The sequence below is a fragment of the Bradyrhizobium sp. NBAIM08 genome (genome assembly GCF_020193935.1).
GTDB lineage: Bacteria > Pseudomonadota > Alphaproteobacteria > Rhizobiales > Xanthobacteraceae > Bradyrhizobium > Bradyrhizobium yuanmingense.
The window spans coordinates 57,672-115,342 of record NZ_JADYVR010000014.1 but is presented as its reverse complement, the minus strand read 5'-3'; the positions used below and the strand labels follow the sequence as shown (position 1 = coordinate 115,342).

Genomic DNA, 57,671 nt, shown 5'->3' with positions numbered 1-57,671 from the left:
CACCGCCATCACCCGTCCTCAGAATGTCTCGTCAGGCAACCGATACCGTGGTGTCAACGTGCTCGCACTTTGGATCGCTGCGCAAGCTCATGGCTACGCCGACGGCCTCTGGGGAACCTATCGGCAATGGCTGACTATCGGCGCGCAGGTACGCAAGGGCGAACGAGGAACGACGGTTGTTCTCTGGAAGCAGGCGAAGGCGGCTACCAACGACGATGCAGACGACGGTGACGATGACGTTCGTCGTCGCGTCTTTGCACGCGCCTTCACTGTGTTCAATGTCGCCCAAGTCGATGGCTACGAACCGCAGGTCATCGAGAAGATTCCAGAGAGCGATCGCCTAACTCACGTTGGCGAGTTCATCGATGCGCTGAAGATCCCGGTCATCACCGGCAATTACAATGCGCACTACCGCATCGACATCGACACGATCTTCATGCCGGACTACGCGGCATTCACGAGCCCAGCCGCCCATGCCGGCACGTTAATACATGAAGCAGCTCACGCCGCTGGCGCAAAGCACCGGCTCGACCGGAACTTCCAGGAACGGTTCAAGCGCGATTGGCTGCCGATCGAAGAAGCCACCGCGGAATTGACCGCTTCCTTCATCCTGGCGGATTTGGGCGTCGCCCATCATCCCAGGCCCGATCACGCCGCCTACGTGGCATCCTGGTTGCGCCTCCTCAAGGACGACCCTCGCGCCATCTTCACCGCCGCCAGCAAAGCCCAGCAGGCGGCTGACTGGATGCATGCCCAGCAGCCTCGGACCGAGGAAATAGCGGCATGATCACCACCATCCCCCACGGGGTAAAATTTCAAAAAGGGGCTGGACTGTCAGGATATGTCGCCGAACTCTGTGCCGCGTTTTCCTGTGCGTCGCTCGGCATCGCGCCGACCGTGCGGCATGCAGACTACATCGGCTCCTGGCTCGAGGTCTTGCGTGAGGACAATCGGGCCGTCGTGCGAGCTGCATCGCAGGCGAGCAAGGCGGCCGACTTCATCCTCGGCTTCATGCCGGATGAACACGCCAGTACGACATTCCGGTCGATGTAGTCGAAGGGAGGGCGGTATGATCCTCCTCACGCCGGGTCTGCGCGAGCGCCTGCTCGCCAACGGCCGCCGTGGCCTCGACCATGTGCCTGTGGTCAAATTCTTCAACCCGCTCGGCATCGGCACTTGGCTCGCGACCGAGCTCGAGGAGGATGACGATACGTTGTTCGGGCTCGCCGACATCGGAGATCCCGAACTCGGATCGTTCAGTCTTGCAGAGATGGAAGCCCTTGAGCTTCCGCTCGGCGTGGGAATTGAGCGCGACATCTTGTTTACAGGTGAGTACCCGCTGTCGGTCTATGCACGGGCGGCGCGAACAGCAGGACGAATCGTGATCGACGAGCGATCGCTGCTGGTCGCGGCCGCCGCCGCCTGCAACGTGAATAGCCAGTGAGAGGGCGGAGTGGGGCTGCGCGAAAGAGATCGCCCGGCACCCTCTTTATAGACGCCTCTCGAGCTGACCGGTGTTCTTCCATTTCAGCTTAAGTTCTTCAGGCGCGCCATCTGCCAGTGCGCGCCACTGTCGGTGGATGGCCGCGTCATATGAGACGTAAAGTGAGCCAACGCGGGGGACTCCTTGGCACTTCCCAAGAAGGAGTCGACTTGAAGGACGCCACCCCACTCCACCACCGTCGCTCGCCAGCGCTGCGCTTGAGGCGAGCGACCGACGGCGGCTCCGAGCGGATGACTTGGCTGGACCCACGGTCGATTTTGCTGAACTTGCCGCTCAGAATTGCGCTCTCGATGGACGGCTTTCCTAGTCGCCCGCCGTTGCCCTCCATGATCACCCCGACACTATGAATCTGAGGCCGGGAAAAGAGCGCGCAGGAGGGCGCCAATCAACTGCGCAGCCGAACTCTCGCTGTCCATGGATGGCTTTCCTGGTCCTCCGCCGGCCTTCTGAAAGGTGCGGCGCCACTTCGGCGGAGTTCTAGCCTGCACGGCGCCAACGTCGGGTTCGGGCCCATGGCGACTTTCTGCTGACTGCTTCTGCCTGGTCCGCGCCTCTGTCCGCAAGTCGGCCCGAAGCATACGCAACACGATGAGTTATCCAGGCATTCGTCGAGGGGGAGTCTCGGCGCGAACGGATGTCTGCGGTGACGACTGATTGTGCAGAAGCATGCTGCGCGCCGCATCTAGTTGGATTGATTGTGCTTTTTGGTGAGTGGCCAGTGGGGCCGGTACATCGCGGTACATCGTGAGCCAGCGTGATAACCACAGTTGTGCGCGTACGATAATGGAGCACGGAGTTCGAGCGCCAGCAATCATAAGGTAAGTGAGTATCGACAACTCGATGCTCTCCGCCCTCGCTCCAATTGAAGAAGCAGGTCACAGACTTGGTCGCTGGCCGCACGCTCAAGCTACGCGTCCCAGCCCTGATAGCAATGGCTGTCAGCGTTCGTCGATTATAGACCCTATCTCGCGTGGCGTCGTTCAGGTCGTCCGCAGACCGTGACCAGGCGAAGATCATCCTGCGCTACACGAAGGCGTTCTTCTCCAAGGTGCCCATGCTGTCGCGCAGGTGGAGCATGAGACGCAGTTCGGCCTCGAATTGAGCAACAGCGTGGCGATCGAGGTCACGACTGCATCGTTCAGATCAGTCCAACGGCCGCACGACGGTTGCTGCGCTCGCGGATGCGGTCCTCCGTGAGGTTGAACCTATCAAGGCCAGCACTTGGGTTGAAGGCCGCCGTCATCATGTTGACAAAAACTGTCACTGCCTTGTCGCGGACAACGTGGTCTCTGAGACGCCATTTGGCCTCATTGAAGGTGGCGCAGCGCTGCACAAATCGGAAACTGAAATTCGCCGGCATGCTCAAAAGAGCGACGATGGTTACCACTTTCCGCGACGATAAGACAGCGCTCCTCATGTACTACACCCAAACCCACCCCGTCCCCAGCGTTCTCTCCGCAAAGTATTTCATCATTGAGAACGCGAAAATAACCGGGATCAAGGCGCTCTTCGACAAGAGTGGATTCGGGGCTCAATAGGATATCGCGTCGATCGACGCGGAAGTAACGCCTGAGTTTGCTGGTGTGGTCCCGGCCGTCATCAGCATGATGGCCTCGGTTCGAAGTCAATCCGGGGGCGTCAAGCAGTCCGGCTTTGGCGTGGAGTTTGGCGTCCAGCGGTTAAGGGAATTCACCACGGTCAGACAGTGTTTTTCTGACCTGGTGCGCACCCTTAGCCGAGATCGAAGCGAGGTGAAGTCGTGCATGCCGTGCAACCGCCGATCTCCTTATTCAGCGCTCAATAACGAGGATTTTCCAATGCTCAGTTCGCTCCGCATCGTAGCGGTCGTCTCAACGATCGTGGTTGTGCCCGGCGTAGCCGTGGCGGAGAGCTCGCTCTCCGCTGCATCACGGCAGAGATCCAATCCCGAGCAGCTCGTCGACGCCTTAAACGGCGTTTTCGGCAAGCATCCCAGAGCGCGAGCGGTTCATGCAAAGGGTCTCGTACTGCAAGGCAGCTTCATGCCCGGCAAAATGGCGCAGTCTGTCAGCAAGGCACCACACTTCGAGCATGAAGCTGTCCCGATCACCGCTCGGTTCTCCAATTTTGCAGGTCTGCCGAACATTTCCGACAACGACGGCTTGGCCCGTCTGCACGGTTTTGCGATCAAGTTCCGGCTGCCCGATGGGAGCGAGACTGATATTGTCGCCCATTCATTCAACGGATTCCCATCGCCGACTGTGGACGACTTCCGCGAGTTGCTTATTAGGTTCGAGCGGTCCGCAGGCGTCGAAGCCGACACCCCTCGACATCTATCTGGCTAGTCATCCGGTCGCGAAGGCCTTCTTGACTGCGTCGAAGCCGGCACCCGTCAGCTATGGCACGCTGCCGTTCTATGGCGTGAACGCGTTCAAGTTCACCAATGCGCAAGGCGCCATCACTTACGGTCGCTACCAGATGCTGCCCGTCGCTGGGGTGCAGTACCGTGACGATACCGAGGCGACGAATGCCGCCCCGGATTATCTGAGCGCTGAGATGAACCAGCGCATCTCCCGAGCTCTAGTGGAGTTCAAATTGGTGCTCCAGGTAGCGGCGCAAGGCGACCAGCTCGATGATCCCTCGACCGCATGGCCCGACGATTGACGTGCGGTGGAACTCGGAACGCTCACGGTCGCGAAACCGGTTGCCGATAGCAACGCTGCGCAGCAGCAGCTGTTGTTCCTTCCCAACGCGCTGCCGGCTGGCATCGAGCCTGCAGATCCAATGCTCGATGCCCGTTCAGCCGCCTATCCCATCTCATACAGCCGTCGCCATCAGTAAGGATTCGCGGTCGGTCTTTATGAGGGAGAAGCTTAGCCTTACGGAAGCTCGAGGCGCAAACGTTAGGAGTCCTCCTTGCCGCGATAGCTGCCGGGCGGCGAGCCATAGCGGCGCTTGAATGCACGCGTGAAGCTCTCCTGACTGGCAAAGCCGGCCCGGCGAGCGATCTCACCGATCGCAATGTCTGCCGAGCGCGGGTCGCGGATCTGCATCAAGCAGCGTTGAAATCGAAGTTCGCGGATGTGCGATACGAACATCATGTTGGCGTCAGCAAGGATCGCAAACAACGTGCTGCGCGAGAGCTCGAGTTCGCGGCAGACCAATTTGGTCGAAAGGAGCGGATTCTCAAGCTCGTCTGTGATGAGATCGGAGATGCGCGTCAACGTAGCTTCGCGACGCGACGGAGTGTTCGTAGCACTCACCTGTGCGCGGGCAGCACGCACAAGCAGCGCACTGAGATCAGGCTGTGGCTCCACGTGACGGCTCCCTAAGGGCGTCAGGTTTGCGGCGTGCAAGAGGACCATGCCCGCAACGAAGAGCCTAGGGGCGTCCGAACTGCTTGGAGTAGAAATCTTCTGGGACGGGGTCTCCTTTGAGATCTCGGGTTCGAAAATATTGCCGCAACTGGTCTTCCGTAAATTGACCAGCTTCCAACTTTCGACCTTTGTCACTAATCCCGACGGAAGCGACGGTCCCAGGCAATGCCGCGCCGGCAAAGACGCCTCCAAATTGGGGAAGAATGTCGAGAAGCTGGTTGAACGTCTCTATCTGTTCGGGGTTAAATTTCGAGATTATCTTAATGTACGGGTCTTGACGGCGTATCACATCTAAATTCAGTTTGGACGAACCTTTCTTCTCGCACCCACATTTGTTCTCGCAACAATCAACGTTTTCATTGCATCCGCAAACTGAGTTGCAGCCGCAGTTGTCGGAGCAACCTTCCTTTGCGATGCGCTGATAAACGAAATTAAAGGCCTGTATCGTGCCGGGTTCAGTGTCGTAAATGGTGTCTAAGATCTTTCGCATTTCTTTTGTGAAATCTACGACCTTGGGTACGGTAATTGTGGAGGCCTGCGCTGTCGCAAAAGAATCAGGAAAAAGAGCCGCCATAGCGCCAGCCAAGGACGTAAAAACAAGAAAGTCTCGGCGATCGGGCATTCAGACTCTCCTCTCCGCAAAAGGTGGTTCACTTGGCTACTCTATTCCTTCGGCATACAACGCGCCGACCCTAGTGTTTTCGTGAGTTGCAGTTCCGGATTCACTTTGTTGAATCGCTTGGTCGCTCAAATTGTCGAGCTGGTCTTTCAATATCTCGAGGAGAAGATTATCTCTTGTGAGCTCTCTCGTAACTTCGCATCGCGAAGTGTATTTTGGAGAGAAAATGTCGCCGTGCTGGGCGTGCGTTTTAGCGTAGCAGTCACCTGCACAATTGAACTTAGCGAAGCAATTGGTGCATTTTGAAATATTGGTAACGTTGACCTTTCTTAATTTCTGTACAGCACCGAGATCGATCTCGAAATTGTTCTCTTCGGAATTCCATCTGCCGTACTGGAACGCTGTTGATCGGATATCGTCACTCCTCAAGACTTCGTTGCAACTGGTGACGATTCCTTTCGATGTTACAATGAAATTATTCGCGTTGGTGACTCCACAAAAGCCGGTCTTAAACTTCAGGTCCGCGGACGAGTAATAGAGTTCAATACCGTACTTGGCCGCTACCTGGCGGGCCTTCCGGTATTGCTGTACGAAGGCAAGGGACGGGGGTTCCTCGACCGGCTCCGCGGTCTTTGCGACTCCCGAGTTGTCGAATACCGGTTCAACATGGATCTCCTTTGTCCTCAGATTTAGACCTATCCATTCTACGAAATCAGGTAGCCCGCTCGTCGCAGTTTCCGTTGCTGTGCAACGAATGCCATAGCGCTTCTCTAAGCGATCAAATTCACGCAGGTTCTCGATGATTTTTTCGAAAGAGCCGGATCCGCTCGGCAGGACTCGATTTTTATTGTGACTCGAAGAAATGCCATCTAGCGAAAACACGATTGTGTCGACGTTATCGACCAAATAGCTAATGAGCCGATTGGAAAACACGCCGTTTGTGCTCAACGAAACGTGTCCTTGTTTTCCAATCTCGCGACACTTCTGCCGAAACGTTTCAAGAATATACGTGAACGATTTCCAGTCAGCAGTCGCTTCGCCCTCTCCCAGGAAGTTAATGCTGGGTTGTTGATCGGAAGCCGCCGCATTGCTGACAATTAGAGATAGGGCGGCATCAACAATCGGCTTTGGAATCACCGCATCGTCGAGCCGACCTCCATCCGCGTAACAGTATCGACAGCGGAGTGTGCACTTTTGTGTGTTTGAAAACGTGACGTGCGTCGGCTTCCACTGTCCACTTGATTGCTCGATCTGTGGAACGGTATCGGTCGCCGCCTCGCTCTGTGCGATAATTCGTTGAAGACCGAGAATGCCTAAGAAGCCTTCGGCGCCCATTGATCGAAGTTGATGCAACTCTTCTGAGCTTGCGAGCACTATTGCTTTTGTTATCGGGCTATAAATGAGGTACCTATCCCAGGCTGGGATGAGGAAGACGTCGTCAACTCCGAACAACCGGTCATCGAGATGGCGGCCGTCTTGCGGAATGGCGAGTGGTTGCAAGGACATGCGCGACCCCTTTGGCTAGAACCACCAATCGAGAGGCTGTCAGACAAGACTCGCAAGCACTAGAACCCAGCACGGACCCGCATAGTAGTCCTCTACAACCATGTGTCTGGGTGCAAAATATAGGCAATCTATAGGATACCAAGAACTCAATTCATGCAACGCTTTTTGGCAGCCTCAGCTGACGAACGGGCGCCATTCGTTCAGTGTGAAGTGCGGCGGATTGCCGCGTGGGCGGCAACCAAGGCGCAGCACTGATCTCAGAAAAGGCGCTTGCGGCCTAGGTTTACACCTAGCTGCCGCCTTTTTTTATACAAAGCGCAGGGCCGAACTGCGCTGCCCTGTCAGCAATAACTTCGCGGTGCTCTGGCGGGAAGGAAGAGCCGTGGTGGGAGTAAGGCAGAGAAGGCGGCCTGCTGCCAGGTTCTGACATTAGGAATTGGTAGGATGCCAATATGTCCGAGGGCCATCGACTCTTCAATCTGATCCAAACGCTGGATCGACTCCCGCCCCGTACAGGCGCTTCAGGCTTCCGGTAAGCTTAAGCATCTTGACTATCCCTCCACAGTGTCAGGTGGTGGCTATCTCGGGTGCTGTTTGGCAGCCAACAGGAGCGAAGAACGCGGTTTTCCGTTCCTGAACGAGACGAACGATCTGAACAATCTCTAGGATTCTCAACGGTAAAATACATCAGAGATCTCACCAATTACCTCATGCCGGCGGGCTTCTCCGATTTTCTAGCTTCGCTCGTGGTGATCTTGAGAGGACTCGCAACGAGCGCGGTGCTAGTTATGGGACCGCTGTTTGTCCTCGCATTACGCTCCCGTGGGCATGCGGATCGGCGCGGTTCTGCATCCAGCCGTGCTGCTCGCATTCGCGAATGGTGCCGACGTCGCTGAGCACTAAAATCGCCCAGCTACGTCACGACACGTGGTCAAGCAGCCCGAACATGGGGAAGCGCAACGCGATGCTTCTCAGCGTTTCTGCGTCTTATAGGTGCTGTCTTGATGAACCGACGCAACGCCCTTCACTTTGCGCAGCTCGTCAAGGCCGTCCACGTTGACGCTACCGTTGACAATCATGAACCGCTTATGGCTTTCGACGTCGCCGAGTCCGCTCACCTTGAGGGCGTCGACGATCTCGTCCATTCGATTTTGCTCCAACTTCTCTATTCGGATCGTGACGTCAACTTTTTCTACCCATACATATATCACCCAGATTTGCGGCTCACGAAGGTGGCGCCTGGACAACGAGGGGGGTTCGTCTAAAGTAGCTTGATATCGCCATCCTCCTCAGTAGACACCATCACACCTCTGGCGCGCTCGCGTAGCGAGTACATCACGTGTTCCATTGGCATAACGAGCGGGACCATCAGTTTGACGACGTGATATCCCTCTTCATCGTTGTTATTTCAAACGGCTTACGCTTCTTCGTACTCATCACAGCCCTTATGATCTGGGACCGCGGTACTGCCTGCCGATCGGCTTCAAGCAGTCACCCGCACTTGCCAGCCTAGTTCTGATGCGCTCGCCCGTCGTGGCAATGGTGGCGCAAGCTGAGCAGGCCGGAGCGTTCGTTTCAATCTATTCCGATGTTCTCATTTGTTCTGCAAATGACGAGGCGCTGCTCGAAGCACTGTATGACGCATTTCTCGCGGCGTTCGCGGAAGCGAACCTAACGCCCAATCCGACCAAGCTCGTCCCACCCGCGGAGACGCGCTTGTTGTGTTCAACTGCGATCTTCGGCACCGGTTTGCGCAAGTGACGCCAGATCGCATCGCCGAATACTTGGCTGAACCGCGCTCGGCTGCATCGCTGACCTCGTTCGCGGCTACTGCGTCAAGGTCTCGGAAGCGAACATCTAGAACGGCCTCGCACCGAGGCTGGTCAGTTCCCCAACTTGGCACGGGTCCCCTGCGACTTCACAAATACTCGCGATCCAGAGGGAATGTTCCGGCCTTGTATTGTGGAGGGCGCAAAGATCGGTGGCCGTTGACTCAGTCAAAGCCGTATACTCACTACCCGATTCGAATAAGGACCCGATCATGGGCACGTTTCTCCGAACAAGTTTGGTGTCCAGTGCTGAATTTTGGGCAGCATTCCACGAAGGTGGAGCGGTTTATTTTATCCGGGACGCGCAAGCCGACGCGATAAAGATTGGACACTCACTCGATCCCAATAATCGACTTTCAGATCTTCAAGTCGGCTGTAGCGGAAAGCTCGAACTGATCGGAGTGATCGCTGCCGCTAAAGAGATTGAGCGAATTGTTCATGGCCAACTTCGCGAAGGACGCATTCGGGGAGAGTGGTTCCACGACCGAGGGGTCACATCCCAGTGGCTTCACGACATGACGCAGGGAGAGCCAATGTACAGACAAGTCTGGAAGCTCGTGCCGGGACGGGAGTTCATCATGATGTGGGACCCCGTATCCAAAACTCACACCAAGCATATTTGGGAGCCAGCGTTGGAAGAATGGGTCCCTCCGTTTCCAAAAACGTCGGACGACGCATCGTCGAGGCAAGCGGGAGAATTATTGTCATGTTGATCTTTTTGGGCGAGGGATACGTCAACCTCGATCACGTAAAGAAGCTGCAATTCTCCTCGGATGGGACAACGGCGAACGTCCATTTTGCGGACGGTTCTTCCGAAACGCTCTCGTGTCATTCCGCGACGCGGCGGACCGTCTGCGATTCTACCGTGATCCAGGCGAATCACGGCTTCTCACTTCTTTCGCTGCAGGATTTCGCAGGCAGAGGCCCTCTCAAATTGTCCGAGGAGGTGATAATCGCGTTTCGAGTGCCCCGGTCAGGCTTCTATGCGGCCCCCATAACGATTCACGGCGAGGTCGAAAGAGATACGACTCCTTGGCACTGGGCCATTAGGCGGCCGAACGGGACCGTGAGCTCGCCTGAAGGAGAGGATTTCAGCGACAGCGAAGAATACTTCGCGGAAATGCAGAGAAGGTGGCGCGAAAACTCGCCAAAACGCAAAGTAGCGTAGCCTGACCAAACGTCGGGCACGTCATATGTACTGCATACGCACAGCGAGAACGGACCAAATGGGTTAGTGTACATCAGACAATTCATTAGCATCCAAAATATCCACGCTAACCAGCTCAATCATAAGGAGGCGGTAGTAGATGCTTTCCTGGTCGCAGTCGTTCCTAACGCTAGCTCATGTCCAGTCCTTTCGACGCGCGACAAACCACAAGATTCCTTCTATCCCATGACTCAAGTTCGTCCACCGGATATAAGACGGCTTTGCCGATCTTGACATATGCGGGTCCGATTCGCATCGCCCGCCAGTTCCGCAGCGTGCCCACGGTGACCTCGCCACGGTATCGTGCAGACACTTCCTCGGGAGTAAGGAATTTGGCGTCCGCCATTCGTCTTCTCCATCACTTTACCGCATGAGGCGTCACGGTAGAGATGGCTGCGATGTTGACATCCAGAATGAGGGAAGAAAACGATAATCTCGACGACCCCGTGGCTTGCCTCAAACGCGGTCGGCTTGGAGCGTCGACAGTCGCAGGATGGCGTGACGGTGCGTAGTAAAAATACTTGCGCCTCGCGGTCGTAGGTAGACGAGGTTTCGATGGCTGCGGGCCGCGTGCGCAAGGAAAACTATCAAGTGATACAAAATGGTCGCGCGCCGGTCGCTCAAAGGTGGCTGGGTTTCAGGATCTTGCTCGGAGACAAACCACCACCGACCAGCCTGTCCGTTGCAGAAGCGTTCTCGTGCTTGCGGATCAGGAACGAGTCGATCGCATTTGAGATCAGTTGCTCAAAAACAACATACCGGTTCGAGCTAATCTTCGTATTCTTGATGCTGCCGATATCGAGCGTCGTTTGGTTTCATCGCTGACGTGGTGATCTCTGAAGGGTAGTTCAGATGATGTGCGGGACATCAAGTCAGGCTGCCCTATGGTAATGTTGGAAGTACCCGCAAACCGGGACTAGTTTTCCGTTCGCCTCGTTTGCGGTGCACTAAACTTTCCGAGCAGATCCATCGGGGTACGCGACCTGTTGCTCTGATGACATTCTGAACGCCGCGGGAAGACCCTTGAGGGGAAAGCTTTCCCCTGCGCCCGAACCTGTGTTCTCGGCCGAGCCCTTCTGCGGGGAGAACCCCGCAACGCCCCCATCAGAGTGAGAGGGCGGACGGGCTTCGCCGTGACGGGTTGAAGAACGGAGGAGAGGCCTCCGGCGCCTGTCGTGGAGATGACCCATGACCCAAGTCGAAGTTGTGAGCGCAGCCGCATCGCGTGAGTGGCTACAAGGTGGACGTGACCCGCGGGACGCGCGTCGGCCGAGTATCGTCGGAATGGTTCTCGCGGCCAGCGGACGAGCGCTATCTGTCCCTCTCGAACCTCCATTCCGCCGTGCGTGGACGGACCGAGCGAAGTCGGACCCGAACCGTCGAGAGCGCTGCAATCCGAGTTGAGGCCAGCCGCGACGATGCCGAGGGCCTGGCGCTGGTGCTGCCCGGCTCTGACACGCCAATTGCACCGACTCACTGGAGTTTCGGCCAACTCGCCAGCCTGGCCGGAGCGCCAGCGGACTACCTCCGGCAGCTTCCGGCACCGCTGGCCGGCATCAATCTGCAGTACGGCCTGACCTCCCATTCCGCCGAGCAGGTGAAGACGCTCGAGATCGAAGACGGTCGCGTCGAGCTTCGCGCTGTTACGGGCCCCGAATATGGGCGCATATTTGGCCACGAACTTGTGGCGGCCATTCAGCGCATCGCCGGCAATGGCAGGGGCGATGCGCGCTGGAAGACGCCTGGCGTGCTCGACTGGTCGACTGGCGTCTACAATCCGAACCCGGGATACGACGACGCTCTACGCCTCCGATCGTGATGTCTTCCTGTTTCCTGGTCGACGACCTAACCCCGATCGAGGACGGCCGGCTTCGCGACGGCTCGCCGGACCTCTACTTCCGTGGCTTTTACCGCTGGAATTCCGAGGTGGGCGCGAAGACGCTCGGCATGGCGAGCTTCTATCTTCGCGCCGTCTGCCAGAACCGCAATCTTTGGGGCGTCGAGGATTTTGAGGAGATCACCATCCGCCACTCCAAATACGCCGCCTCACGGTTTGCCCACGAGGCGGCCCCGGCGCTGGCCAGCTTTGCCAATTCCTCACCGATGCCTTCGTCAACGGCATCAAGACGGCCAGGGAGAAGGTCGTCGCCCGCACCGATGACGATCGTAACGAATTCCTGCGCAAGCGCGGGTTCTCTAAGACCGAGACAGCGAGGATCATCGAACGGGTGTTGTCTGAGGAAGGGCGCAAGCCCGAAAACGTTTTCGATTTTGTGCAAGGTATCACAGCGGTTGCGCGGGGCAAAACCAATCAGGACGCACGACACGATCTCGAGGCACGCGCGAAGAAACTGCTCGACCGCGCAGCCTGATACCCGGAAAGCCGGAGATGCGGAACGGCGTGTCTGGCGGCTTCATGCCCTTCCGTTCGTACTGATCGTCGGTTTGCGGCGCGGCCCTTGAGAGGAAGAGGGCCGCGCTGCGCTTCGTGACGGGTTGGAGGACCAAAGAGAGTCTTTGGGCCGCCCGTCGCGGAGTATCACCCATGGCTAACGCCGTTAAGAAGATCACCCTGTCGTCCTCGCGCGACATTCCCTTCAATAAGCTGGCGCTCAGCCAGTCGAACGTCCGGCGCGTGAAGGCCGGCATCTCCATCGAAGAGCTGGCCGAGGACATCGCCCGGCGTACCCTGCTCCAAAGCCTCAATGTCCGTCCGGTCCTCGACGCGGAGGGCGCCGAGACCGGCATGTTCGAGATCCCGGCCGGCGGACGGCGCTACCGTGCGCTGGAGCTGCTCGTGAAGCAAAAGCGCCTGGCTAAGACCGCGCCGGTGCCTTGTGTCGTACGCGACCCGGCGACCGACATTCTCGCCGAGGACGACTCGCTTGCGGAGAATATTCAGCGCGCGCCGCTACATCCGCTTGACCAATTCCGGGCATTCCTGGCTTTGCGCGAGAAGGGGCAGTCCGAGGAGGATATCGCCGCTGCCTTCTTCACGTCGGCTAATGTCGTGAAGCAGCGGCTGCGCCTCGCCGTGGCCTCGCCAGCGCTGCTCGAAATTTATGCCGACGATGGCATGTTGCTCGAGCAGTTGATGGCTTTCACCGTCAGCGCAGATCATGGACGCCAGGAGCAGGTCTGGCAGGCCATCTCCGGCTCTTGGCACAAGGAGCCCTATCAGATCCGCCGCATGTTGACGGAAAAGACGGTGCGTGCCTCCGACCGGCGCGCCGTATTTGTGGGTATCGACGCCTACGAGACGGCCGGTGGCGTGGTGCTGCGCGACCTGTTCCAGTCCGACGATGGCGGCTGGCTTGAGGACGTTGCTCTGCTCGACGGCCTGGTTGCCGAGAAGCTGAAGGTAGAGGCGGAAACGATCGCCGCCGAAGGTTGGAAGTGGATCGAGGTCGCGATCGACTTCCCCTATGGCCATACGCGCGGCTTGCGCGAACTGGACGGTGTGCCCGCCGATCTCACCACCGAAGAACGGGCGACCATCGAGGCGCTCGAGGCCGAATATGCCACACTCGAAGCCGAGCATGACGGCGCGGATGAGCTTCCCGATGAAGTTGACCTGCGCCTTGGCGAAATTGAGACGGCTCTCGCCGCATTCAATGATCGACCCGCCATCTATCAGCCGGCCGACATCGCCCGCGCGGGCGTGTTTGTCGGCATCGACGCCGAGGGCAAGCTCTTGGTTGATCGCGGCTACGTCCGACCCGAGGACGAAGTGCCCGTGACCGAACCGGAGCAGGGCACGGGCGGTGAACCTGTCGCCGCGGCCATGGATGGCGACGAACCATCAGCACCGGCTGTCCAGCGCGCCGTCATCACCATCGGCGGGCAGGTCGCGGATCCCGAGGACGAGGATGACGATGCGGTGAAGCCGCTGCCGGACCGTCTTCTGACCGAGCTCACGGCGGAGCGGACACTGGCGCTGCGCGACAAGCTGGCGATCACCCCTTCGGTCGCTTTCCAGGCGGTGCTGCACAAATTCTGCCTGGACGTGTTCTCCCGCTATTCCTCCTTTGCTTCGGCGATGGGTCTCCGTGCGCAGCGCGAGTTTTCCGGTGCAGGCGCAAGAGTTGAAGGACACTCCGGCGGCCAAGGCGATCGACGCGCGCCACAAGACCTGGGAGGAGCGCTTGCCGAAAGACAAGTCCGATCTCTGGGACTGGCTCACGGCTCTCACGGGCGACGAGCAGGCGGCGCTCTTTGCGCACTGCGCCTCATTTGGCGTCAACGCGCTCTACGAGAAGGGCGACCGCTACGGCGGCGGCGCCACCCCGCACGCCGTCGAGCAGCGGATCGCGGATGCGAACCGCATCGCTCTCGCCGTCGACCTCGACATGGTGGCGTCCGGTTGGCGCCCGACCGTCGAGAACTATCTCGGCCGGGTCCCGAAGCGCCGCATCCTCGAGGCGGTGGGGGAGGGGGCCGGCGCGCGAGCTGCCCAGCTCATCGACCATCTGAAGAAAGGCGACATGGCCAAGGAGGCCGAACGGCTCCTGGCCGGGACCGGGTGGTTGCCCGAACCTCTGCGAATGGCCGACGTCGACCAGGCTGCGAGCGCCGACGCCGTGCAGTCTGAAAGCGATAACGAGGCGCTGCCGGAATTCCTCACCGGCGACGACGAGGAAGCTCCGGCCGATGAAGCGGACGAGCCGCACATGATCGCGGCCGAATAACTCGACCGCGCGTGCCGGCTTCGGCCGTCCCGCGTCTCTTCACTACCAATCCACCCCAAAGCCCGGCTCCCGCCGGGCTTTTGCATTATTATGGAGGCTCTCGTGCCCCTTTTCACCATCGAGACGACCTATCGCCTGCGGATCTATCGGCAGCGAACTTACGACGCCGAAACGCTCGACGAAGCCTGCGATCTTGCGATCGCCGACGAGGGCTGGGACGACAACAAGTCAAACGTTGAAGCGTCCGGCGATATCTATGTCACCGGTGCCTGGGAAGGCCAAGACGCCGCCCATATCGGCCGGTCCCTGTCGTTTCCCTCACGTTTTGACGAGCAGGTCCAGCGCAAGGCCGACCATTTCGAGGTGCTGCTCGGTCTGCTTAAGATCCTCGCTCACGCTCCGGAGGGAGGCTCAGCGGATGTCGAGCTTTGGCGTCGGCGGGCGGAGGCCGCCATCGCGAAGGCCGAGGCCATTCTCGCGGCCGAAAACGATCCGATCGAGGGAGCTGCGTCATGAGGCAATACATCGTCACCGTCGTCAAGCACGACGCGAGCTACCTCGCAGAAGCCGCCGCCGAGGCTGACGACGGCTAAGGTTGGCCTTCTTGGCAGTTTGGATACTGAGGAATGCTCTGTGCGCGGCGCCCTGCCATCCGGTGGGGCGCCGTATCTCATGTCGGGCACCGCCTTGATGCTGAGAGCGAGAGGGCTGCCGGAACGGGTTTGAGCCGGTCCGGTCCAGAGAGAGCGCCGATCGGCTCGCCCGTTCCCGCTCTCCTTAAGGCTTCCTCCATGAATGACCTTTCTCCGATTGCGGCCGACCAGCTCGCGCCGATCTCGCCTGCATACGCTCCCGGGGGCGCCACCAGCGTCATTATCGCTGCGGCTGAGCAGATCCTCCCACATCTCGAACGTGGTCGACGCATCGACGGCGCAATTCTACGCGCCGCCATGGAAGTGGCCTTCGGCGCATCCGATGCGACGGGCGCCTGGGATTGGAAGATGGCCTACGACGCCTCTGAAGCTGCCACCGTGCTGTTCCTGCGCAAATACGGAAAGGCGCTCTTCCGCAAAGCCGCGTCTCCGGCTTTACGACTTTCCGCCTTGGACAAGATCGCGGGGCTTCTGCCGACCCATACGCGCCGCTCTGCCGAAAGCGAGACTTTCCAGCAATTTTCGACGCCGCTCCCGCTCGGCCTGGCTGCGCTGACCGCGGCCGCCATTTCGGCGGCGGATCGCGTGCTGGAGCCGTCCGCAGGCACCGGGCTGCTTGCCATCCTCTCCGAGATCGCCGGGGGCCGGCTCGTGCTGAACGAACTGGCTGAGACCCGGGCGACGTTGCTCTCTTCCCTCTTTTCGGCCACTTCCGTCACGCGCTTCGACGCAGCCCAGATCGACGATCACCTCGACCCCGCCGTCGTCCCGAGCGTCGTGCTGATGAACCCGCCGTTCTCGGCGATGGCGAACGTTTCCGGCCGGATGGCCGACACGGCGTACCGTCACATCGCCTCGGCCCTGGCGCGTCTCGCTGATGGCGGCCGGTTGGTCACGGTCACCGGCGCAAACTTCTCACCCGAAGCCTTAGCCTGGCGCGACGCCTTCGCCCGATTGCAGGAACGCGGCCGCGTGGTGTTCACCGCCGCGATCGCCGGCACGGTCTATGCCAAGCACGGCACCACGATCGAGACCCGCCTCACCGTCATGGACAAAGCGCCGGCCGACGACCCGAACGCGTTCCCGGAGTCGCCGGGAATGGCGCCCGATGTCGCGACGCTGCTCCGCTGGATCGGCGACCACGTTCCACCTCGCCTGATCGTCGCATCAACCGCCACGCTTCCTATGTCAGCCTCGCGGGCGCTTCGCACCATGCGTGGCTATCTCGCGCGGGCCGCCGCGCAGTCGGTCAATGCGTCGGTCGCCGATCCCGAAGCCGTGGACCTCGTCTATGAGACAATTGATTGGACGCCGCGCGAGGGCGCGCGCCTCAGCGACGCCATCTACGAGGAATACCGGCTGCAATCGATCCGGATCCCCGCCGCACAAGCGCACCCGACCAAGCTGGTGCAGGCGGCAGCGATGGCCTCGGTCGCGCCGCCGAAGCCGAGCTACAGGCCGCGCCTGCCTGCCGACCTTGTCAGCGACGGCCTCCTGTCCGACGCCCAGCTTGAGACGGTCATCTATGCCGGCGAGGCGCATGGCAATTATCTCGCCGGCACCTGGACGGTAGACGAGACGTTTGACCTCGTCACGGCCGCCCGTGACGACGCACCGAACGCCGTCCGCTTCCGTCGAGGCTTTATGCTCGGCGACGGGACCGGCGCCGGCAAGGGCCGCCAGTCCGCCGGCATTATTCTCGACAACTGGCTACAAGGCCGGCGCAAGGCTGTTTGGATCTCGAAGTCCGACAAGCTGCTCGAGGACGCGCAGCGCGACTGGTCGGCGCTAGGCATGGAGCGTCTGCTGGTCACGCCGCTGTCGCGCTTCCCTCAAGGGCGCGAGATCCGGTTGGCCGAAGGCGTCCTATTTTTAACCTACGCTACGCTGCGGTCCGACGACCGCGGCGAGAAGCTTTCGCGCGTCCGGCAGATTGTTCAATGGTTGGGCTCCGAGTTCGACGGCGTCATCATCTTCGACGAGAGCCATGCCATGCAGAATGCCGGTGGCGGCAAGGGCGAGCGGGGCGATGTCGCGCCCTCGCAGCAGGGTCGTGCGGGCTTGCGCCTTCAGCACGCGCTGCCCAATGCCCGCATTGTCTATGTCTCGGCGACAGGCGCCACCACGGTCCACAATCTCGCCTATGCCCAGCGCCTTGGGTTGTGGGGCGGCGAGGATTTTCCGTTCGCCACGCGCGCTGAGTTCGTCGAGGCGATCGAGGAGGGCGGCGTTGCGGCGATGGAGGTGCTGTCCCGCGATCTTCGCTCGCTCGGCCTCTACACCGCCCGCTCGCTTTCCTATGACGGCGTCGAATACGAGCTCGTCGAACACCAGCTCACTGACGAGCAGCGGCGCATCTATGACGCCTACGCCGGTGCGTTCGCCATCATTCACAATCATCTCGACGCGGCAATGCAGGCCGCCAACATCACCGGTGAGACCGGCACGCTCAATCGCCAGGCCAAGTCGGCCGCGCGCTCGGCCTTCGAGTCCGCCAAGCAGCGCTTCTTCGGCCATCTGCTCACCAGCATGAAGACGCCGACCCTGGTCCGCTCGATTGAGCGGGACCTCGCCGAGGGCTATGCCGCCGTTATCCAAATCGTGTCGACCGGCGAGGCGCTCATGGAACGGCGGCTCGCCGATATCCCACCTGAGGAATGGAATGACGTGCGCGTAGATATCACGCCGCGCGAGTACGTGCTGGATTACCTCGCCCATTCCTTCCCTGTGCAGCTCTACGAGCCCTTCACCGACGCCGAGGGCAATCTCTCGTCGCGGCCGGTCTTTCGCGACGGCCAGCCGGTCGAAAGCCGTGAGGCGGTTGCCCGGCGCAATGAGTTGATCGAGCGGCTCGCTTCGCTCCCGCCCGTTCCCGGCGCACTCGATCAGATCGTGCAGCGTTTTGGCACGGACCTCGTGGCGGAAGTGACCGGACGTTCGCGGCGCGTTGTGCGCCGGGGTGACCACCTTGCCGTCGAGAACCGTTCGGCCTCCGCCAACCTCGCAGAGACCGCCGCCTTTATGGATGATTTGAAGCGCGTGCTTGTCTTCTCGGAGGCTGGCGGCACCGGCCGCAGCTACCATGCCGAACTCTCGGCGCGGAATCGCCGGCTTCGTGTCCACTATTTGCCCGAGCCGGGCTGGAAGGCCGATGCTGCGATCCAGGGTCTCGGCCGAACGAACCGCACCAACCAGGCGCAGCCGCCGCTCTTCCGCCCCATTGCGACCGACGTGAAGGCGGAGAAGCGCTTCCTCTCGACCATTGCCCGCCGCCTCGACATGCTGGGTGCCATCACCCGCGGCCAGCGCCAGACCGGCGGCCAGGGCCTGTTCCGGCCCGAGGACAATCTTGAGAGCCACTACGCCCGCGATGCGCTGCGCCAGCTCTATCTGCTGCTCGTGCGCGGCAAGTTGGAAGGCTGCTCGCTCCAGACCTTCGAAGGCGCCACGGGCTTGAAGCTCATGGACGCGAACGGCGTCAAGGACGAGCTGCCGCCGATCACGACGTTCCTGAACCGGCTGCTCGCGCTCACCATAGACCTGCAAGGTGTGCTGTTCACGGCGTTCGAGCAGCTCCTCAATGCCAAGGTCGAGGGCGCCATTGCCAGCGGTTTCTACGATGTTGGCCTAGAGACCCTGCAGGCCGAGAGCTTCGTCGTCACGGATCTGCAGCTCCGTCGTGTCCGCGTGATGGGCGCCCATCGCATCGAGCTGTCCGGCTTCACCGATACGATGCGTGACCGGCTGCGCACCTACGGTCTCTTCAGCGAGATCATCTCGTGGAAGCTGCGCATGTTTGTGCCGACGGATGCGACCGGTGCCGCGGTGTTGGCAAAGGTGCTCGACCACTATCCGGTCGCGCGCATCGACGAGCGGGAGGCCGCCTGATGGCCCGCGACAGCGCCTCTGAACTGGCCCGCCGTCTCGCGCGTGACGCCGAGGCGGTGTGCCGCCATTACCTGTCCAATGGGCGGCGCCAGGGCCGCTACTGGATGATCGGCGACGTCCGCAATACGCCCGGCCGATCGATGTTCGTCCGGCTCAGCGGACCGGAATCCGGTCCTGGCGCCGCCGGGCATTGGCGAGATGCCGCCTCGGCCGAACATGGCGATCTCCTCGACGTAATCCGCGAGAGCTGCGGTTTCACTAACTTTCGCGACGTCGCCAATGAGGCACGACGCTTTCTAAATCTGCGGCGTCCAGAATTGGAGCATGAGCCAAACCGCCTCCGGTCGACAAAATCGCCCGCGCCACTCGGGACGCCAGAGGCGGCGCGACGACTCTTCGGTATGTCGCAACTGATTACAGGCACGCTCGTAGAAGCGTATCTCCGCAATCGCGGCATTACGGCTTTGCACGAAACCGAAAGTCTGCGTTTTCACCCACGTTGCTACTACCGGCCCGACGACCACAGCCCGACCGAGACCTGGCCGGCGATGATCGCCGCCGTCACCGATCTGAACGGACACCTCACTGGCGCACATCGCACCTGGCTTGACTCCGACGGCTTCAGCGAGATGACGCTAGGCAAGGCGCTGATCGACACGCCGAAACGGGCGATGGGCGAGCTGCTTGGTCACGCCGTTCGATTTGGCGTAGCTGGCGAAGTCATGGCGGCCGGCGAGGGCATCGAGACGATGCTGTCGCTCCGCAGCGTCCTGCCGGCCATGCCGATGGTCGCAGCCCTCTCGGCAGCGCATCTCTCCGCCATCCTCCTCCCGGACACGCTGCGCCGGCTCTACATCGCCCGCGACGACGATCCTGCCGGCGACGGCGCCATGGCGATCTTGATCGATCGGGCGCAGGAGGCCGGCATCGAGGCAATCGTGATCTCGCCACAGCTTGGCGACTTCAACGAGGATCTTCGCCTGCTCGGATTTGACGCCCTTCGGGCCGCAAGCCGCGTACAGATCGCGGCGCAGGACGTCGCGCGCTTTATGGAGCTGGCGGCTTAGCCGAAACGGGATGAGGGGCGACGCGGCCGCTTCGTTACCGCATGGTCGGTGATCGTGTTTCCCCTCGGCGCCAGAGGACCGCATCCACGGCGTTCTGGAGAGGGCGATCGGGCAGCAGGCGGCCCGGACCGGCAACCTCGTGGGCCGACTATTTTCCGTCGGCGGCAGAGCCGCCTTTACAGCGCGAGACAAAATAGTCGGCCCCCTTCGGTCCTCCGCCAAGGCTCCGGCCCTCCGCTGCGCTGCGGGTGCAAGTCCGTTCCGACTGCCGCTTTCGTCGCCATGAAGGCCGCGATGGGCGCGGTCGATCCGACGAGGAAAAAACCGCAATGACCGCCGACCACGACAACGATTTCGAGCCGCACCACAGCTCATCCCCGACCGACCAGGTCCTCCAGGAACTCCAGCTCCATGGCTACCGTCCCTTCCACGATGATCCCGATCCCCGGGGGCTTCCTGAAGCGCGAATCCTCGCCGGCAGCGTCGCCGACATCTTCGATGCCCTGGTGGTGGCGCTGTCCGATACCCGTCTTGAGCCCGACCTCGAAGACCTGCTCTGGTCGATGGTAAACGTCTTCCATCGCGCCATCGACAGGATCGAGCGCGAGCTCGACGATAACGAGCTGGCCCAGCAGCGCTCGCAGCGGGAGCAGGACGGCAGCGAAATCAAATCCGTCGAGCTGGAGCGTCTGACGGCGGAAGGGAAGACATTGATCGAGCGACGCAACGCCTTCGAGCTGATGCGCGACCAGGCCGCCGACGAGTTCGAACGCCATACTCATTCCGCCTGGCGGCCGCGCAACGGGTCAAAGGTCAACCACCGCAATCTGACCTCAGCCATGATCGACAGCCGCGATTTCCTGACCGCGAAGAAGCGCGCCGACACCCAGGTGCTCATGCCGCCCGGCCCGAAAGTGGCGCTGACCGGCGGTCTCGACTTCAACGATCACCGGTTGATCTGGGCTAAACTTGACCAGGTGCACGCCAAGCATGTGGACATGGTGCTGCTACACGGTGGATCTCCAAAGGGCGCCGAGCTAATCGCCGCCAAATGGGCCGACAACCGCAAGGTCCCGCAGATCGCGTTCAAGCCCGACTGGACGAAACACGCCAAGGCCGCTCCGTTCAAACGCAACGATGCGATGCTCAACGAGCTGCCGATCGGTGTGATGCATTTCCCGGGTACGGGAATCCAGGACAATCTCGCCGACAAGGCCAAGAAGCTCGGCATCCCGGTCTGGAAGTTCGGCGGCGCGTGAGCGCTGCCGCAAATTCTAAAGCCCCGAACTCGCTCAATGCCGCTGGTTGTGCGACGGGCTGCGGCCCCCACGGGCGGGCCGCCCGGTATAGGGTTCGCTCAAACCTTCGTTCAGATCACAATCTCGAGCAAGGCTCTCCCGCTCTCGTCCTCGCGCGCAGCCTTTATTACGTCTCTGACGTCGAGGGCGGTGTTGGTGATGGTCCATCCTTGCAAGCCGGAGGTCTGCCGTACCTCCTCATCGCTCGCGGCAAGAATTTCCTCGCCCAGTGCTTCGAGCAGGCGGGCCAGATCGCGGCTTGGATGCCAGCGTGTCATCACTTGCTCCAGTTCCGTTGGTCGCGCAGCAGGGGGCGTCGCATTCGTCGTCGCGTCGTGTCGTAGTCGAGCTCGGATATCCTGTCGCTCTTGTAGATCTCCCTGGCCGCCAGGCAATCGGCCATGCCCGCGATGATCTTCAGCGCCAGCGGGTCGGATTCGAACAGCCGATAGACGTTGGCCAGTGTCTGTGCGGCGGCTAGGATCCGCTCCTGATCGGGCGCCGCATCGGCCTCGTCATCGGGCCCGCTGCGCTGGTCCGGATCATCGCGGCTTACAAGTAGCCTTCGCTCGAGTCGCGCACGCCGCCAATGGTCGTTGCAGATGCTGCGCATCACGCCCGACAGGAACGCTAGAATGGGACGTAGGCTGGCCGGGGGAGCCGTCGAGGACGCGGGCAATCGCCTCGTGGAGGATGTCGCTCCAGCCGAGGCCTCCTGGCAGGTCACAGCTCCGCAACCGTGCCAGCGCTTTTAGCCGCACCAGCTCGCTATCGGATAGGGCATTGATCGCGGCCGCTGCATCGGCCGCGTCATTATAACGTTTAAGCGCTTCAGGTTTTGAACGCACGCCGGCAAGAGCGGCCGGCGCATCGTCTCCGCCGCCGCGTTTGCCCAGGACGACGCTGAAGCAGCGCGTGCCCAATGGCGAAGGGTCGCCGACCAACTGCGGCCCAAATTGCCCAAGCTCGCCAGCTTCCTAGATGAGGCCGAGACCGACGTGCTCGCCTATATGAGCTTCCCGGCCGCACACCGGGTCAAGCTGCACTCGACCAACCCGCTCGAACGCATCAACGGTGAGATCAAGCGGCGGACCGAAGCGGTCGGCATCTTTCCCAATGAGGACGCCATCACCCGTCTGGTCGGCGCGATCCTGCTCGAGCAGAATGACGGGTGGGGCGTCGAGCGTGGACGCTATATGACACTGGAAACCATCGCTCCCCGTTGGGCGATGATCCCGCCGTCAGCCTTCCGACTATCGCCAGCTGACCGATCCGGCCCATGCCGGCGAACGTGGTGACCCGTACTCAGCTACACCACGCCACGGGGGCACGATCATACAAGAAGGCTCAAGAAGGCTCAATAACGCCCACAGAACCGTTCTTCGGGTGGTTCCTTATCGATTTCCGGCCATGGGGCAGCCTGCGTGTCCGCTGCAGGAAATCGGCGGCTCCGCGTCAGGTTCTCGACAGATATCGCACATAGAGCAGGGTCTCCAGAAGCGATCATAGCTGGCGATCGCTGCAAGAAGACTGGAGCGCGCGGTCGGAGTGCTTCGACGCGGCATTTTAGGGCGTTCACGATAGTTTTCTGCTGGGGTCGATGCTGCCGAGTCGATTCCGTGGCAAATCACAACCGACCTCAGACTTCAAATTGGCCTATAGTCCGAAAGTGAGAACGAATGAAGTTCGAATCCACCAACTGGGTGCGTCAACAATCGGGCACCGCGGGCCCGCAAGAGAGCTCACCGGCTCCGTCCACAGATGCGGCTGCCTTTGAGCAGCAGCTGAGCGAGATCGCTGTCCCGTCTGCTCCCGTGCTCATGCAGGTCCGCGCCCATCAAGCGGAGGCATCGCGATCTGAGGCGCATGCCGGAACGGATGAGGCGGTGCTGGGCGCCGCAGCGCTCCAGACCGCTCAGTCAAATTGGGTCTTGGTAGGTCGCAGCAAGGAGCCGCTTTATGCTAAGGATGCGCGCCTTATTTCCGGCCTTAAGCAGGCGCTCCTTGGAGCCGCCGAGAGCACCGCCGCGAGCTACGTCGGTTATCTGCTCAGCTTGAGCCGCTGGCTCTTTGCAAACGACAAGCCGGGCATTGCTGATCGGCTTCATGACGAGTCGATGGACAAGGATGTCGAGGAGTTCATAACCAAAGGTGGGACGGCGAACGTCCCTTGGGCACTAGCTCATCTGCGGACCTCTCAATTGACGGGAGGAGTCGTACTGATCGCAGGCCGCCCTGACCTCACTCCTTATCCCAAGGACGGAACTCTCATCAAAGAATACAGACAGCAAGCAGTGGCAACCGGAACTTCAAGTACCGCCAAAACCTATGCATCCATTCTCACGGATTTCAGCCACTACCTTCGTGCAAACAACAAGCCTGGCATTGCTGCTCGGCTTCAGGACGAGAAATGGAACGAGGACGAACCGCTCAATGAAGAGATCGAGCGCTACAAGGACGCTGGGGGTAACAAAAGTATCGGCGCGGCACTTGATCATCTCCGTAATGGAGCGAGAAAACTCAACGGTCCGCCTTTTCATCCCGAAGACGCGCCCTTGATTTCCGGACTTCAAGAAGCACTCGTTAAGGCTGGGTACGAGGAGATCACCGCTAAGACGAATTATGTTCGTCCTCTTCGCAGATTCAGCCAGTGGCTCTTTGCAAAAAACGAGCCGGGAGTGGCTGCTCGGCTTAACGACGAATCGCTCAGCAGCGACGCTGCGATCTTCGATCAAGGTCGCAGGCACCTCGTTCTTACCGCACTAGATCGTCTCCGCGCCTCTCAGTCGCCGGGCGGAGTCGCGTCAATCACTGCCCGGGCAGGGGGCATTGAGGCCGCGGCTAAGCAGGGCGGGGCGCAGCCCGCCTTCAGTTGGCCAGCGGCACTCGCTGAGGGGGATGATCGAGATTTATTCTTTGGGACGGTCGACGAAGCCCGTGCATCGTCGTGTCTTCAGCCACCGCGGCATGGCCTGGCATTGAATCCTACAGAGTCCCCTAATCCCGTGAACTGGCGCCACCAGGACGACGAGCTGACGGATGAACGTTACAGCAACATCCTCGTGCCAGGCGAGCAGATTCCCATCATGCGGGCGAGCGGGCACCCATCTACGCCGCCTCCGCACGGTCAAGGCGGTAGAACGATGCTGAATGCCTCGGCGCTACCGCCCGGCCATGCAAATTTGGTTTTCGCAGGTAGCAGCCTGGATCCTGTTTATTGCGAAGATGCCTCTCTTATTGAGGGGCTCAGGCCGGCACTCATCAAGGCTGGGGCCTCCGAGAGCACGGTCGGTCGCAATCTACGTGGTCTTCTCAGCTTCGGGCATTGGCTCGTAAAGAACGACAAGCCGGGCATTGCTTCCCGGCTTTACGACAAGTCGCTGGACAAGGATGCCCAGGAGTTCGCCGAGAAGGAGGAGCAGGCCATCGCTACCCCACTGGATCATCTTCGAGCCTCCCGATCGCCGGGCGGCATCACGCCGTTTGCAAGCCGGGTTGAGCGGAATCCCTATCCCCAGGATGCTGATCTCATCAAAAGGTACAAGGAAGAAGCAGCCCCAAGCACCGCCAACACCGCCAGGAGCTATGCATCTCTTCTTATCGATTTCAGTGATAACCTCCGTGAAAACGGTAAGCCCGGCATTGCTGCTCGGCTTGGCCACGACTCGCTGGATGAAGATGTCAGTCGGTATAAGGAGGCGGACCCCCATGGCCGCAGAAAAGCCGGAGCCGCACTGGCCCATCTCCTGAGGTCGCCGGCGGGTGCTAGAGCGATCGAACTCCTGCGTCATATTCGCCCCCTTCCCGATCTCGAAGACGCGGTTCGCGCCGAGACGAAGCCGACCCTCACCGCGACTGCGCAGCACAGCGGGTCGAACGGAGCTGTCAGCTGGCCGGAGACTCTGCCTGCGAGCCAGCAGGATCTGCTTTTGGAGACGATGGACGGACCCAGCTCCTCGCCGCCTCCGCAGGGCGACGCGGTTGAGCGGCGGCTGATGCAGACCCCATCCCATCAACTGGCGACGTCACCACCGCAGAGGCAAGCTCCGGTGTCGTCGCCGGACGAGCTGATCGGCGAGCAGCTTCCGGCCGAAGACGCGGAGCTCTTGGCGAGGTTTCGTGTAGACGCCGAGGGGCGCAAGCTCACCCCAGGGGCCATCAACAACAGTGTTTCCGGGCTTAGGACTTTCGTCCGCTGGGTCAACGCAAGTCATGGGGGCCCTGTAGCTTCTCGGCTGCGAGACGGTTCATCGCTGGATGAGGAAATAGCGAAGTACAGGAGCTTGGGTCGTGATCCCCAGAACCGCATTAGATCGGCTCTGGACGTTCTCAAGCGGCTGCTACGTGGGGGGGACGATGTCGAAGCACCCGAACCCCGCGTTCTCGGTGCCCCCCGTCACCGCGTTCCTCATCCAGAAGATGCGCCCTTCATCGAGGGCGCGCTGAGCCAAGCCCTGAAAGATCTTAAAATCCCGACTGCGAAGCTGAGGCAGTCTGCGCAACAGCGGGCGACACGTCTTCGTGCGCTGAGTGCGTGGCTTAGAGAGAATGGCAAAGGGAGCATTATTGGGCGACTAAACGGCTCCAGCAGGCAGCAGTTATCCCTCGACAATGACGCGGTAGCATTCCAACGGACTGGAGGCAGAGTACACGGTCCCGATTTGTCGCATCTTCGCAGCTACTTGAAACTCATCGAGGCGAACCGAGAGCTGGGGCTGCCAGGCCCTGAGCAGCCGAGCTCGCCGGCCGCGCAGGGCGATCGGTTTTCCGGCTCTTCGCAGGATCTTCCCTCAACGCCGGCCAGCCTAAGCGCTGGAGCTTGGGTTTGGTTGAGTGAACAGCTGCAAGAACCAGGATCACCATCCAGGCCCGCGTCAAATGCTAAGGGCAGGCTTGAGCCATTTGTTGATCTGAATGCGCCACCGCCGTCCGAGTTGCGCGACGATGCTCACTTTGCGCCAGCCGATCCTGCCAGGGCTCGCTCGGGCACCTACGCTGGTCTTGAGCCATTTGTTGATCTGAATGCGCCAACGCCGTCCGAGTTGCGCGACGATGCTCACTTTGCGCCAGCCGATCCTGCCAGGGTTCGCTCAGACACCTACGCTGGTCTTGAGCCATTTGTTGATCTGAATGCGCCAACGCCCTCCGAGTTGCGCGACGATGCTCACTTTGCGCCAGCCGATCCTGCCAGGGCTCGCTCAGACACCTACGCTGGTTCTGTATCATTTGTTGGTCGGGATGCGCCCAGACCGCAGGTGATTGATCTAAATCCCCCCACGCTGCAGGAGCTGCGTGATGATGCTCGTTCTGCGCCTTTCCCGCCCACATCCGCCGATGCTCAGATGGATCCGACGGCCTCCTCCTACGGCCGCAGTAGACTAGAGCTCGGCGCCAAGGAATGGCTGGGCGACAAGCATATCCACAGGGATTACGAGCTCCTGGCGGAGGAGTTGCGGCGCGGCCGTCCGGAACTCGCCGCCCTGACGCAGTTCGTGGACCCCCTGGTAGCTCACTATCAACTGCGCTTTGGCGCCGAGCCCGACATGCTCCGCGCGTTCCAGCGCATCGTCTACGATCCAAATGGCAATGATACGGCCGACTTCCTGTTCCTGCCAGTGAACGACGCTATGGATCCTAATCGCCTCGGCACGCATTGGTCGCTGCTGCTCCTTGATCGCAACACGCGAGGAGAGCCAGTTGCCTATCACTACGACTCTGTCCGGGGACACAACCACGAGGCGGCAGCGCAGCTCGCACGACGGCTGCGCGCCCGCCTGGAGTCACCCAACATGGCCCAGCAGCGGAACAGCTATGATTGCGGCGTGTTTGTGGTGGACGGCACGCGGGCGCTGGTTCGACGATTGGCCCAAGGAGAGCGGCCAGCGCACGAGCCGCTGCACCTTGACAACCTCGTCGCTAATCGGCGGTCCCTCCAGAGTCGACTGGCTGATCCCGGCTTGGGCTAATGGAGCTGGCTGGGGCGGCTCTCCCGGACACTACACCGGGAGGCTCGCCCGAGCGAGCCGCCTGTTTGGCCGCGGAAGCCGAAGCCCAGGGGCCTTGCTGATCGGGAAGCTCAAACTCACGATCAAGAAGCTCCGCCACGAGCAGTTCGGACAGTCCTCGAGCGACGCGCATTGCTGGAGCAGCTCGAGCTAAAGCTCGCCAACGTGGACGAGACCGCGGCGCAAGCTAGAGCATTCGCCGATCATGTTGCAGCGTATCCTGCGGCGATGAAGTAGTTGCGGCATTCGGTTGCTGTGAAGCGATCAATGATGCCACCAATCGCGGTCCAGAGGCCTTCGACGGTTCGTTCTGCGGCCTGACGCAAGAGCGCTTTGAGCTTGGCGAAGGCATTCTCGATCGGATTGAAGTCAGGGGCGTACGCATCCGGCGACGGCCCTGGTCAGGTCGCTTTGGGCGGACAGCCGATTGCGGTTAGGCGGCGTGAGCGATGCTCTGAGGGCGCCAGTTCCAAGGCAGGAGTTCGTGGATACGCCTGGAGGGATGATCTGGCGGGCGGGCCAGTAGGGTTCGAACCTTTGACGGCGGTCTGAGGCCTCTATCAAGGTCCATCTCCCAGTGCGGAAACCACAGCCCCCTTGATCGCGCTCGCGACACGCGCCACATCGTTGCGCTTCAAGCCGGCGACGTTGATGCGGCCTGACGTCGGCATGTGGATGCCGTGCTTTTCCCTTAGTTTCAGCACCTCGGTCTGAGAGAAGGGCAGAATGGAAAACATGCCCTCTTGCGAGCCGATGGCGACGGCATTCGACCATCTTCCTCCCAATGCGTCGGCGAAAGATTTTCGCAACGCGAGGAGGCGATGACGCATCCATTCCAACTCTTCACGCCAGTCCCGGCATAGTTCGGGGGAGCAGAGGATGGTCTTCACGATTGCGGCGCCGTGATCGGGCGGCATTGAGTAGCTGGCGCGGGCGATAGCAACAAGATTGGACCGAGCAGTCTCTGAAGCTGATTGCAAAGACGCGACCGCAAACACCGCGCCCGTACGCTCGCGATATAGTCCAAGTGATTTCGAGCAGGATACCGCGATAAGCGCCTCTGGAACGGCAGAAATTATCGAACGAAGCGCGGCGACGTCTTCGTCGAGCCCGGCACCGAAACCCTGATAGGCAAGATCAATCAGCGGCGTAAGCCCGCGCGCAGCGATCATCGCGGTGATCCGACACCAGTCCTCCGCCGTCAGCACAGCGCCGCTCGGGTTGTGACAACAAGCATGGAGTAAAACTGCGTCGCCGGGCTCGGCCCGTTCTAGTGCATTTATCATGCTGTCAACTAGAATGGTCTGCGAGGCAATATCAAAGAATGGATAAGTCTCGACCGGAAGACCGGCACCCGAGAAAATTCCTGCATGATTCGGCCAACTCGGTTGACCTAGCCAGATCTTACCCCTTCCGGTCCCGCGAATCAGATCGGCCGCGAGCCGCAAAGCACCCGAGCCACCGGGTGTCTGCACACCAGAGGCGTGGATGGTTGCCGTATGCCCGCCAACCAACGACCACAGCAGATCAAGGAATGTTTGATCACCCTCCGGCGCCACGTACGCCTTAGTGTTCTGGGTCTCGCAAATCAGGTGCTCCGCAGTCTTTACGGCACGAAAGATCGGCGAATGACCGGCCCTCGTCGCGATAGACGCCGACCCCAAGGTCGATCTTGTCTGGTCGGGGATCTGCGTCAAAGAGCCCAATCAGCGCAAGCAGGGGATCGTTGGGTTTACGGCTTAATGTTTCAAACATTGTCGGCTTTCTTGTTCGAGCGGAAATCCGCTGGCGATAGATCTCCGCCATGTTCGGATGCAAGAGAGGCGGAGGCACCTCAGCGTTTACCAGCAGTTCAGTCAGCTCTGCCTTGCGGGCTTCAAGGCCACCAATCTTGTCCTTGAGCTGAGCGCCGGGCACGCCGTCTAGGATGGCTTGGATCGCTCGATCCAAGTCCCGCTGGACGCGCTCCAACTCTTTGCGTTGTCGAACGGCAGCTCGCCAGCCTTGACGCCGGCGAAGAAGTTCAAGGCCGTGGCTTGCCCGAATATCCATGTCGCCACGCCCTCTTCGATCAACGTAGCTCGGGCTCCATCCTGCGCTTCGTCGATCTTGGGATCGCTCTTGCGCTTGAGTCGGAAGAGGGCGCGGATGACAGGCGACCAGGTCAAAACCGCCACGTAGGCGTAGTGAAAGACGTCATGAAAGCGGTAGTCATCGGCCATCATGGCGTTGTCGGTGAGACGATCGCCAATGTTCAGGCCGTTGCAACGCTGAAACACGTAGGTCTGGCCGCGAACTTTGCGTTCGAACACGTCGACATAGAGATCGCGGGGCAACTGCTCCTCAGCTTCGGCGGACTTGTCGAGTGGCGCCGGGTAAGTACGTTCGCGAGGCCAGCGATCGAAAATCTTGCTCAGATTCTTGACCGCCGCAGCCTCAAGCGTCACGCCCGCCTCGTTCGCGGCCTGAATCATTGTTCTCATGATTGCAACGAGGCGGCCCGCCAAAGCCGCTTGGTTGTTGGTCAGGCACTCGTCCGTCATGCTGGCCGCCTCTTTCGACGGTCGGAGACGCTCTTCGCGAACCAGTCCGTCCGACGTTCACCCTCGACGGAATATCGATTGACCGGCCAGGTTTTGCGGCCCTCCTCATCGGAAATCCATTGCGGATGTGCCGCTGCCATGAAGATCGGATGCTCAATCGTAAAGACGAAATGCCCATCAGGAACCAGCGCGTTGCGGATCACGCGCACGAGGCGGCCAAAATCCTGAACATAGTGAAAGGTCAGTGCGCTGTAGGCGAGGTCGAAAGCCATCTCAGGTAGGTCCAGTGTGTCGAGATCGGCGATGCGATACTCGATGGCGGTGTCCGCCGTGTGCGCCCTGGCACGCCCGATCATGTTCTGCGACAGATCGAGACCAAGAACCGAGGCCGCACCCTGCTCGCGCTTCCAGCGCGAGGCCCAGCCGAAGCCACATCCCAGATCGACGACACGTTTCCCGCCCAGATCGGGCAGCATGGCCCGGATCGCGGGCCATTCAGGAGCGCCGTCCAGTCCATGCACCTGCCGGAGCAACTGGCTGTAGCCAGCGAAGAAATCGGGATCGTCGTAAATCTTCTGCGCATGTTTGCCTGCTACTCGGCTTTTCGCTCTGCCTCGGATGGTTCCAGCAGATCCAAGCAGAATTGTCGCAGTGGGCTACGACGCGTCATGATCCTACTCGAATCAAGCTGCACCAAAGGCATCTTGAATCGGCGGGCTTCTCTCGCCGAACACGAAAAACCCCAGCATGAAGGCCGGGGCTCCCGTGATGCCACGGCGTACATCCGGCCGCGACAACCAGGCGACAGTTAGCACGCGGTTTTCGAAGAAAATGTGACCTTCGCGTCGTCGTTCTTGAATGTCTGCCCATTTCAAGGTGCTTGTACTTCGCACGACGATAACGCCGGGCATTGTCTTTCTGTCCAAGACCCACGACCAGGCGAGATAATGGATTCCTTGCCACTTCGCGCAGAGACTTGCCGCAGGGTCGTTGATTGATTTAGATGAGAAGGTGTTTTTTCTTTTTGGAGCAAAATGACGTGGCGTTAGGTACTGTTAAGTGGTTCAATCCGACGAAAGGCTATGGATTCATTGCGCCGGAAGATGGTGGCTAAGATGTTTTCGTGCACATTTCGGCGGTAGAGAAGGCCGGCTATACCTCGCTCGTTGAAGGCGCGAAGGTCAGCTACGAGGTGGTGACGAACCGCAGCGGCAAACAAGCCGCAGGAAATCTCCGCCTAGGATGAGGCGGAGCTCGACGTGCTGGCATTCTTCGAGCTAGCATTACAGTCGCAGTTTTCGTCTGCGGTGGGCGCGGCGAGCTTCGGCCTGGTGGGCTCGGCGCCCAGAGCGACCATGCGAGAACTCGGGCGATCGAGATGCGCCGTTGAGCGAGCTTGATAGCGATACGACGGATTTCCTGGATCGACCAGCGGATCAGGAACGATGTTTGGTGCGCCGACGTCGCGTTCTTTTGAGTGCTGGCTCAGCATTGGCTTGATGACGGATAACGGCCATCATGGCCAAGGCAAGCATGACGAGTGAGACATGGCGATGCCAGCCATGCCAGGAGCGGGTTTCGTTGTGATCAAGGCCGAGCTCGTTCTTGGCGGTTTCGAAACTGTCCTCGATGGCCCAGCGATGGCCTTCCACCGATACCAGCTTCTGCATGGACGTGCCCTTGGGGCACCATGTGGAGAAAAAAGCCACGCTGCTGTCGGCGATGTTGCGGCGGATCAGAGACCCCGCGTCCATTCCCCGGCAAACTCAACGTTGTATTGACTGACATCGAGATCGGCCAACGCGAGATAGGCCCAGTCGTGCCAGCGCGGACCTTTGGTCCCTGCGCCGGACGACAGGCGGCGCCAGGCCTTCTTGGGAAGGCTCTGCGCGATCGCGGCGGCGGTGCCGGCGACAGGCTGCTGCTTGCCCCAGGAACGGAACACGTGCTTGGACGCAACGCCCAGAACATAGCCTTTGCCCGCCTTGCGCAGCAGGGTTTCGATCTCTCCGGTGCCGTACACGCTGTCCGCCGCCACGAAGGAGAACGGCACCTTGGCGGCGATCGCGCGAGCAATTATGCGACCCGCGATCTGGGCTTCGTCGCAAAGTCCACATCGCTTGGTACATGCGCGGCTTTGAGGCGAGCGGGTTCCTCCGTCCATTCCTTTGGCAGATAGAGCGCGCGATCGATGAAGGCATGGCCATGCCGCGACACATAGGAGGCGGACACTCCGATCTGGCAGTTGGTGATCTTGCCCGCCGAGCCAGTGTACTGGCGTGCGACCCCGCACGAGGCCTTGCCCTGTTTCAAGAAGCCGGTCTCATCGATGACCAGAACCGCGTCCTCATCGCCGAGCGTTTCCAGCGCGTACTCACGCACAATGTCGCGTAACGCGTCGGCATGCCACTGCCCTCGGCCCAGGATCGCCTGCTGGCGCCACGGGCCTGTATCGCCGGCCGCTTCCGCCCGCATCCAACCCATCTTGCGCTGTTCGTTGCCCAACAGGCCGTCGAGAAACTGCCCCGCCGAGGCCGCGACCCGCTCCTGCGTAAACAGCGGATGGATGCGTTGCTTGGCCTCTCGCAACGAGGAAGCCCACAGCGTCAGCGTATCTTCAACCGACGCGTCACCAATCATCAGATCCCGAATCATGGTCACCCATGGATTCAGAGCTCACCGCAAATAGCAACTGTAATGCTAGGGTCTGTACCTAATTATCTTCCCCCGCCCCGAGTTGATTCGGCCGGGGGGACTTCGATGCGGAGAGGGCTGTTCTGGCTGCAATGACAGGCAGCGGGCTCGGATGAAGCCGCATCTGCCAACGAACCAGACCGGGCCGGCGCGCGAAGACGATCGACGCCTCATCAGCGGTATCATTCACATGCTTCAGTGCGAAGCGCGCTGGCGCCCGACTATGCTCCTTACACGACGATCTACAATCGTTTCAATCGCTGGTCAAAGCGCGGACATTGGCAGGCGATCTTTGAAGCGCTCGCGCGCGGCGGCAAGGACGAGGTGACTTTGTCGATCGACTCCACATCGATCAAGGCGCATCGCTCGGTGAGCGGCGAAAAAGGGGGAGCATGAACAGGCGATCGGCGGCCCGCGCGGCAGGCGGACCACGAAAATCCACGCGCTGAGCGACCCCGATTGCAGACCTTGCGCATTTCATCTCACTCCGGGTCAAGACGCAGATATTGCCGCAGCGCCGGCCCTTTTGGAACTCGCGCCGCCCATGTCTACCCTCATTGGCGACCAAACCTACGACGGCGACGGCTTTCGAGCCGAAATCCTCAATCGCGGCGCGAAGCCCGTCATTCCAAACAAATCCAACAGGGTGATCCTCCACAGCTTCAGCAAAGATTTCAGGCGTGTCGCAACTCGCTACGACAAACTCGCCAGAAACTTCTTGGCTGCCGTCCACCTCGCCGCCGTCCTCGCCTATTGGATCAATTGAGACTGAACCCCTAGCTCGCCTTCAGGGCTTGAATCGCACGCAGCGTGAGGTTGTAATCTCATACCGAAGGTTGCGACCAAATGCCAAATTGAAGCCGGAGCGGAATGGGTTGTTTGTGAAGGCCGGACGTCTCGCGTCGGCGCAGACCAAGTGCAATCCTGATCTGCCGCAAGCCGCTTTCAGGAGGAGGTGAGTAAATGCGCAAACTCCGGGAGAGGGCATGTCTGTCGTTCTGTTGCGCGTTCGGTCGAGCTTAGCTCCGAAGCAGCTATGAGCATTTATCTCAATGAGGAGAAGTGGTATGGAGCCTAACTACAACGGATGGTTCAATACGGACGCTTGGATGCATCAGTACGCTGCCTTGCAAGAGCAGCAGCGGACGCGGCAAGAGTCGGGCCACATGCATGCGGACCAAGCTGGCTTTGAGCAGCGGTTGAGCGAACTGCAACTCAGTTCCTCTGGTGAGAGTGGGGCTGAGGCTGGTTCGCCTGATGCTGACGCCAAAGAGGATGGCTCGCCCGAAACTCGGCCGACGCAGACGCATCGTGGGATTCGGCGTACCGATATCGGCGGTTCGATGCGGATGCCGCCGCGGTCCAACCTTCGGGAAGACTGGCTTAGCAGCGGGCGGCACAGCGTTGACCTGCCTCGTGCTCACATTGGTGGCTCAGCTGCTAGGGCATCGCAGTCTGACTTGCGTGAAAGGCCGTTCAGCAGCTCACGTTATACCGCGCCATCGGAAGTGCGTCCTCTTGCGAAGACGAAGGATAGCAAAAGCCGTGGACTGCTTTCGCGTATTAGGTCAGGGCTCGGCAAAGCGTTTGGGAGGAGTCGTAGCGAAAAGTCGTCCGGCGTCTCGGCATCCGACGTGGTCTCTTCAGAGCATCACATGGATTTGGTGAAGCGTAGTCGTCCTTCTGTCGGCGGAGAACTGCATCCCCAAGGTGCGCAGCAAGTCGAGCGGTTCGCGGTGGCTTATTCCGATGACGATCGCATCATCGCAGGCCTGGTTAATGACGCCGAGCGCATTGGAGGCCAAAAAAAAGAAATTGTCCTCGACCTCGCCAGGGCCCAGCGTACGTTTAGTGGTTGGCTCCGCAGCGAGAACAGGGGGAGCATAATGAGCCGGATCAACGGCAGTGATGCGCAGCAACGGTCGTTGACTGCAGATCATAAGGAGTTCAGGAAAAGGGTAGGACGTAATAGCACGCCACTGAGTCTGCCGACGCTTCGGAAGCAACTAAAGCTCCTTGAGACAAATAGAGCAATGGGTGTAGCCTCCACCGAGCAGGCTGGTTGGGGGATTGGGCCTACCGGCTCGAAAGCTGGCGGTTATGATCAGGAGCGGCTTTGGAGCAATGTGGACGAAGCTGGAGGGCGAGGACCTGTCGGGTGGACCCGGCCTAGGTCCGGGGCGTCGTCACAGTCGAATCAGCCTGCCGGGTCGCAACCTGTCAGTTTCGATCAGGAGCGGCTTTGGGGCGATGTAGACGAAGCTGGAGGGCGAGGACCTGTCGGGTGGAACCTGCCCTGGTCTGGGGCGTCGTCACGGTCGAATCAGCCTGCCGGGTCGCAACCTATCAGTTATGATCAGGAGCAGCTTTGGGGCGATCCGGCCCAAGCTGGATGGTGGGCACTTGCCGGATCGGCCGCCTCGCCTGCAGGCAATCCGTCGTCAGACTTCTTCCGCGGTGTTGGCTATCCGGTTGAATTATCCGCCACTCCGCAGGAGCTGCGTGATGATGCCTCGTCCCAAGACCGCAGCGGGCGCGTGCTCGGCGCAAGAGCCTGGCTAGGCGACGAGCACATCCACAGGGATTATGAGCTCTTAGCGGAGGAGTTGGTCGCGATCGATCCGAATCTCGCGGCGCGGACGCGGTTCGTGGATCCCCTTGTAGTCCAGCAGCTTCGTTTGGCCGCGCAGCCGCTGGACATGATGCGGGCATTCCAGCGCATCGTCTTTAGGAATGGTGAGGATACAGCCGACTTCCTGTTCCTGCCGGTGAGCGATGCCGGTAAGGGTCCTGATCGCCGTGGCAGTCATTGGTCACTGCTGCTGGTGGATCGCAGCAACCGGGAAAGTCAGCCGGTCGCCTATCACTACGACTCTGCCCTGGGACACAACGATGAACCTGCAGCGCAGCTCGCAACACGGCTGGGAGCCACTCTGGTGCGAGCCCGCATAGCCCAGCAGCGGAACGGCTATGATTGCGGCGTTTACGTGGTGGACGGCACACGAGATCTTGTTGGGCAATTGATGCAAGGACAGCGACCAGAGCTGCTGAACCTTAACAACCTGATACCGGACCGGGAGGCATTGCAAAACCGACTAAGGGGCTGATTGGATCTCTGCGGGAAACTCTGACTTGACGATATCGCAGCCGAAGGCCAACGCATGGATTTCATTGGGGCGCTGGAGCGTTAAAGCGTGAACGAAAGGAAATTTATCTGTGGTCTCCCATAGCAAGCCTCAGAGCCTTTGGGATGCGCCGCGCTTTTCCGCGTGAGATAAACGCGACCCGTACACGCGCTGAGAGAGCAAGAGATCACCCCCCCCCGCGCCTGCACTCCTGCAGCAAGGCAATCGACGCCGTCCCTTCCGTAGCCGCTGCGTGATGATCTCGTGCTCATCACGAGAGCGTCGAATGCAATCGCCTTGCCGCAATTGCGTGCGACAAGACGCTAATCCACGCGCGCACATCTTGCGCTTGCTCTGCCATGAACGAGTTGTGCGTCGCGTACTAGATGAATTCGTGGAACTGCCGGTTGAATGCGTCATGGGCATCGACATCGTTCGCCTCGACTATCTTCAGCGAAGCTTCGTGAGGCCCGATCAGATGGCAAGGTTTGAGCGGCGTCATGCGGTAGGTCGCGAGCATCACACCCTTGGCCTCGACCTCAGCGCTGGTCTCGAACATGTTCAGGATGCGCTCCAGTGTTATCCGGGCAACGAGGAGGCCCCGACGAATTTCAGCAATACTCCGATGCCAACGGCCGTCGATCCGCGGACCATCAAACGGCACCTCACCTCGCGGCGCAATAGTGCGGAAAAGATAACGTGACGGACAAGCAATGCCCGAAGCCCAGGCCGTTCATCGACACGTGGAGGACTACCACGAATACCAGGCAACAGAGACGCTGAAGACTGAGCTCACGACGTTCGAGCGCTTCCACTTCAAATGCTGGAAAGACAGCGAATGCGTCGGAGCGGACGACTTCCGCGCTGGTTTATTTGACCACAAGTACAACGCGGCACAATTCTACTACCTCAATCGGACGCTTCCTCGCTCATGATGGCTGTTCAACACCCTTCACTTTGGCACATCGATGCGCCGAGGGGGCGTCCACATGGGGTAATCGCAGGAGCGAGTTGCCCGAAAACCAATCAGAGACTTGGAGGGCGGCTGTTCCCCGATAGGATGGAAATACGGGCTCACGACTGGTCGCCGGGCCCAAGTGTCGCGCGCCATGGAAAACTGGTGTGTTTGGCAGGACATAACGACCTGGTTCGCATGCGGGAAGAGAGGCTGAGTCTTGCGAAGAGGTTTGACAGCGATGTGTCGTGGGTCGTGGAGTTGTGGCGAGCTCGATGCAGGACATGCAAGCGGTCGCATCGGAAATTACTGCTTCGACGGGAGATGTCTGTCTTCGCACTGAAGCCATGACGACAATGGTGAAAAAGACCGACGAAAACTCGACGGCCGTGTCCTCGGCCGCTCAGGAATTATCGGCCTCGATTTCTGAGATCAGCCGACGAGTGTTGACCGCAGCGAATATTTCGCAAAGCGCGCGCGGCAAGACCGCACACGCTGAAGCAACATTAAGTGAGCTCGTTGCTTCGGTGACAAAGATCAGCAGCGTCGTCCAGATGATCGAGGGTATAGCCTCGCAAACCAATTTGCTGGCGCTCAATGCAACCATCGAGGCAGCACGGGCTGGCGAAGCGGGCGAGGCTTTGCAGTGGTGGCGGGACAAGTGAAAAATCTTGCTGCGCAGGCCGCCAAGGCGACAAGCGAAGTTGATACTCAGATTCTCGCCATCCAACAAAGGACGGAGCTGGCATTGCAGCGATGGGTGACATCGCCGACATCATCGACAAGGTGCAAGAGATATCGAGCAACATCTCGGCAGCGATAGAAGAGCAATCGATTGTGACGAACGACATATCAAGAAGCATCACCGGCATCAGTGTTGATATGCGCGAAGCTTCCAGGGATATTGACCAGTTGAATGCCGCCTCGCGCGGCTCTGGATCATCGGCAGACCAAGCCGTTGGGAAGGTAAGGCATTTGAGCAAAGATATCGCTTCGTTACAGGGGCAGGTCGGTGACTTCTTGACTAACATAAGGGCGTAGTACCGCGCGGTCGGTATAAGCGCAGGTGAGGAAACTAATGCGCCATGAACGTCTGCACTCAAAGTTGCTCGGGCCGCTGGACCTATGACCTCGGAGCTCAACATGCGGCGCTTCGTAGGCGGGGGTCAGCAGCTGGTTCAAAAGGTAGGACCGACCAATGCTGTCACGAAGATCTATTGCCGCGTAAGCGCGTATCCATTGGGCAGTACAGAGGTTGATGCTCTAGCGATGCTGCGGATTTGCGGTTCAAGTGTCAGTGTTGTATCCGAAATTTGCGATGCTTTAAGATCTGCCGGGAATCGTGGCGCATGTTTGCCGAAATCTGCATGAAACCTGCATAGTCCCGAGCAAAAAATCCGCTAAGCGCCGAAGGAGAGAGGGAGATGCCCTGGTGCGCTTTCACCGTCAGAAGAGTTTGCTGAGGAGTGCCGCAATCCGCCGATCACGGTTAATCAAAACTCCGGCAAACTCGCAACCCGAAATAGTCGGAAGCATCTGGAGTCCATTTCGCTGACGTTCGCCGATGTTTCGTTCAGGGCCGCTCGCCGCGAGGACGCGGAGGTGGTTTTCAACGTCATACAGTGGTCGGTCGACGGGCCTTGCCCGCGCATCCGCGCACGGCCGTCCCGCCGATCTTCTACCCCGACACCTGTGTCGAGTACAGAAAGCCACTCGCGCCTTCCCTTGTGTCGTTCAGTATCACCATCTCCACGAAAGGCTGTTCGCGGGAGAATGGGTACCGGGAGAGTGTCTACGACAAATTCAAATTTGACTTCGGCAATTCCGGTCCGCTTCTCTTCCCTCGGCACGTTTGTCGCCCAATTCTACAGACAGATCCTGATCAAGACGTTGAGTGCGCCTTACGAGATTGAGGGCAATCAATCGGCGCGCCCAGCCCGCCAACGTGACAGCGGCGCAAAACTCTAGTTCTGGGTGGTCCAAAGTTCGGTCTCGCTGCAAAATCAGCAAAGGCTCTAGCTGCCCCCGGATGAAAGGGCAGTGGCAGGTCAACCTGCACCATCGCGCGTCGACGCTAACCAACAGCAAACCTTCGTATAGGTTTTTAAGCCGTTTCTATATCGAGCGCCTACCCCTGCTCAATTGAGCTTAAGCCGAAACGCGAGCAGGAAAGCTTGTGGCTGCGGCCCGGCCGAATGGATCGCGTGGGTACCGTGCTCCAGGAGTACAGAAGAATGCAGCCGTCCTTTACACATCCGGTGCGGGCGGCTCATGCACCACGTAGACTCGATCGTGCGCGCCATATGATTTGGGAACGCCTTAGAGTGCTATCGGTGCGAGGTAGAACGACTTTCTTGACTACGCACGTGATGGAAGAAGCTAAGCGGCTGTGCGATCGGCTTTGGGTACTCGAGCGCGATTCGCAAGATCGCCGACGACGGTCCTCGTGGTTTAATCGACGATTATGGTGGAAGTCCGCACAAGTTGTCCGCGCTGATCAAGCTCTGTGCAGAGCATGTAAAAGTAAGCGGAGGGACGCGCTTCTGTTACGCATCCAATCCGAAGCAAGTGCGGAAGCAGCTGCACGGGCCTTCGGAGCGGCCGGCCTGATCTTTATGATGTCTTCTTGCGGCTGAGCGGACAAAATCGAGGGCTGAACGATGAGTGAAGGGTACGCGGCGGCAATGCCCACTAATGCGTACGATTGGATCAGCGGTCTGGCGTCGCAACTTTTTGGCGTGGAGGAAAGCCGCGCGTGCATCTCTGCTCGGGAACCTTGCTGATCCCATGACCAATCTCTTTGGCCTGGGTCTCGGAGTTGGGCTCATTGTAGGCCGTCTCGCATTTCTCGCTGGCGGGATGGTGGCGACAAGCGCCATGACTTCAGCGACTTTCGGAACAATGTATGCGTCTTATGCCCGCATGCATGGTCTGCGGACCTGCGAAGCGATTCTATACACCCGTCCAACTCTCGGGGACATCGCTCTCGGTGAGTTGGTATGGGCCGCCAGAAAGGCTCTTCTAGGTGGGACGAGAACTGGGGTCGTTGCTGCGATCCTAAGATACACGTCGTGGTCATGCATTCTCTGTTCGAATGCCGGCAATTGCTCTTACTGGTGTCGTGTTCGCAAGCCTGGCTATGATCGTCATATCGCACACACACACACACACTTGCGCCAAGCTATGACTATTTTGTTTTCTACCAGACGCTCGTTAGCATACCGATGGTGTTTGTCTGTGGCGCAATGTCCCGCTTAGTCGGCTGCCCATCACGTTTCAGCGATTGGCAGGCTTGTTGCCGCTGGCTCATTCGGTAGATCTCATTCGGCCGGTGATGCTTAGTCGTCCGGCTGGGGGTAGCGCGCTGCACTTCGCGGGCCTCTGCATGTACGCGGTATTCGCTTTCTTCATCCCGATAGCACTGCTTCGTCGGCGGCTTATGCGTTGACCGTCCAGTGCCCCTATCATGAAAATATGGAGCAAAACATGCTGTGTCTGGGTTTGAGCGGTGGATTGGACAAGGTTTACGAAAGCACGCCCGCGCTTTCGAATACATTTCTACACGATGGCGCGGCGGTCCTGGTGAAGGACGGTCGCGTTATAGCCGCAGTCGAAGAGGAGCGACTTAATCGCATCAAGCACTCAAATAAGTTCCCTGGCAGGGCGATTCGGTACTGTCTTGCAGAGGCAGGTGTTCAGCTCAACGACATCGATCGGATCGCGTTCTACGCCACCGAATCCTATTGCAACGCTATGCTTGAAAACCTGTTTGGGTCCCAGCCTGATTTTGCTTTTCCTTTGAATGCCAAGCTGTTGCTGCGGAGCTTGCTGGCACAGGAGTTCGGTACAGAAATTGACGCTTCACGCCTATTCTTTGTAAGTCACCATATGGCGCACGCCGTGAGTACCTTTGCTATGTCCGGATTCGAGGACAGCTTAATTTTTGCGATCGACGGTGGTGGTGATCTTCTCTCCGGCCTCATGGCCGTTGGCTCAGGAACGGACATCACGCAAATTGAGACGTTTCCGGAGAGTAATTCTCTAGGACTTTTCTATCTCGAGACGATCCGGTATCTCGGCTACAGCTTATTTGATGAGTATAAGGTAATGGGGTTAGCTCCCTACGGCGACCCCGCACCCTTCCGCGAACTGTTCCAACAGTTTTACGAACTGTCTGATAACGGTGGTTACCGCGTCTACCTCGACAGCATCGGTCCGGCGTTGCGGCGCAACATCGAGGTCAGACGAAAAGGTATGCCATTCACCCAGCAGCATCGAAATGTAAGTGCTTCCTTGCAGGAGGCGCTAGAGAGGATCGTATTCCACATATTGCGACACTATCGCATGACCACCGACATGACGCGATTGTGCCTGGCTGGAGGAGTTGCACACAACTGCACGATGAACGGCAAGTTGCTCAAATCTGGGTTGTTCGAAGACATTTTTGTCCAACCGGCAGCGCATGACGCCGGGTGCGCCTTAGGCGCTGCGTTAATGATGTCAAAGGAGCTAGGCCGGCCTGCGCCGCGGGAGCGCCTGCAGCAGGTTTATTGGGGACCCGATCTCGGAAGCGAGCAGGCTATCGAGCAGGAGTTAAACGCATGGTCTGGGCACATCGAGCTAGAGCGCAGTGATGATGTGGCAGGTAGAGCGGCCGATTGGATGGCCGGCGGCGCTGTGATCGGGTGGGTGCAGGGTCGGTCCGAGTTTGGCCCCCGCGCGCTTGGCAACCGCAGTATTCTGGCCGATCCTCGACCTTCCGCAAACAAGGACCGGATCAATGCGATGGTGAAGAAGCGGGAGGGCTATCGACCTTTCGCTCCATCAGTGCTGGAGGAGGATGCCCGTGAGTTTTTTGAGCTCCCGGGAAATGCGAGCGAATTCCCATTTATGAACTTCATCGTTAGCGTGCGTGGCTCCAAACGCAGCCAGCTAGGGGCCATCACCCACGTTGATGGTACGGCTCGGCTCCAAACGGTGTCGCGCAAGACCAATCCAGCCTATTGGGAGCTTATCAATGCGTTCAAGAAGCGGACGAGCATTCCAATTCTACTCAACACATCCTTCAACAACAACGCCGAACCAATCGTCGATTCCGTTTCAGATGCGATCGCGACGTTCCTTACGACAGAGCTGGATGGGCTCGTAGTCGGGCCGTTTCTGGTGAAAAGAAGGGCAACGACCCTGGAGAGTTGGACGTCACTGGCGCTGTCATTGCCGCCCTATGTATCGCTCCATCGCGCCCGCGCTTACACAGGGCGAGGCCGTCATGAGACGTTATCCGAAATCCGCACAAGCTACTCCAGCAGTGATAGTCTACGGATCTCGGATGAGCTGTTCGACGTGCTGATAAAGGTCGAAGCCGAAGCGGTGCTCGCGAATCTGCTCGATGCGACTAAGACGGATCTTGCTCACCATAATGCTCTTGTGGAGGAGCTGCGCGAGTTGTGGCAGCAGCGGTGCGTGCGATTGCATCCGCCCCGTGCCGCTCGCGCTTAAAGCCCGGCATATCAGGTATTATGGAACACGTTCTCCGTGAGATTGAGGTGCTCGAATGAGCGATTTCCAGCCGATGTGCAGGCCCTTCCCAAGCGATTGTCTATGACCAAGAAGGGACCCAATACCGCGTACGCAATTACCTTGTTCCACGGGTCATCGGCCTTCCGCTTCGCCGGCCGGGGTGATGCGATGCTTGCCTTCGGCAACCTCAATGTAGACGCATGTCACGAGGCGGCTTATGATCTGACCTCGTGCTCCTTAACGTGGACGGGCTCACCTCGAGCTCGGAATAATGCTCCGAGCGCCGCAATCTCCCGTTTTCCCATGGGTGACTTCCTTATCAAATCCTCGAGCTTGCCATCTTCGTAAATTTCGAAACCCGCAGCACGGTAGCTCTCGATGGCCGGGATCGGTCAGAGACTAACTGATGATCAGTGTCGCGGCCCGGCAAAGGACAAGAGCAACGCTGCGCTTCGGACGGGGACACCCAATCCACAGCATCGCTGTGCACGCTGGAGTTGCGCGGCATGATCATCGTGGCAGTGAACTGCGGGTGTTCCGGGACACAAACGCCAATTGTCCTTGCCGCTCTTGCCAATAAATCCAAGTTCCGGACAACGGGCTCATAATGCGCCGACATCCACACTATACTAATGTGTAACCGAGCTAACCACGGGGATGAATTGGGCGCGAAGCGCGGCCGGGATCATTGTGGGCCTTATGGTACACTCAGGTTCACGCCCAATTCGGGGAGGCGCAGGAGCGCAAAGGCCGTGCAGCTGCACTATACTCCAGTTTGATCGCTGACCTCAGTCAGCTGAATTTCGCAGACGCGGATGACCGCCGAGCATTCCCTCCGACCCTACACAGCATATTGGCAAGGCATGGGCTGTTCGGGCTCACCACACCAGGAGAGCACGGCGGATTAGCTCTTCCCTTGCAAGAGGCCATCGACCTCATCTCTGCCACTGCGTCCTTCGATGTCTCCGCTGCCTCTACGCTCGTCGTCCATAACTTCCTGGCCTTGCCCTGCATCGAAGCGGCACCGCACATCCCCGAACAAAATAATATCATTTGGGGTGCAACACGCGGCGATCTCTGCGCTTTCGCTTTGACGGAGCCTGGAGCTGGCTCTGCCCCGAGGAGGCTTCGGCTCTCATGCGCGAAGATAAAGTTCATATCTCTGGCCGCAAGATCTGGATCGGGCTCGCTGACTGGGCTCGCTGGATCGTTTGCTTTGCGCGCGCGTCTGGTCCTGATGCGAAAGGTCGGCTCGTTGGTGTACTCGTTGACAGGCAGGCTCCAGGCCTAAAGGTCACGCATGAGCATCGCACACTGGGTCTACGCGGCATTATTCAGAATACTCTGGAGTTCCAGGGTGTCGAGGTGCCGCGTGTTTACGTGCTCTCTCGCGATCAAGACGGCTGGGGCGCGGCGGCTCACTACATTGGGCTTGGCAAAAGCTGTCATGTCTGCTGGTTGCTTCTCTATCTCAGATTGCGCGGCACGCAGCGGCCGACCTGGTCAGTTCCGAGCTAGCAACTCTCCGTACTCGCGCGCCGGCACGGCAATCTGTCGAAGTCCGCAATCGGGTCAGTCGGACTCTGACCACCTTCCTTCAAGACGCGGCTTGTTCTATTCGCTCACCTGTTCTCACTGACGATTACCTTAAGCTGGTGCAGTATGTCTGAGAACTAGCGGATGCCGGACCTCTTTCCACCTCGTGGTCGCCGTGATCGTCGCCGTCGGCGTCGACAGATATGGCCGGCGCGAGGTGCTCGGCATGGACATCGGCCCCTCCGAAGCCGAGACGTTCTGGACCGCTTTTCTGCGCAAGCTTGCCCGCCACGGCCTGCGCGGCGTCAAGCTGGCCGTCTCCTCATGAGGGGCAATTAAGGCGCGCCGAAGGTGCCCAATGCCCCTTGGCAGCGGTGCCGCACCCAGTTCGTGACTCGTCTGGGTTGGCAACCCCATCGGATGCAAGGGACAACGGACTAATGCCTCCGATCCAAGCTTCGAACGCGGCTGGATGCACGAGAGCGGCAGCTACGCGAAGGTTACGCCGAAAGAGGTGGGAGCTTTTCGCCTGAATGGAGCAGCAAAGAGTGGCTGCAATGAAGCAATGGTACAAACTAAAAGAGCCGTTGCGGCTGACCACCAGGAGAAGGGGATAGCCGCGACAACGGCGGGTCCTGAAACCCAAGAAGCCCCGCGATAATTAAGAGCCGCGACGCAGTCTCGTTTTTGGTGGCGACGGCCTCGTCAGTTTCTCGAAAGCTTATCCATATAGTACGATCTCAATTGATTTCATGGCGTGAGGTTAGCGTGGACCCGCACAATTTTGACTCATGCAATGTCACTGCTGACCCGCAGATACAGGTCTCGCAAGAGCATCTACCGGATCGAACCGGGCAAGAGGACTTTGAGCAGCAATTACACGAGGCGCGCCAAGCCAATAACGGGATGCCTGACAGGGGGCCACGCCGTAGCCTCTCCGCCAATGTGTCTAGCGACAGCCAGCAGTCCCCAGGCGAGCCGATGGGTGCACTTGCCAGGAGCAACCTGTTACCAGGCGAGGAGGTCCTCATCAACGATGAGCATGACATAGCTGAGGTGAGAGTAGCGAAGAGGCCGAGGACCCTAAACAATCCGCAAGGCGTTGCCATTGAGCAGCAATTGAGCGAGATCGCCAGTTCAGGTGGAGGTGGTGGAGCAATGCCAGCCGCCTCGGCGCTGCAGCCGGCTCGGTCAATGGGAATTGTGGTGGGGCGGCAGGACAGCGGGCCTCTGTATGCCGAGGATGCTTCCGCTATTTCGGGGCTTGAGGATGCCCTCATCAAGGCCGGGTGGACCAAAGGTTCCGCCTATGCAAGGTCCCTTCATGGCTTTAGCCGCTGGGTTTTCGCAAACAACAAACCGAGCATTGTTGGTCGGGTCGACAGTAAGTCGCTGACCGATGGCAGCGACGTGCTTGGGTACATCGGAAAGAGTAATGACACACTACTCCTTAAGGCAATTGACCATCTCCGGACCTGGTGGTCGACGGGCACCGTGCCAATCGCACGCCGCTCTAAGCGGAATCCTCACCCCCAGAACGTGGCCCCCATCCATTCCGAAAGCGCGGTACGGATCGAACCGAGGCGCCTCGACAATGCCGTTGCGCAGCTTAGCGCGTCGTCGGCGCCGCAGCCGGCTCAGTCGACGGGGATTGTGAGAGGACAGGACATGCGGCCTCTTTCTTCCGAAGATGCTCCCGTTGTCCTGGGGCTTGAGGAGGCCCTCATCAAGGCCGGGACTAGGCGCCTCGACATCGCCGCTGCGCAGCTAAGCGCGTCCTCCGCGCTTGTGACAGGGCCCGACATGCGGCCTCTTTATTTCGAGGATGCTCGCGATATCTCGGGGCTCCAAGAGGCCTTCATCGAGGCCGGCATGTCAGTCAGCACGTCAAGAGTCTACGCAAGTTTTCTTCGTAGCTTTAGCCGTTGGCTCCTCGCAAAAAACAAACCAAGCCTTGTTGCTCAGCTCGACAGTGAGTCGTTGAGTGGTGACGTGTCCGGGTTTATCGGAACGCGTAATCCCGCCGGACTCCTTATGGCAATAGACTATCTCCGGACCTTCCGGTCGACAGGCACGATCGCGCTCCCCCGCGCCGAGCGCAATCCCGCGCCCCCGGACGTGGCTCCCATTCGTTCCCAAAGCGCCGTACTAGTGGAACCGAGGCTCATCGGTGACGCCGCTGCGCAACACAGCGCGTCGCAGGAAGCGGGCAGTCGGCGAGAGGAGCTTCGGGAAGTGCAGGAGGATCAACCCGCCCCGTCGCCTTTCGAAGAGCACGTCGCGTTCGATCAAGAGCTTCGGCGAGTACTGGATCATCAACCCATCCTGTCGCCAGTCTTCGTCCCTTCAGAGGAGCTTCAGCGACTGGAAAATGATTTGGAGGACGAGCTTCACGCCCGACGGGACGATCACGCCACCCCGTCGTTCTCCGCCGATCCAGAAGAGCTTACTTTCAATCTAGAGCAGTTCTCTCCAGGAGAGCTTCGGCGATTGCTTGATGATCCATCCATATTGTCGCCACTTCCCGTCGATCCAGAGGACTCGACTTTAAATTCAGGACAGTCTCCTCCACCAAAGAGCTTTGGCGACTACTGAATGATGAACCCGCGCCGTTGGAGGTGGCACCTAGCTCAGGCCCGGCAGATCAGTCGGCTCACGAGCCGGGTCCGCTACCGAATCTATCAATGTACCTCCCCCTGTGCTTCCAACACGGCGCCGACATCGCCGCTGCGCAGGATCATCAACCCATCCTGTCGCCAGTGTCCGTCCCTTCACAGGAGCTTCAGCGACTGGAAAAGGATTTGGAGGACGAGCTTCACGCCCGACGGGACGATCACGCCGCCCCGTCGTTCTCCGCCGATCCAGAAGAGCTTACTTTCAATCTAGAGCAGTTCTCTCCAGGGGAGCTTCGGCGATTGCTTGATGATCCATCCATATTGTAGCCACATCCCGTCGATCCAGAGGACTCGACTCTAAATTCAGGACAGTCTCCTCCACCAAACGAGCTTTGGCGACTACCGAATGATGAACCCGCGCCGTTGGAGGTGGCATCTAGCGCAGGCCCGGCAGATCAGTCGGCTCACGAGCCGGGTCCGCTGCCGAATCTATCAATGTACCTCCCCCTGGGCTTCCAGCACGCTCAGTGAGGTGTTCGACCTTGGTTTCCAGGCGAATGACCCGGTCGCGGGTATCGCCGTCGTCGATCATTTCTTGATCGCCCGAATTGCGGCGACCACAACGACTGCCGTTGACGCACCGATGAAGAACGAGGTGAAGATCCCATGCTCGGTCTTGTCCCACGCGGATTGACTTTAGTTCCGCCGGACTGCCGCTCGTCCTCGCCCGTCGGGGGTACCCCATGAGCGCGGCATTCGGCCGTTCGACGGATGGGCAGTGAACGTGCGTTGCCTGAAGGACTTCGATCCGTTTTCAGTGCCCGTTCGGCAGATTCACGGCAGCAGGCTGACAATAGATTCGCCATAGCGGCCCTTGCCATGGACTTTCCGTTCGACTGCACGTGTCTATAATTGGTGATGTTCGTTGGACGTCGGCACTCAAAGAACGAAATCGGCCCTTTCCACCACGCTGAGTTTGGCAGTAGTGCCACTTCATAGCCGAGCATCGGGAAAACCTTCAGAAGATGCTCGTTTTCGACAGGCATCCTCGAAATCATGACGCGTCTCTTGATCGGTCGCGTGGATGGCCGGCCAAGGCGGAAGCGATGAACACGCGTCGATGATAGTGGCGTGCCTGTCCGAGTTCCTTGTCGCCGGCTCGCCTGTCACGCGTTCGAGACCCGCTGCGGCGTCGATCAGGCCGCGATCGAATAAACCCAGCGTCGAACGCACTCGCTCGCGTCGGGTTTTCAAGGGAAAGATCAAACGCACTGTGCAGGCGCGCTTCAATACCTGTCCCGGGCAACGCGGGAACGCCCGACTCCAATTCCTTCCTTACGACCGGGCGTCCAGGCTCATCTATCGTCGCGTAGCCGCGTCGGCCGAGTTCGGTCAGCAGCGTGGACTTCCCACACCCGGGGCATCCCGAGATCACGGCGAATCGATCAGATATTCTTCAAGCTCAATTGGCGCTCCAATAGACTTGCCTGATGAGGCGTAATCTCCGCGCCTTTGCGCCTCCGGACACATCACACGTGGACTACGAAAGATCGCCCCAGTGGGGATGAACGCGGTTGCCGTGGTCAATCGGCTGCGTACAAATGGTTGAAAAAGTCGAGGCAATTGCGATTATCGAAGTCTCCTCTTCCGATGCGACCGCGCCCGCCAATGCATTTCGCGAACCTGCATCCGGCAACCAGTCGTCACTCACTCCCGTGCTGTGAAACGCACTCCAATTTAATCACAGCCCTGTTCGGCCGGCAAAGAAGGCTTGTCGGGCGAAATTGGTGTTCTAAGTCCCTCAATTGGCTACGTAGAAGCCGTTGAAATTCGCTATTTTTTCTTGCGACGTGGACCCGCTGGCTTGCGGCTTTTAGGCAAGGTCTTCGGAGACCTAGCACCTTTGGGCGGCAGAACAAAGAACTCGGACAACTGCACGTCCAGCGTTTCGGCGATGCGGTCGAGAAGATCAATCGTCGGGTTCTTCGATTGCCGCTCAAGACTACTCATGTAGGAGCGGTCGATCCCGGCCTTCCAAGCCAATTGCTCCTGCGAGATACCCCGATTCACGCGAATCCGACGCACATTTCAGGCTACAATCGCACGAGTTTTCATACGTCAACTCATGCCATGATGCTAGGCCTCAAAACACTGGCTATAATCCCGCTATTATTTCTTGGTCGGTGTTCCTCGACGTGATCTAGCCTCAAACGCGGCCGGGACCGTGATCGATGCACGTGGGCAGTCGGCGTCCCACGCGCTTCGCACGATGCCCGCGGCTTAGGATGTCGACAGTGTATCGGGGTATTTCGCCTCTAAGCTTTGGCCTATCTCCGAAAAAGCGCTCAAGACCGCATCGATCTGATCCCGTCCTATTCCAGCGTAGATGACCAACCGTACGTATCGATCGCCATAAGGGACGACAAGCACGCCCAATTCCGACAAGCGTTGGGTGAGCCTATGCGCGCTTATCTCCTCGGTCCGTAGTTTCACCAAGACGATGTTGGTCTGGAGTGAATCGAGGTCGATCGACAACCAAGGGTGTTCCGAGGTGAGCACCATGCCCAAGTGTCGCGCATTTGCATGATCGTCGGTGATGCGCTTCTGCATCGACTTCAGCGCGACAACAGCCGGCGCGGCGACAATCCCAGCTGGACGCCAGTTTCCACCTAACATCCGCCTAACGCGACTAGCGTCCTTGATGAACGCGCTGCTGCCGCAAAGCATCGCTCCTAACGGAGCGCCCAAGGCTTTGTTTAGACTGACCGCAATACTGTCTACCCCCCGCGCGAGTGCCAGCGGCTCACACCCGGCATAGGCGGCGGCATTCCACAATCGAGCCCCATCGAGATGGATGGCGATACCTCGTGGGCGACATTCATTCTCAATCTGCTGTTGCCAGCTTGCAGGCATAACCGTCCCGCCCGCGCGATTGTGAGTATTTTCCAGCGAGACCACGGATACTCGCATGGCCTCGTCCTCACTTTGGTCCAGGGCCTGCGCTAGTTGCTCAGGTGACAAATGTCCACGAACTCCAGCCACTCGAAACGTGGCCACATTTGAAACACCCGCCGTTGATGCAGCCTCGAACTCCGCGACGTGTGACTCTGCATCCGCGATGATGAAGTCACCAGGCCGGCAGTGCACCATGAGAGCCGCCTGATTGGCCATCGTGCAGGTCGGAAAGAACAGCGCGTCCTGCGTTCCAAGTGTCTGCGCTGTCAGTGCTTCCAACTCTCGCACATGCCGGTCCTCGCGCGCGCTATAACTTGATGGCGCGCGCGCAGTGGCGATCATTGCCTCGATCATCTCCGGCGTCGGACCCGCCAAGAGGTCGCTGCGCAAGTCAATCAACGACATCGAATCCTCAGCGGTTAGTGTTGAAGTACCTTGGACAGAAAGTCGCGAGCACGATCGCTAGTATTCCCCGCAAAAAATTCGTCCTTAGAGAGATCGTCGACAATTCGACCCGCATCCATGAATACGATGCGATCGCCAACTCGGCGGGCAAACCCCAACTCGTGTGTCACAACGATCATGGTTGTCTTTCGCTCCGCGAGTGCCGTCATTACGTCCAGAACTTCATTGATCATTTCCGGGTCCAGAGCGGAAGTCGGCTCGTCGAATAGCATCACCGCCGGCCTGTTCGCGAGTGCTCGCGCGATGGCCACCCGCTGCTGCTGACCTCCGGAAAGTTGAGCAGGGTATTTCTTCGCATGATCAAGCAGGCCGACTTGGCGGAGCAGTTCGGCTGCGCGCTGCTCCGCTTCTTGGCGTGGCATCCGCAGCACGAGCCGCGGCGCCAGCGATACGTTAGTCATGACATCCATATGAGGATAAAGGTCGAACGCCTGAAAAACCATTCCGGTCGTGGTCCGCAGCTTTTGCAAGTCGGCGCGTCGGTCGCCGACGGAGATTCCGTCGACAACAATCCTTCCCTTCTGGAATTCCTCCAACCGGTTCACGCACTTGATAAGGGTGCTCTTTCCGGAGCCGGACGGACCACAAACGACGACGACTTGGCCGCGCTGAATTTGGGTCGAGCAGGAGTGTAGAACCTGCGTTGTGCCATACCACTTGCTGACGTCTTCGAATTTGACCATCACGTCAGCTGCTTGCGCGGTGTCTCGCTGGTCCACTACCGGTGCCACGTTCGGCTCTCCACAAGAAGGGAAATAGAAAGGCAGATTGTGAGATAGACACCGGCCGCAAATGTGTACATTTCGATCGGCCGGGCCTCACTTTGAGCGATGATGGAAGTCGAGGTGAGGAAGTCATTCAGCGCGACGACATATGCGACGGAGGTGTCCTGGAAGAGGATAATGCACTGCGTCAGAAGAATCGGCGCCATCTTCCTCACGCCTTGGGGCAAGACGATGTACTGAAAGCTTTGGCGCAGCGTCAGCCCTGTCGATATCGCAGCCGCCAATTGTCCCCGAGGCACGCTCTGGATGCCCGCACGCATAGTCTCTGAAAAGTAAGCCGCTTCAAATAGGATGAATGCGATCAAGACAGAGAAAAACTGGCCAACAGGTCGGCCAATGACCAACGGCACCAAGAAGTAAAACCAAAACACGACGAGCACTAGCGGCACGGAGCGGCAGAGGTTCACATAGGCAAAAGCTATCAACCGCAATGGCAATGGGCCAAAGAGGCGCGCTAGCACAATGACGGTGCCCAGGATCGCAGCGCCAATGGTCGAAAGCACAGTAAGCCAGAGTGTTATTTTCATGCCCTCCCAGAGGAAGGCAGCATTCGGTCCGATGATGCCAAAATCCAGGGAGAGCATTAGCTTCGCCCCTTCAGCATTCCAGGAAGGCGGGTAGCGTTCTCGACGGGCAAAACAAGCGCCAGCGTAAACAAGCTGATCACGACATAGAGGAAGGTTGCTGCAGCGAATGCTTCAAATCCGTGAAAAGTAGAGCTTTCGATTTGATGACTGCGCGCGGTGATCTCCAGTACTCCAATCGCAAGTGCAAGCGAAGTATTCTTAAAAGTAGCAAGGAGCTCCGTCGTCAACGGCGGGATCAGCATGCGCAAGCAGATGGGCATGACGATGTAACGACGAATCTGATTGACGGTCAGTCCACTTGCAAGTGCGGCGGAAATAAGCCCCCGCGGCACCGCCTGAATTCCGGCTCGTATCTGCTCGCCGACGCGGGCAGCCATATAGAAGCTGAGGCAGATGACGGCAATCGTGACTTCAGGCTCGTACAGATCCCGCTTCACCCAGCGTCCAAGATTTGAGGGCAGGAGCTCCGGAAAGACGTAGAACCACAGGAACATCTGGATCAGCAATGGCACGTTCCGAAAGAGAGCTGTGTAGACGAAGCCTATTCCACGCACCGCTCTCGATCGAGCAGTGCGGGCTGTACCGACTAAGGTTCCGATCGCAAGCGCTAGGAGGAAGCTCACCACCGCCATGACTATTGTGAGACGCAGACCTTCCAGCAGCCATCCAAGCTGCGGCTGCTGGAAGAGAATACTCCAGTTCCAATTGTAGGAGAGCATTCGACCCAGCCGCTATTGAGGGACTGCTTGCGCTTGGAAGACGGTCTCGAGCTTCTCGCTCAGTGGAATTCCAAATTGGTCAAACCACTTGTGGTAGAGAGATGTTATCTCTCCCGAGCGAAAGAGCTCGGCCAGCGTCTTGTTGACAGCCAAGCGAAACGCAGAGTCGTCACGGCGCATCATTAACCCGTACGGCTCGAAGGAGAGCGGGCGGCCGACGACCTCCAGACGGTCGCGAGCCGGCGACTTTTGTCGCAAAGTGTAGAGGATCGCGTCGTCCGAACAAAACGCGTCGGCGCGATCGCTATCGACAGCCAAGAGTCCTTCTGAAAAATTCGAGATGTTTAGGAATTTCACGTTTGGGACCTTTAGTTTCTGGACCCATCCGTTGATTACACCAACAGTGTTGGCGCCTTGAGCGAGCGCGACTACCTTATTGGCAAAATCTTCGATCTCCTTGATGCCGCTTCCTGTCTTCACCAGACAGCGCGTCGATGACACGAAGTGCATCATCGAAAAATCCACTTGCTCCTGCCGGGACAGGGTGTTGGTCGTTGATCCACATTCCAGATCGATCGTTCCATTTGCGAGAAGCGCCATGCGCGTGCTCGAGTTGATTGGAACAAAATTGACTTGTAGGTCTGGCGCGCTGATATCGTGCTTGATCGTATCCACCACACGCATGCAGATATCGATAGCATAGCCCGCGGGCTTTTTGCTTGCGTCATAGGATGCGAATGGCGGCGAACTTTCAGGGAAGCCGATGACAATTTGCCCCTTGTCTTTCACCTTCTTCAGCGTGCCGTATAGCTCCGCAGCATCGGCCTGTACGACGCTCGAGACAGACCATATTAAGAGACCGGTGGCGACCGACCATCGAACTGCTGACTGCAAGTATGATGCGTTCATCAGAACCCCCCCTTCATGTGACCATTGGCCTAATATTGAACGACGAGTTCGCTTGGAAAGGGATATTTGCTCAACCAGGTCGTGAACAAGGATCACGCCCTAAGTGAGCCGCACGACCATCGGTTTAATTGGAGGCGGCAACTCAACTGAAGGGAGCTGGGCCGGAAAAAGGAGATCAGCTAAAGCATGTTGTATTGCGACATCGTGCTTTAGAGAGCTGCATGCCCCATTTCGCTTGCCGAACGACGTCGCCGTCACTCGATATGTCCCGCCGAGCTTCTCCGCGGCGAGTCCCACACCGATATTCGTCAATTAACGTTCGATGTAGTCGAGCGTTAGGGTGGCTCACCGAGCTCGGTTGCGTGCTGTGAACGGGCCGGGCCTCTCCCTAAACGATCTCGCCCGGTCCCACGTAATTCTGTTTGTTCGAGCGCTGTGCCTCATCGAGCAGCCATTTTCTAAACAGCAAAGAGCGCTGATTGCGGTCATCATCTGGTGTGACGACATAGTAGGCTGGCAGGGTGATCGGGCTTGATGGGAACGGAAGAATCAATTTCCCTGCAGCGAGTTCTTCCGCCGTGAGCACGTTGCTTTCCAAAATTACTCCGAGAGCCTGCAGGGCTGCCTCGATCGCAAGAAAGGAAGGCTTCAACTGTACTTGTCTGACATCGGGTGGAAGTTCTAGGCCTTGGCTGCGAAACCAGAAATCCCAGGAAACGAGGTTTTGATCTGTGCGAATGAGGGTGACCTGGCTAAGGGCCGAGGGAGAGTGCAGTCCTGCCGAGTCTCTCAAAATTGGACTACAGATTGGCTGAACGCCCTCTGATAGAAACAGCTGCTCCGAGCAATTTGGAAGGCCCTGCGCCCCATAGCAGATCGCCAAATCCAAGCCTGGGTCACGAAAGTCAGGTGGGCCCGAGGCGGCTATGATCCTAAGATCGATCTCTGGATGAGCGCCCATGAAGCGTCCGAGCTTGCTCAGCAACCATCGTGTAGAAAAAGTGGGCGCACAATGCACAGTCAGACGCTGTCGTCGCGGCTTTCCAAGGACATCAGACGTAACCTCGCCGATCTCCGTAAGTGCTCCCCGAATCTTATTGTAATATCCCGCTCCGGCCGAGGTGAGCACAACTCCATCTGGTCTCCGGTCAAATAGACGAAACCCGAATATCTCCTCGAGTTTCGTGATCTGGTGGCTCACCGCTGAGCGTGTCAGGTTCAGCTCTTCCGCTGCAGCGGAAAAGCTCAAAAGACGAGCAGCACATTCAAAGGTATTTAACGCATTAAGTGAGATGGGCCGGCGAGCCTTACTCATCGGTTCCTCGAATTGGTCAACCGCAAGTCTTCCAGAACAAAGAGCGCAGCTTATAAACCGCGGCGGCGCCTCGTCAATTCGCTTTTGTTTACGATTGGGTTGCCCGTCGACGTGAACCGCCCCGGGATTGCCGGAGGCTTCAACTCTTGAGAAGATGGAGCCCTTATGGGCAAGACGACGAACACGTTTTCACCCGAGGTTCGGGCCCGTGCGGTTTGGCTGGTTCTGAATACGCCAGCGAGCACCCGTCGCGCTGGGCGGCGGTGACCTCGATTGCGGCCAAAATCGGCTGCACGCCGCAGACGCTGCATGACTGGGTCAAGCAGGCCGAGGTCGACAGCGGGCAGCGGGCCGGCGTTCCGACCGACATGGCAACCAACATCAACTGCATGATGTTACATCTCGTGGTTGCAAGCAGAGCAGTAGCATGCACTCATAGTGATACGAAGAGAGTGAAGGCCATGAAGGTAATACGATCCCTGCCCTTGCGTTGTGCACACACGGCACCCGTCAGCGAGTCGAATACCATTGAAGCGAAGACGATCGAGCAGCAGAACAGTAATAACATCAGACGCAAGTTCCGATCGAGCGAGGCGCGCTGTCTGGCAGACAGAGGAGCGTATTCTCCTCCAACCGGCGCTCCAAAAAAGAGAGATCGGAGGGCCGGACTGTGCGAGTGGCCAATGCTTGCGGCCGTGTCCCGTCGCACTCCTAAAGCATACACCGACAGATCGCTCTCCCTACAGTGCGCGCATGGTCAGCCGAGACTAGGTCTCCACAGGGAAGACCGGCGCCAAATGGTCAACGCGGTAGTAGTACGGATCTCTGACCGTTCAGGTTGGAACGCCTCAATTAGCACAGACGCCGCCCTGCATGCTTCGGTACCGCCCCTCGCTAGAATGCCAATGATAGCGTAGGAGTTCTTGGGCCATGCATGTATTACAATCTGAGCATCAGCCATCCGCGCCACGGCGAAGAGGCTGCCATCTCCAGGAGACTTGCGAAGACGAAAGCACTCTAAAGTTGAACGCGTCGCATCAATCGCCCTAGGAATCGCAACCTCAGCGATGGTCCAATCGTCTATCTTCGCTGCTCCCCACAGTTCAACGACGAGCTGGTTGCCTCCAGTAAATCGTGTCGCAATCCGTTCGCTGTCACTCACTCAGAGTCCTCATTGATGTGGCGTCCTAAAGATCCGGATCGGCAGCGGCGCAGCGGCGAGCCGATGGAGCGCTTGAGAAAGAAGTTCCCACGATAGCATTGCACCTTCCGAGGACATGATTTGCGAGACGTTCGGGTGATGCGATCCTTGCTCCGACAAGACCAGAAGTGTTCGATCCGCTCACACCAAGCATTCGGCTAATGTAGGCACAAGCGGAGCACTTAAATGCTTACGATTGAGCTCTTCGGAGAGGCTACATATGCTACTCTCCCGTTCTTCGATGATCGCGATAGGTAAGCGTTCTCGCTACGACTTGCCTTCCAGCCCCTCTTTCACTACCCAACCCATTTGCCTTGCCAGACAAGCTGAGGCGTCGACTCTAAGTCTCTTGCCAAAGGAGTTGCTTGTGCACTGCTTACTCTGTTCAAGCCGTCCAGTCCGCGGCTCCTAAGCTGGAGTCTCTAAAGTTCAGATTTCCTCCATCGAGCATTTCTTAGCGCTCCTGAATCGGAATATACGCCACTTCTTTGCAGCCATTAAATTTCAGCAACGGGTGTATCAGGATGTTGTTGTTGGATTGCTCGATGATGTGTGCTGTCCACCCCGCGAGGCGGCAGAGGGAGAATACCGCCGCGCACAAATCAGCCGGTATGCCCAGAAGCTTGTACGACACCGAACCGTAGAAATCGTCGTTGATGTGAATGCCGTGTCTTCCGTAGGGTTTCATCTCCTCGGCGAGAACGTTTAGAATCTGGAGATGGTGCGGCTCGGCCCTTAGCTGCGAGAGGATCTCGACATGCCGGCGGAGATGGCGCGCGCGCGGGTCCTCCGTCTTGTAAGCGCGGTTGCCAAATCCAAGAATGCGCTCGCGGCGGCGTCGGCGCTCTCTTACGAACTTCAGGACTCTATCTGGTGAGCCGATCTCCTCGACCATGGCGGCAACTCCATCCATCGCCCCGCCGTGTAAGACGCCCTCGAAGCAAGCGAGCGCACCCGCTACGGCAGCGTGATAGCCCGACTTGGCGCTCGCAATCACTCTCGCTGTGAACGTGGAAGCATTTGCACCAAGCTCAGCGTGCAGGATAAAATCCTCATCTAGTACTTTGGCCTCTTCCCGCGTCGGGAGGGTGCCCTTTAGCATCCACAGGAAGTTGGCAGCGTGAGCGAGTTCATCATTCGGTCGGGGGAGCGCTCGCCCCTCCCGTTGGGCGTGATGTGTCGCTACAGCGACAGCCATTTGGGATAGTAGGCGTATCGATTTTCGCTGCAGAGCTTCTGTACGATTATCTGCACCGTCCGGATCGAGCGCAACAAGCGCAGATACTGTTGTGCGCAGGGCATCCATTGGATGCGCGAGCTTCATTTGGGCCAGAAGATCGATGACTGTGGGAGGAAGTGAGCGGGCTGCTTTCAGTTCTCGCTGAAACTCGTCGAGCTCGCTCGCCGTTGGGAGCTTGCCGAAAATCAGGAGAAACGCTGTCTCTTCAAAGGTCGAATTTGCAACAAGGACATCAATCGAGTGGCCACGGACAGAGAGTGTCCCGTTCTTCGCGTCGACATCAGAAATTGTTGTCCGATCGACACAAATTCCCATCAGCCCACGATGCATTGTAGAAGCGCGAATGGAATTGTCACTGTTCATTGCGAAGCGCTCTGGTGGGACATTACGGCCGAGTGAGACGCCTGCAGCCGATCGAGAATGACTCCCGTGTCAGTCCCAAAGTGCTCTGTCAGCGCGTATACCCAGCGTTCAAGGCCGAATCCGATGCAGCCCGTATGTGCGGGTTCGCCCTCGATAGTTATACCGCAGCGCTCACCGAAGAAGCGACGATGATAGTTAAGCGAAGCGATCGCCAGCGTCCCGTTGAATAAAAGTTCTTCTTTGGTCGGAAAGATGCGTGTTGCGCGGGCTGCGGTGCTGGCCTTGTCAAAGAATGGGTCGGAGGCATGCTTAACCTCAATGGTCAGACCCAACTCACCCAGGAATTCCAGTGCAATTGCCCGATACTTGCGGAGGTAAGTCTTGACGTCCTCGTCACGCCCGACGAATACAATTTCACGCAACGTGAAGGCCCGAAGCCGTCTCAGTCCTTGGTAATGGTCTTCATTGCGGAAGCAATTGGCTACGGTTGTAACGCAACGAGTAGCGCTGAGGTGCTGACCGCG

Annotated in this window: 43 protein-coding genes and 18 pseudogenes (2 of these 61 cut by a window edge); 33 read left to right on the top strand and 28 right to left on the bottom strand. The window is 59.0% G+C overall.

Features of this window, described 5'->3' with window-relative positions:
- The 3 genes and pseudogenes from I6F37_RS33235 to I6F37_RS33225 form a co-directional block, all read left to right on the top strand.
- Positions 1-787: the 3' portion of an ArdC family protein gene (locus tag I6F37_RS33235; RefSeq protein WP_225153886.1), read on the top strand. It extends 119 nt beyond the left edge of the window; only the last 787 of its 906 coding nucleotides appear in the window; its start codon lies beyond the left edge, outside the window; the stop codon is at positions 785-787.
- A gap of 56 nt (positions 788-843) precedes the next feature.
- Positions 844-1,053 (top strand): annotated as a pseudogene (locus I6F37_RS33230) (zincin-like metallopeptidase domain-containing protein); the annotation flags it as partial.
- A gap of 16 nt (positions 1,054-1,069) precedes the next feature.
- Positions 1,070-1,444 carry a DUF2958 domain-containing protein gene (locus tag I6F37_RS33225; protein WP_225153884.1) on the top strand — a complete coding sequence of 125 codons (375 nt, stop codon included), beginning with the start codon at positions 1,070-1,072 and terminating at the stop codon, positions 1,442-1,444.
- 1,198 nt (positions 1,445-2,642) lie between these two features.
- Here I6F37_RS33225 and I6F37_RS33220 read toward each other — a convergent pair.
- Positions 2,643-2,921: a hypothetical protein gene (locus I6F37_RS33220; protein ID WP_225153882.1), complete on the bottom strand. Its 279-nt coding sequence runs from the start codon at positions 2,919-2,921 to the stop codon at positions 2,643-2,645.
- Positions 2,922-3,087: 166 nt separating this feature from the next.
- Between I6F37_RS33220 and I6F37_RS45795 the strand changes: the two genes are divergently transcribed.
- Both I6F37_RS45795 and I6F37_RS45625 read left to right on the top strand, forming a co-directional pair.
- A complete protein-coding gene (locus tag I6F37_RS45795) occupies positions 3,088-3,828 on the top strand; it encodes a catalase (protein ID WP_368736800.1) in 741 nt (246 codons plus the stop codon).
- Between the two features lie 22 nt (positions 3,829-3,850).
- The gene (locus I6F37_RS45625) at positions 3,851-4,147 is read left to right on the top strand and encodes a catalase (RefSeq protein ID WP_276573791.1); all 297 of its coding nucleotides are present in this window, start codon (positions 3,851-3,853) and stop codon (positions 4,145-4,147) included.
- 239 nt (positions 4,148-4,386) lie between these two features.
- Here I6F37_RS45625 and I6F37_RS33210 read toward each other — a convergent pair whose 3' ends face one another.
- The 4 genes from I6F37_RS33210 to I6F37_RS33195 all read right to left on the bottom strand — a co-directional run bounded on the left by I6F37_RS33210 (position 4,387) and on the right by I6F37_RS33195 (position 8,130).
- Positions 4,387-4,707, bottom strand: a complete 321-nt coding sequence (locus I6F37_RS33210) for a helix-turn-helix transcriptional regulator (protein WP_225153880.1) — start codon at positions 4,705-4,707, stop codon at positions 4,387-4,389.
- 157 nt (positions 4,708-4,864) lie between these two features.
- Positions 4,865-5,482, bottom strand: coding sequence for a twin-arginine translocation signal domain-containing protein (locus I6F37_RS33205; protein ID WP_225153878.1), 618 nt, complete (start codon positions 5,480-5,482; stop codon positions 4,865-4,867).
- A gap of 36 nt (positions 5,483-5,518) precedes the next feature.
- The gene (locus I6F37_RS33200; RefSeq protein ID WP_225153876.1) at positions 5,519-6,985 is read right to left on the bottom strand and encodes a radical SAM protein; all 1,467 of its coding nucleotides are present in this window, start codon (positions 6,983-6,985) and stop codon (positions 5,519-5,521) included.
- 971 nt (positions 6,986-7,956) lie between these two features.
- Positions 7,957-8,130, bottom strand: coding sequence for a hypothetical protein (locus I6F37_RS33195; protein WP_225153874.1), 174 nt, complete (start codon positions 8,128-8,130; stop codon positions 7,957-7,959).
- Between the two features lie 373 nt (positions 8,131-8,503).
- Between I6F37_RS33195 and I6F37_RS33190 the strand changes: the two genes are divergently transcribed.
- From I6F37_RS33190 to I6F37_RS33180, 3 genes are all read left to right on the top strand, one after another.
- Positions 8,504-8,746, top strand: coding sequence for a hypothetical protein (locus tag I6F37_RS33190; protein WP_225153872.1), 243 nt, complete (start codon positions 8,504-8,506; stop codon positions 8,744-8,746).
- Positions 8,747-9,026: 280 nt separating this feature from the next.
- Complete coding sequence (locus tag I6F37_RS33185) at positions 9,027-9,527, top strand: GIY-YIG nuclease family protein (protein WP_225153870.1); 501 nt, start codon at positions 9,027-9,029, stop codon at positions 9,525-9,527.
- Positions 9,521-9,982 carry a hypothetical protein gene (locus I6F37_RS33180; protein ID WP_225153869.1) on the top strand — a complete coding sequence of 154 codons (462 nt, stop codon included), beginning with the start codon at positions 9,521-9,523 and terminating at the stop codon, positions 9,980-9,982. Before I6F37_RS33185 ends, I6F37_RS33180 begins: the two co-directional genes overlap by 7 nt.
- Positions 9,983-10,151: 169 nt before the next feature.
- On the opposite strand, the gene I6F37_RS33175 is transcribed toward I6F37_RS33180, so the two are convergent.
- On the bottom strand, positions 10,152-10,367 hold the full coding sequence (locus I6F37_RS33175; RefSeq protein ID WP_211959237.1) for a helix-turn-helix domain-containing protein: 216 nt from the start codon (positions 10,365-10,367) through the stop codon (positions 10,152-10,154).
- 209 nt (positions 10,368-10,576) lie between these two features.
- Here I6F37_RS33175 and I6F37_RS33170 point away from each other — a divergent pair, with 209 nt between their 5' ends.
- The 7 genes and pseudogenes from I6F37_RS33170 (at position 10,577) to I6F37_RS33140 (ending at position 21,576) form a co-directional block, all read left to right on the top strand.
- Entirely contained in the window at positions 10,577-10,846 is a 270-nt protein-coding gene (locus tag I6F37_RS33170; protein ID WP_225153867.1) for a hypothetical protein, read from the top strand.
- A 363-nt stretch (positions 10,847-11,209) separates the two neighbouring features.
- Positions 11,210-12,393: pseudogene (locus I6F37_RS33165) on the top strand (DUF932 domain-containing protein).
- A 173-nt stretch (positions 12,394-12,566) separates the two neighbouring features.
- A pseudogene (locus tag I6F37_RS33160) lies at positions 12,567-14,709 on the top strand (ParB/RepB/Spo0J family partition protein).
- 102 nt (positions 14,710-14,811) lie between these two features.
- Positions 14,812-15,225, top strand: a complete 414-nt coding sequence (locus tag I6F37_RS33155; RefSeq protein ID WP_225153865.1) for a hypothetical protein — start codon at positions 14,812-14,814, stop codon at positions 15,223-15,225.
- Between the two features lie 275 nt (positions 15,226-15,500).
- The gene (locus tag I6F37_RS33150; RefSeq protein ID WP_225153863.1) at positions 15,501-19,250 is read left to right on the top strand and encodes a strawberry notch family protein; all 3,750 of its coding nucleotides are present in this window, start codon (positions 15,501-15,503) and stop codon (positions 19,248-19,250) included.
- Positions 19,250-20,317: a toprim domain-containing protein gene (locus I6F37_RS33145; protein ID WP_225153861.1), complete on the top strand. Its 1,068-nt coding sequence runs from the start codon at positions 19,250-19,252 to the stop codon at positions 20,315-20,317. Before I6F37_RS33150 ends, I6F37_RS33145 begins: the two co-directional genes overlap by 1 nt.
- Positions 20,318-20,646: 329 nt before the next feature.
- A complete protein-coding gene (locus I6F37_RS33140) occupies positions 20,647-21,576 on the top strand; it encodes a DUF2493 domain-containing protein (RefSeq protein WP_225153859.1) in 930 nt (309 codons plus the stop codon).
- A gap of 110 nt (positions 21,577-21,686) precedes the next feature.
- On the opposite strand, the gene I6F37_RS33135 is transcribed toward I6F37_RS33140, so the two are convergent.
- A complete protein-coding gene (locus I6F37_RS33135) occupies positions 21,687-21,893 on the bottom strand; it encodes a hypothetical protein (protein ID WP_225153858.1) in 207 nt (68 codons plus the stop codon).
- Positions 21,893-22,294, bottom strand: a complete 402-nt coding sequence (locus I6F37_RS33130; protein WP_225153856.1) for a hypothetical protein — start codon at positions 22,292-22,294, stop codon at positions 21,893-21,895. Before I6F37_RS33130 ends, I6F37_RS33135 begins: the two co-directional genes overlap by 1 nt.
- Positions 22,295-22,460: 166 nt before the next feature.
- Here I6F37_RS33130 and I6F37_RS33125 point away from each other — a divergent pair.
- Positions 22,461-22,882, top strand: a pseudogene (locus I6F37_RS33125) (transposase); the annotation flags it as partial.
- Positions 22,883-23,294: 412 nt separating this feature from the next.
- Positions 23,295-27,581, top strand: a complete 4,287-nt coding sequence (locus tag I6F37_RS33120) for a Ulp1 family isopeptidase (protein WP_225153854.1) — start codon at positions 23,295-23,297, stop codon at positions 27,579-27,581.
- 242 nt (positions 27,582-27,823) lie between these two features.
- On the opposite strand, the pseudogene I6F37_RS33115 reads toward I6F37_RS33120, so the two are convergent.
- The 5 genes and pseudogenes from I6F37_RS33115 to I6F37_RS33095 all read right to left on the bottom strand — a co-directional run.
- Positions 27,824-28,000: pseudogene (locus I6F37_RS33115) on the bottom strand (IS630 family transposase); the annotation flags it as partial.
- Between the two features lie 180 nt (positions 28,001-28,180).
- A pseudogene (locus tag I6F37_RS33110) lies at positions 28,181-29,375 on the bottom strand (amino acid aminotransferase).
- 167 nt (positions 29,376-29,542) lie between these two features.
- Positions 29,543-30,163: a hypothetical protein gene (locus tag I6F37_RS33105; protein ID WP_225153851.1), complete on the bottom strand. Its 621-nt coding sequence runs from the start codon at positions 30,161-30,163 to the stop codon at positions 29,543-29,545.
- Between the two features lie 26 nt (positions 30,164-30,189).
- A pseudogene (locus I6F37_RS33100) lies at positions 30,190-30,783 on the bottom strand (class I SAM-dependent methyltransferase); the annotation flags it as partial.
- 63 nt (positions 30,784-30,846) lie between these two features.
- Entirely contained in the window at positions 30,847-31,074 is a 228-nt protein-coding gene (locus tag I6F37_RS33095; RefSeq protein WP_225153849.1) for a hypothetical protein, read from the bottom strand.
- A gap of 128 nt (positions 31,075-31,202) precedes the next feature.
- On the opposite strand from I6F37_RS33095, the pseudogene I6F37_RS33090 reads away from it, so the two are divergent.
- Positions 31,203-31,409 (top strand): annotated as a pseudogene (locus tag I6F37_RS33090) (cold-shock protein).
- A gap of 190 nt (positions 31,410-31,599) precedes the next feature.
- Here I6F37_RS33090 and I6F37_RS33085 read toward each other — a convergent pair.
- Positions 31,600-32,818: pseudogene (locus I6F37_RS33085) on the bottom strand (IS701 family transposase).
- A gap of 105 nt (positions 32,819-32,923) precedes the next feature.
- Here I6F37_RS33085 and I6F37_RS33080 point away from each other — a divergent pair.
- Together I6F37_RS33080 and I6F37_RS33075 are read left to right on the top strand one after the other, a co-directional pair.
- Positions 32,924-33,623 (top strand): annotated as a pseudogene (locus I6F37_RS33080) (IS5 family transposase).
- An 889-nt stretch (positions 33,624-34,512) separates the two neighbouring features.
- Complete coding sequence (locus I6F37_RS33075; RefSeq protein ID WP_225153846.1) at positions 34,513-35,964, top strand: Ulp1 family isopeptidase; 1,452 nt, start codon at positions 34,513-34,515, stop codon at positions 35,962-35,964.
- 103 nt (positions 35,965-36,067) lie between these two features.
- Here the strand turns inward: I6F37_RS33075 and I6F37_RS33070 are convergent.
- Together I6F37_RS33070 and I6F37_RS33065 are read right to left on the bottom strand one after the other, a co-directional pair.
- A pseudogene (locus I6F37_RS33070) lies at positions 36,068-36,214 on the bottom strand (4-hydroxybenzoyl-CoA thioesterase); the annotation flags it as partial.
- 2 nt (positions 36,215-36,216) lie between these two features.
- Positions 36,217-36,589: pseudogene (locus I6F37_RS33065) on the bottom strand (FCD domain-containing protein); the annotation flags it as partial.
- 106 nt (positions 36,590-36,695) lie between these two features.
- On the opposite strand from I6F37_RS33065, the gene I6F37_RS33060 reads away from it, so the two are divergent.
- The 11 genes and pseudogenes from I6F37_RS33060 (at position 36,696) to I6F37_RS33010 (ending at position 46,935) form a co-directional block, all read left to right on the top strand.
- Positions 36,696-36,917: a hypothetical protein gene (locus I6F37_RS33060; protein ID WP_225153844.1), complete on the top strand. Its 222-nt coding sequence runs from the start codon at positions 36,696-36,698 to the stop codon at positions 36,915-36,917.
- A gap of 295 nt (positions 36,918-37,212) precedes the next feature.
- Positions 37,213-37,760, top strand: a pseudogene (locus I6F37_RS33055) (methyl-accepting chemotaxis protein).
- Positions 37,694-37,978 (top strand): hypothetical protein, encoded by a 285-nt coding sequence (locus I6F37_RS33050; RefSeq protein ID WP_225153842.1) that lies wholly within the window; start codon positions 37,694-37,696, stop codon positions 37,976-37,978. Before I6F37_RS33055 ends, I6F37_RS33050 begins: the two are co-directional and overlap by 67 nt.
- Positions 37,979-39,222: 1,244 nt before the next feature.
- Positions 39,223-39,605, top strand: a pseudogene (locus I6F37_RS33045) (nodulation factor ABC transporter ATP-binding protein NodI); the annotation flags it as partial.
- Positions 39,598-40,385 (top strand): annotated as a pseudogene (locus I6F37_RS33040) (ABC transporter permease). The pseudogenes I6F37_RS33045 and I6F37_RS33040, both read left to right, overlap by 8 nt.
- Before the next feature lie 38 nt (positions 40,386-40,423).
- A complete protein-coding gene (locus tag I6F37_RS33035) occupies positions 40,424-42,436 on the top strand; it encodes a carbamoyltransferase (RefSeq protein WP_225153840.1) in 2,013 nt (670 codons plus the stop codon).
- A 709-nt stretch (positions 42,437-43,145) separates the two neighbouring features.
- Positions 43,146-43,463 (top strand): annotated as a pseudogene (locus I6F37_RS46010) (acyl-CoA dehydrogenase family protein); the annotation flags it as partial.
- Between the two features lie 131 nt (positions 43,464-43,594).
- Complete coding sequence (locus I6F37_RS33025; protein WP_225153838.1) at positions 43,595-43,975, top strand: acyl-CoA dehydrogenase family protein; 381 nt, start codon at positions 43,595-43,597, stop codon at positions 43,973-43,975.
- 187 nt (positions 43,976-44,162) lie between these two features.
- A pseudogene (locus tag I6F37_RS33020) lies at positions 44,163-44,386 on the top strand (transposase); the annotation flags it as partial.
- A 588-nt stretch (positions 44,387-44,974) separates the two neighbouring features.
- Positions 44,975-46,588 (top strand): hypothetical protein, encoded by a 1,614-nt coding sequence (locus I6F37_RS33015; protein WP_225153836.1) that lies wholly within the window; start codon positions 44,975-44,977, stop codon positions 46,586-46,588.
- Positions 46,589-46,677: 89 nt separating this feature from the next.
- Positions 46,678-46,935, top strand: a complete 258-nt coding sequence (locus tag I6F37_RS33010) for a hypothetical protein (RefSeq protein ID WP_225153835.1) — start codon at positions 46,678-46,680, stop codon at positions 46,933-46,935.
- Positions 46,936-47,044: 109 nt separating this feature from the next.
- Here I6F37_RS33010 and I6F37_RS33005 read toward each other — a convergent pair whose 3' ends face one another.
- The gene (locus I6F37_RS33005) at positions 47,045-47,200 is read right to left on the bottom strand and encodes a hypothetical protein (protein WP_225153833.1); all 156 of its coding nucleotides are present in this window, start codon (positions 47,198-47,200) and stop codon (positions 47,045-47,047) included.
- Positions 47,201-47,662: 462 nt separating this feature from the next.
- Complete coding sequence (locus tag I6F37_RS33000) at positions 47,663-48,043, bottom strand: AAA family ATPase (protein ID WP_225153831.1); 381 nt, start codon at positions 48,041-48,043, stop codon at positions 47,663-47,665.
- A gap of 166 nt (positions 48,044-48,209) precedes the next feature.
- Between I6F37_RS33000 and I6F37_RS45620 the strand changes: the two genes are divergently transcribed.
- Positions 48,210-48,332 carry a hypothetical protein gene (locus tag I6F37_RS45620; protein WP_256379488.1) on the top strand — a complete coding sequence of 41 codons (123 nt, stop codon included), beginning with the start codon at positions 48,210-48,212 and terminating at the stop codon, positions 48,330-48,332.
- Positions 48,333-48,441: 109 nt separating this feature from the next.
- Here the strand turns inward: I6F37_RS45620 and I6F37_RS32995 are convergent, their stop codons facing one another.
- From I6F37_RS32995 to I6F37_RS32965, 7 genes are all read right to left on the bottom strand, one after another.
- Positions 48,442-48,693: a helix-turn-helix transcriptional regulator gene (locus I6F37_RS32995; protein ID WP_225153829.1), complete on the bottom strand. Its 252-nt coding sequence runs from the start codon at positions 48,691-48,693 to the stop codon at positions 48,442-48,444.
- Positions 48,694-48,888: 195 nt separating this feature from the next.
- Positions 48,889-49,968: a low specificity L-threonine aldolase gene (locus I6F37_RS32990; RefSeq protein ID WP_225153827.1), complete on the bottom strand. Its 1,080-nt coding sequence runs from the start codon at positions 49,966-49,968 to the stop codon at positions 48,889-48,891.
- Between the two features lie 14 nt (positions 49,969-49,982).
- Complete coding sequence (locus tag I6F37_RS32985) at positions 49,983-50,711, bottom strand: amino acid ABC transporter ATP-binding protein (RefSeq protein WP_225153926.1); 729 nt, start codon at positions 50,709-50,711, stop codon at positions 49,983-49,985.
- Positions 50,712-50,746: 35 nt separating this feature from the next.
- Positions 50,747-51,397, bottom strand: coding sequence for an amino acid ABC transporter permease (locus I6F37_RS32980; protein ID WP_225153825.1), 651 nt, complete (start codon positions 51,395-51,397; stop codon positions 50,747-50,749).
- Complete coding sequence (locus tag I6F37_RS32975; protein ID WP_225129125.1) at positions 51,397-52,119, bottom strand: amino acid ABC transporter permease; 723 nt, start codon at positions 52,117-52,119, stop codon at positions 51,397-51,399. Before I6F37_RS32975 ends, I6F37_RS32980 begins: the two co-directional genes overlap by 1 nt.
- Positions 52,120-52,131: 12 nt before the next feature.
- Entirely contained in the window at positions 52,132-53,028 is an 897-nt protein-coding gene (locus I6F37_RS32970) for an amino acid ABC transporter substrate-binding protein (protein ID WP_225153824.1), read from the bottom strand.
- A gap of 388 nt (positions 53,029-53,416) precedes the next feature.
- On the bottom strand, positions 53,417-54,343 hold the full coding sequence (locus I6F37_RS32965) for a LysR substrate-binding domain-containing protein (RefSeq protein WP_225153822.1): 927 nt from the start codon (positions 54,341-54,343) through the stop codon (positions 53,417-53,419).
- A gap of 165 nt (positions 54,344-54,508) precedes the next feature.
- On the opposite strand from I6F37_RS32965, the pseudogene I6F37_RS32960 reads away from it, so the two are divergent.
- A pseudogene (locus tag I6F37_RS32960) lies at positions 54,509-54,711 on the top strand (transposase); the annotation flags it as partial.
- Between the two features lie 389 nt (positions 54,712-55,100).
- Here I6F37_RS32960 and I6F37_RS46005 read toward each other — a convergent pair.
- The 3 genes from I6F37_RS46005 to I6F37_RS32945 form a co-directional block, all read right to left on the bottom strand.
- Complete coding sequence (locus I6F37_RS46005) at positions 55,101-55,505, bottom strand: S-adenosylmethionine decarboxylase (RefSeq protein ID WP_225153820.1); 405 nt, start codon at positions 55,503-55,505, stop codon at positions 55,101-55,103.
- Between the two features lie 493 nt (positions 55,506-55,998).
- On the bottom strand, positions 55,999-57,147 hold the full coding sequence (locus tag I6F37_RS32950) for a citrate/2-methylcitrate synthase (RefSeq protein ID WP_225153818.1): 1,149 nt from the start codon (positions 57,145-57,147) through the stop codon (positions 55,999-56,001).
- On the bottom strand, positions 57,144-57,671 hold the 3' portion of the coding sequence (locus I6F37_RS32945; RefSeq protein WP_225153816.1) for an aminoacyl--tRNA ligase-related protein. Its footprint extends 411 nt past the window's final position; 528 of the gene's 939 nt are visible here — the last part of the coding sequence; its start codon lies off the right edge, out of view; it ends in the stop codon at positions 57,144-57,146. The genes I6F37_RS32950 and I6F37_RS32945 overlap by 4 nt, the downstream gene beginning before the upstream one ends.

Coding starts and splice junctions, on each gene's coding strand:
- I6F37_RS33205 (WP_225153878.1), bottom strand. CDS start 5,482: ATGCCCGATCGCCGAGACTTTCTTGTTTTTACGTCCTTGGCTGGCGCT.
- I6F37_RS33140 (WP_225153859.1), top strand. CDS start 20,647: ATGACCGCCGACCACGACAACGATTTCGAGCCGCACCACAGCTCATCC.
- I6F37_RS33135 (WP_225153858.1), bottom strand. CDS start 21,893: ATGACACGCTGGCATCCAAGCCGCGATCTGGCCCGCCTGCTCGAAGCA.
- I6F37_RS33190 (WP_225153872.1), top strand. CDS start 8,504: ATGCGCTCGCCCGTCGTGGCAATGGTGGCGCAAGCTGAGCAGGCCGGA.
- I6F37_RS45620 (WP_256379488.1), top strand. CDS start 48,210: ATGGTTGAAAAAGTCGAGGCAATTGCGATTATCGAAGTCTCCTCTTCC.
- I6F37_RS33075 (WP_225153846.1), top strand. CDS start 34,513: ATGGATTTGGTGAAGCGTAGTCGTCCTTCTGTCGGCGGAGAACTGCAT.
- I6F37_RS33050 (WP_225153842.1), top strand. CDS start 37,694: ATGGGTGACATCGCCGACATCATCGACAAGGTGCAAGAGATATCGAGC.
- I6F37_RS33095 (WP_225153849.1), bottom strand. CDS start 31,074: ATGCCCGGCGTTATCGTCGTGCGAAGTACAAGCACCTTGAAATGGGCA.
- I6F37_RS33180 (WP_225153869.1), top strand. CDS start 9,521: ATGTTGATCTTTTTGGGCGAGGGATACGTCAACCTCGATCACGTAAAG.
- I6F37_RS33195 (WP_225153874.1), bottom strand. CDS start 8,130: ATGGACGAGATCGTCGACGCCCTCAAGGTGAGCGGACTCGGCGACGTC.
- I6F37_RS33185 (WP_225153870.1), top strand. CDS start 9,027: ATGGGCACGTTTCTCCGAACAAGTTTGGTGTCCAGTGCTGAATTTTGG.
- I6F37_RS33225 (WP_225153884.1), top strand. CDS start 1,070: ATGATCCTCCTCACGCCGGGTCTGCGCGAGCGCCTGCTCGCCAACGGC.
- I6F37_RS33035 (WP_225153840.1), top strand. CDS start 40,424: ATGCTGTGTCTGGGTTTGAGCGGTGGATTGGACAAGGTTTACGAAAGC.
- I6F37_RS33105 (WP_225153851.1), bottom strand. CDS start 30,163: ATGACGGACGAGTGCCTGACCAACAACCAAGCGGCTTTGGCGGGCCGC.
- I6F37_RS33060 (WP_225153844.1), top strand. CDS start 36,696: ATGCCCGAAGCCCAGGCCGTTCATCGACACGTGGAGGACTACCACGAA.
- I6F37_RS32950 (WP_225153818.1), bottom strand. CDS start 57,147: ATGAACAGTGACAATTCCATTCGCGCTTCTACAATGCATCGTGGGCTG.
- I6F37_RS33175 (WP_211959237.1), bottom strand. CDS start 10,367: ATGGCGGACGCCAAATTCCTTACTCCCGAGGAAGTGTCTGCACGATAC.
- I6F37_RS32975 (WP_225129125.1), bottom strand. CDS start 52,119: ATGCTCTCCTACAATTGGAACTGGAGTATTCTCTTCCAGCAGCCGCAG.
- I6F37_RS33120 (WP_225153854.1), top strand. CDS start 23,295: ATGAAGTTCGAATCCACCAACTGGGTGCGTCAACAATCGGGCACCGCG.
- I6F37_RS32970 (WP_225153824.1), bottom strand. CDS start 53,028: ATGAACGCATCATACTTGCAGTCAGCAGTTCGATGGTCGGTCGCCACC.
- I6F37_RS33025 (WP_225153838.1), top strand. CDS start 43,595: ATGCGCGAAGATAAAGTTCATATCTCTGGCCGCAAGATCTGGATCGGG.
- I6F37_RS32980 (WP_225153825.1), bottom strand. CDS start 51,397: ATGCTCTCCCTGGATTTTGGCATCATCGGACCGAATGCTGCCTTCCTC.
- I6F37_RS33015 (WP_225153836.1), top strand. CDS start 44,975: ATGGGTGCACTTGCCAGGAGCAACCTGTTACCAGGCGAGGAGGTCCTC.
- I6F37_RS33220 (WP_225153882.1), bottom strand. CDS start 2,921: ATGAGGAGCGCTGTCTTATCGTCGCGGAAAGTGGTAACCATCGTCGCT.
- I6F37_RS33200 (WP_225153876.1), bottom strand. CDS start 6,985: ATGTCCTTGCAACCACTCGCCATTCCGCAAGACGGCCGCCATCTCGAT.
- I6F37_RS33010 (WP_225153835.1), top strand. CDS start 46,678: ATGTACCTCCCCCTGTGCTTCCAACACGGCGCCGACATCGCCGCTGCG.
- I6F37_RS32990 (WP_225153827.1), bottom strand. CDS start 49,968: ATGTCGTTGATTGACTTGCGCAGCGACCTCTTGGCGGGTCCGACGCCG.
- I6F37_RS33005 (WP_225153833.1), bottom strand. CDS start 47,200: ATGATCGACGACGGCGATACCCGCGACCGGGTCATTCGCCTGGAAACC.
- I6F37_RS33170 (WP_225153867.1), top strand. CDS start 10,577: ATGGCTGCGGGCCGCGTGCGCAAGGAAAACTATCAAGTGATACAAAAT.
- I6F37_RS32965 (WP_225153822.1), bottom strand. CDS start 54,343: ATGAGTAAGGCTCGCCGGCCCATCTCACTTAATGCGTTAAATACCTTT.
- I6F37_RS32985 (WP_225153926.1), bottom strand. CDS start 50,711: ATGGTCAAATTCGAAGACGTCAGCAAGTGGTATGGCACAACGCAGGTT.
- I6F37_RS33150 (WP_225153863.1), top strand. CDS start 15,501: ATGAATGACCTTTCTCCGATTGCGGCCGACCAGCTCGCGCCGATCTCG.
- I6F37_RS33145 (WP_225153861.1), top strand. CDS start 19,250: ATGGCCCGCGACAGCGCCTCTGAACTGGCCCGCCGTCTCGCGCGTGAC.